The organism is Micromonospora sp. HK10, assembly GCF_000982955.1.
Lineage (GTDB): Bacteria > Actinomycetota > Actinomycetes > Mycobacteriales > Micromonosporaceae > Micromonospora.
Genome location: NZ_KQ058827.1, coordinates 1 through 46,078, shown reverse-complemented (window position 1 = coordinate 46,078; position 46,078 = coordinate 1). Strand labels below are relative to the sequence as shown.

Genomic DNA, 46,078 nt, shown 5'->3' with positions numbered 1-46,078 from the left:
GCCCCGGCCTGACCCGTCCGCGTCGGCGGCCTGATCCGCCCGCGTCGGCGGCCTGACCCGCCCGCCCGGGCCTGACCCGTCCGCGTCGGCCTGATCCGCCCGGGTCGGCGGCCGGTCCGTCAGCGGGCGGCCGTCAGCCAGCAGCGGGCGGCCCTGGCCAGCGCGAACCAGGCGGCACTGACCAGCACCGCCCCGATGATCATCGGGGGCCAGGTCAGCGCCGCGTCCCAGAGACTGACCGACCAGCCGAACAGGGCGCCGCCCGCCACGGCGCCGCCGGCCAGGCCGGCCGTCAGCCCGTAGCCGGCCCCGCGGGCGAGCCGGGGAAGTCGTGGCGACGGGTGCCGGGCGGCGAGGAACCCGAGCAGCAGCCCGGCGACCGCCAGCGCGGCGACCAGGCTCCAGATGCCGTTGATTGAGGCGGAGAGGAGCTGGTAGCCGGTCGGTGGGCCCGGGCCGTCGCTCCAGCTCGACCCCTGCCAGGTCAGGTCGCCGGCGGCCAGCAGCACCCCGGCCACGGCGAGCGCGCGCGCCGCCAACCCGCGCAGCGCCCCGGCGGCCAGCTCGGCCTGGTAGTCGGGGGCGAGCTGGGCGGCGCTGCCGAACTCGGCCACCGCCCGCCGCTCGGCCTCCACCGCCGGCAGCCCGTCCTCCCGGTACGCCTCGACCGCGTCCCGCAACGCGTGCCGCGCCTCGGTCAGCAGATCGGACTTGAGGCGGGCCGGACCCCGCAGCCGGCCGGCCAACTCGTCCAGCCGCTCCTCGACCAGCACTTCCGCGTACCCCCGCATGCGACCACCCTGCCACCCGGCGCCGCCCGCCGCGTCCGGGGTTTTCCCGGAATGGGATCGGGGTCCACCCGGGGCGGCGATCCGGGCCGGGTGCGCCGTCAGGCGGCCGGCCCCAGGGCGAGGTAGCCGCGCTCGGCCGCCTCCTGGAGCAGCCACTGGTCCCGGTACCAGCCGGGCCGGTCGATCAGGTCGGCGTGCCGGCCGCGCTGGGTCACCCGGCCGGCGTCGAGGACCAGGATCTCGTCCAGCCCGGCCAGGCCGCTGAGCCGGTGGCTGATCAGCAGCACCGAGTGCCCGGCCGGGGTGGCCGCCAGCGCCGAGGCGAGCACCGCGTCCGCGGCGGCCGGGTCGAGCCCTTCGGTCGGCTCGTCCAGCACCAGCACGGCCGGGGCGGCCAGCAGCGCCCGGGCCAGCGCGAGCCGCTGCCGCTGCCCGCCGGAGAGCTGCCCGCCCTGCTCGCCGACCACGGTGTCCCAGCCGTCCGGCTGGGCGCGTACCCAGTCCAGCAGGCCGGCCGCCCGGGCCGCGACGGTCAGCTCCGCCTCGTCGGCGCGGGGCCGGCCGAGCAGCAGGTTCTCCCGGACGGTGGCGTGGAAGACGTACGCCTCGGCGAGCAGACCGCCGATCGCCCGGGGCAGTTCCTCGGGCGGGTAGGCGGCGACGTCCACCCCGTCCAGCCTCACCCGGCCGGCATCGGGGTGCACCGCGCCGGTGAGTACGGCCGCGAGGGTGCTCTTGCCGGCGCCGCTCGGCCCCACCACGGCGACCCGGCGGCCGGCGGGCAGGTCGAGATCGACCCCGGCCAGCGCCGGCGGGGCACCGGGACGGTACCGGACGGTCACGCCCGCGAACCGCACGTCCTGGCCGGCTGGTGCCGGGCCCGGCCCGGCGGTGGGCTCGGGGGCGGTGAGCAGGGCGGCGACCCGGTCCAGGCCGGCCCGGAGCTGGGTGCGCTGCCGGGCGGCTCCGACCAGCGCGAGGGCGGTCTCCACGGCGGTCAGGGTGCCCACCGCCAGGACGCCGACGAGCACCCCGCCGACCCCGGCGCGGAGCGCCACGTACACCACGGCGGCCGCGGTCACTCCGGCGACCAGCACCCCGACCGCGTCGACCGCGAAGCCGGCCGCGGCGAGCCGGCGTTCGAGCCGGGCGAGGCGGCCGGCGCGCGCCTCGGCGGCGGCCAGCGCCGTGCCGGTCGCCCCGAACGCGGCCAGGTCGGCGGCCCCGTGGGTCAGGTCCACCGCGTCCACGGCGAGCGCGCCGCGCAGCGGGGCCACCTCGTCGGCGGCCCGCCGGGTGAGCACGGTGGCCAGGGCGGGCAGCACCGCGCCGGCCACCAGGAGACCGGCGGCGAGCACGCCGGCGGCCGGCGGCGAGATCAGCGCCGCGCTGCCGACGGCGAGGAAGCTCACCAGCACGGCCGCCGCGCCCGGCACCAGCACCCGCAGCAGCAGGTCCTGCACCGCCTCCACGTCAGAGACCAGCCGGCTCAGCGCGTCGCCGGTCCGCTGGGTGGCCGCGTCCCGCCGGGCGGCCAGGGTGGCGAAGACCCGGGCCCGGACATCGGTGATCATGCGGAGCACGGCATCGTGCCCGGCGAGCCGTTCGGTGTAGCGGAACACGCCCCGACTGACGGCGAGGGCGCGGACCGCGACGATCGCCACCGTGAGCCGGTCCAGCGGCGGCCGGCCGGCGGCGCTCATCAGCAGCCAGGTGGCGGTCGCCATCAGGGCCAGCCCGGCGAACTCGGTGGCCGCGGCGAGCAGCCCGGCACCGACCAGCCGGCCCAGGTAGGGCCGGGCCAGCCGCAGCACCGCCCGCTCGGCGCGCGGCCCACCCGGCCGGCCGTCGGGGGTGGCGGGGGCGGGCCCGCCGGGCAGCAGCTCCGGCGGGTTCGGCTCGCCGGCGGTCGGTACGCCGGGGTCGCGCCCGGCCGGGGTCACCCCGTCCCCGGAGACCCCGCCCGGCACGGCCCGCACCGGCTGGTCGGGACCGGACCGCACACCGGCCGGCCCGGTGGCACCGTGCGGCCCGGTGGCGCCGTTCGGCCCGGACGCGCCGTGGGGTCCGGTGGCGCCGTTCGGCCCGGCGGTACCGTCCGGCCCGGTGGCGCTGTCGGGGCCGGTGGCGCAGTCGGGGCCGGTGGCCGGGTCATCGGGTCGGTTGGTCGCGTCGGTCATCGGGTCGCCGCCTTCGTGGCCGGGGTCAGCTCGGTGACCCGGCCGTCCTCCACCCGCAGGATCCGGTCGGCGTCCGCCAGCAGCGCGGGCCGGTGCGCGACCAGCAGCGCGGTACGTCCGGCGACCAGCCGCCGGGTGGCGGCCAGCACCACCGCCTCGCTGGCGGTGTCCAGCCGGGCGGTCGGCTCGTCGAGGAGCACCAGCGGGGCGTCCCGGAGGAACGCCCGAGCCAGCGCCACCCGCTGCCGCTGCCCGCTGGAGAGCCCGTGACCGCGCTCGCCGAGCAGCGTGGCCAGCCCGTCGGGCAGGGCGGTGATCACCTCGTCGAGCGCGGCGTCGGTGACCGCCCGGGCGAGCACCGGCTCGGGGGCGTCCGGCGCGCCGAGGCGGATGTTGTCGGCGAGCGAGCCGGCGAAGAGGTGGGCCCGTTGCGGCACCCAGGCCAGCTGCCGCCGCCAGTCGTCAAGGTCCACCCCGGCGAGGTCCACGCCGTCGACGGTGACCCGGCCGGCGGTCGGGGTGACGAAGCCGAGCAACAGGTTGAGCAGGGTGGTCTTGCCGGCCCCGCTGGGCCCGATGACGGCGATCCGCTCGCCGGGCCGGATGGTGAGGGTGACGTCCCGCAGCGCGGTGGTCCGTTCGTACGCGACGGTGACCCCCTCGAAGCGGATCTCACCGCGCCCGCCGGGAGCCGGAGGACGGGTGCCGGCGGGTGCGGTGTCCGCCGGGGGCGCCGAGAGGGTGAGCGCCTCGTCGAGCGCGGTGAGCCCCTCCATGCTGGCGTGGAACCGGCTGCCGGCCGCCCGCAGCGGCAGGTACGCCTCCGGGGTGAGCAGCAGCACCAGCAGCGCGGTGGAGAGGGTGAGCCCGCCGCCGAGCAGGCGGATGCCGACCGGCACCGCGACCAGCGCCACGGAGAGGGTGGCGACCAGTTCGAGGACCAGCGCGGAGAGGAAGGCGATCCGGAGCGTCCGCATGGTCGCCTGCCGGTGGCCGTCGGCCATCCGGCGGACCACGTCGACCTGGGCCCGGGCCCGGCCGAACGCGCGCAGCGTGGGCAGCCCGGCCACCATGTCGAGGAAGTGCCCACCGAGCAGCGACAGCCGGCGCCACTGCCGTTCGGTGGCGGCCTGCGCCTGCCAGCCGAGCAGCGCCCCGAAGATCGGGATCAGCGGGATGGTCAGCGCGATGATCAGCGCCGAGCTCCAGTCGGCGAGGACGATCCGGGCCAGCACCGCGAGCGGCACGGTGACGCTCAGCACGAGCTGGGGCAGGTAGCCGGTGAAGTACGGGTCGAGCGCGTCCAGGCCGCGCCCGGTCAGCGTGGCGAACTGGCCGGCCCGCTGGCCGGCGACCCAGGTGGGGCCGTGCCGGCCGACCGCGCGGAGCAGGTCGGCGCGGAGCGCCGCCTTGACGGTGGCCGCGGCCCGGGCGGCCACCGTGCCCTGCCCCCAGCTGACCAGCGCCCGCGCGGCGACCGCCGCCACGAAACCGGCCAGCGCCGGCCGGTGCAGCCGCCCGTCGATCGCCGTGGCCAGCAGCGTCGCCAGCGCGGTGGCCTGCGCCACCACGAGCAGCGCGGTCAGCCCGCCCAGCACCGTGAGCACGGCGAGATCGCGCCGGGCCGCGGGGACCCGGCGCAGCACACGCGGGTCGAACGGGCGGCGGTTCACCAGTACACCGGTGCCCTGCCGTCGGTCCGTCCCCGGAACACCCACCAGCACATCGCCTGAAAGCCTAGTAGGGCCGGCACGAGCGGCAGCGCCAGCCAGCCCAGCAGTGACAGGGTCGGCCCGCTCGCCGCCGCGTCGGCGACCGTGAGGGAGGCGGCCGGGTCGACCGTGGAGACCAGCACCCGGGGCCAGAGCGCCGCGCCGACCAGCGCCACCGGCAGGGCCAGTGCGGCGCTGGTCGCCGCGAAGGCCACCCCGGCCCGGCCCCGGCCCAGCGCCGCGCGGGCCACCAGCAGCGCGGCGACCAGCGCCACCAGCAGGAGTACGGCGACCGCCGGCCGCGCCACGGCGGCGCGTACCCGGTCGGAGAGCAGGCCCAGGACGGCGGCCGTGCCGACCGCGGCGAGTGCCGCCGGGACCAGCCGGTGGGCGAGCCGGGCGACCGGCGCCGCGTCGGCGGCCGGCAGGCGGAGGGTGAGGAAGGTCGCACCCTGCACGGCGACCAGCGCCAGCACGGCCAGCCCGACGGCGGCCACGAACGGGGTGAGCACGTGACCCACCCCGGTGACGTGACCGGATGCCGTGCGCGGCACGCCCTGCAGCAGGCCGCCGAGCAGGGCGCCCCAGCCGAGCGCGGCGAGGGCGCTGCCGGCCACCACCACCCGGTCCCAGCCAGCGCGGGCCGCCTGCGCGCGGGGCCGGCTGCGCAGTTGCACACCGGCGGTCACCAGCACCACCCCGGCCAGCGCGCCGAGCACGACCGGGTAGAAGCCGGAGAGGAGTTCGCCCTCCAGGGTCGGGAAGGCGCCGAAGAGGATGCCGACGGCGGTCACCAGCCACACCTCGTTGCCGAGGAAGAACGGCCCGACGGCGTTCAGCGCGGCCCGGCTCGACGCGTCCGCCGCCCGGTCGTGCTCCGGTGTCGCGGGCGCGGTGGGCCGCCGGGCGAGCAGCAGGCCGACGCCGTAGTCGTAGCCGCCGAGGACGAGGTAGGTGGCGAAGAAGAGGCCGAGCAGGGCGTACCAGGCGAGTTCCACGGCGGGCTCCCTCAGGCGAACACGGGGTGCGGGCGGGTGTCGGTGTCGGGCGCGGGCGGACGGCCGAGCGCCGGGTCGGCGGCGCCCCGCGCGGCGTGCCGGGCCAGCAGGGTCCAGTTGGTGACCGCGAGGGCGCCGAGCAGCAGGGTGAAGCCGACCAGCGAGGTGAGCATCAGTCCGCTGCCCACCGGCGAGACGGCCTGATCGGTCGGCAGCAGCCCGTACGCCACCCAGGGCTGGCGGCCGACCTCGCGGGCGAGCCAGCCCAGCAGCACCGCCGCGAAGGGCAGCGGCAGGGCGAGCAGCAGCAGCCAGAGCGGGAACTTCAGCCGGATGATCCAGTCCCGCCAGAGCAGCGGCAGCAGCAGCCAGACGCAGCCCAGGGTGAAACCGATCAGGATCATGAAGCCGAGCCCGACGTTGGAGAGCACCGGCGGGGTGTAGTCGCCGGGCCCGAACCGGGTGGTCCATTCGGCCACCATGGCGTCGCGGTCCGGTCCGCCGCCGAACTTGGTGGGCTGGAGGTCCCCCACCGGGGCGAACTGGGCGAAGCCGAAGCCCTGCAGGCCGGTCACGGCGAGCGCCATGGTGATCAGGCCGAGCCGCAGCGACGTGCGGAAGAGCAGGAAGTCCGGGGTGCGCCGGAGCAGGTGCCAGGCGCTGACCGCGGCCATCAGCGTGCCCCCGGTGACCAGGGCCGCCATCACCACATGTCCGAACGCGAAGGTGAGCGTCGGGTTGGTGAGCAGCGCGCCGAAGTCGGTGAGGTGGGCAACGCCGTCGCGGACCTCGTAGCCGACGGGGTGCTGGAGCCAGGCGTTGGCCACCATGATCCAGTACGCCGAGGCGTACGCCGTGATCGCGACGCCCCAGAGCAGGGCGAGGTGGACGCCGCGGCGCAGCCGGTGCCAGCCGAAGATCCACATGCCGAGGAACGTGGACTCCAGGAAGAACGCGACCAGCGTCTCGATGGCCAGCGGCGCGCCGAAGACGTTGCCCACGTACCGCGACAGGCCGCTCCAGTTCAGCCCGAACTGGAACTCCATCACGATGCCGGTGGCGATCCCGAGCACGTAGTTGATCACGTAGAGCTGGCCCCAGAACCGGGTCAGCCGCTCGTACACCGGCTTGCCGGTGATGAACCCGGCGGTCTGCAGCCCGACCAGGAGAGTGACCAGGCCGAGGGTGACCACCACGAAGAGGAAGTGGATCGAGGTGGTGGTGGCGAACTGCAGGCGGGCGAGGAGCAGGGGATCCATGGCCGTCCTCCCACGAGTTGACTCGCTTGTCATAGCGAGACTACACGTAGGCTAGCTACCTATAGCGGCGGGAGGCGGCCCTGGCCCGGCTTCCCGCCGGTCAGCTCAGGAACAGGGAGATCGGCAACGCGACCAGCAGGGTCGCGACGGAGAGGGCCGTGGTGCCGAGCACCCGCGGCGGCCGGTCGGCGACCATCAGCCGCTGCACCCGGACGTCCAGGTCGCGGTCCCCGACGCCGAGCGCGCCGGCCGGGGTGACCCGGTGCCCGGCGGCGGCGAACCGCCGCAGCGCCCCGGCCAGGGGTTCCTCGGCGTGCAGCTCGCGGGCCTTGTCGTCGGCGCGCATCTCGACCAGCAGGGCCACCCGCTCGTGCGCGTCGCGGACCCAGCGGAACCAGGGCAGCGCGCGGCAGAGCGCGGTGAACGGCAGCAGCACCAGGTCGTGCCGCTCCTGCGCGTGGGCCCGCTCGTGGGTGAGCACCGCCGCCAGCTCGGCCCGGTCGAGCAGGCTGAGCGCGCCGGCGCTGACCACCACCCGGGGCCGCACCCCGGGCAGGCAGTACGCGGCCGCGCTCGGGTGGTCGAGCACCAGCGCACCGGGGACCGTCGGGTCCCGGCGGGCCACCAGGCTGAGCAGGTCGCGGTGCCGGCGCTGGGCCCGCACGGCGCCGTGGATGCTGCGGACGGTCGTGGTGAGCAGCACCGCGCCGATGCCGAAGCCGACCCCGACCAGGCCCAGGTGCGGCACGCCCAGCCCGGCCGGGAGGGTGCCGTGGGCCAGGTCGTCGGCGAGGGCCAGCAGCGCGCTGCCGGTCGGCAGGTCGTACGCGGCCAGGCCGAGCGCCATGGGCAGCCCCATGGCGGAGAGCCCGAGCGCCAACCCGACCGCCTGCCAGCAGACGATCGCCACCCGGGGGGCCCGCCAGGTCCACCGCGCGGTGGCCAGGACCTGCGCGGTCAGCCAGCAGGCCAGAATGGTCGCGGCGAAGTGCAGGGCGTACGCCACGGCAGCCGCCCTACCGGTCCGTCGCCTCGTCGAGCGCCGGGCCGCCGGCCCGGGGGTCCTCGACCCGGTCGGTCAACTCGGCGCCGGTCCCGCCCGCCTCGGCGCCGAGCGCGGCGCGCAGCACCTCCGCCTCGGTGCCGGTCACCGAGCGGGCGAAGCGCACCAGCGCGGCGTCCCGGCTGCCGCCGAGGTCGAGAGCGTCGAGCATGAGCTGGGCGATGTGCGCCTCGCGGGTGGCCGCCGGCCGGTAGCGCCAGGCCCGCCCCTCGCGTTGCCGCTGCACCATGCCCTTCCCGGCGAGCCGGTCGAGCACGGTCATCACCGTGGTGTACGCCAGTTCCCGCCCGTCCAGGGCGTCGGCGACCTCGCGGACGGTCACGCCGTCCGACGCGGCGGGCACGGTGTCCCACAGCACGTCCATCACCGCACGTTCGAGATCACCAAGCCGAGTCACCCGGCAATCCTACCCCGCGTAGTAGACCAACCCGCCACGCCGACCCCCGCTGACCGGCCAACCCACACCGGAAGGGATCAGACCCCCTTCGGATGCCACACCGTCTTCGTCTCCAGCAGCACGGTCATCCGCGCCACCCCCGGATCCGCGAACCAGTCGTGCCCGGCCGGCGCCGGCCGGAGCACCCGCTTCAGGTTCTCCGCGGCCCTGACCTCCAGGTCGGCCGCCAGCTCGGCGTCGGCGACCCCGGTCAGGTCGATGGCGTTGACGTCCATGTGCGCGGCCAGCGTGGGCGCGGTCTCGCTGATCCGCCCGGTGAGGATGTTGACCACCCCGCCCGGCAGGTCGGAGGTGGCCAGCACCTCGGCCAGGGTCACCGCCACCAGCGGCGCGTCCGGCGAGGCCGCCACCACCACGGTGTTACCGGTGACGATCGCCGGGGCGATCACGCTGACCAGCCCGAGCAGCGCGGGCGCACCGGGGGCCACCACGGCCACCACGCCGGTCGGCTCCGGCGCCGAGAGGTTGAAGTACGGGCCGGCCACCGGGTTCGCCCCGCCGTACACCTGGGGGAGCTTGTCCGCCCAGCCCGCGTACCAGACCCAGCGGTCGATCGCCGCGTCCACCTCGTCGGCCGGGGCGCCGAGCGCGACGAACTGGTCCCGCCGGCCCTCCAGCATCTCGGCGACCCGGTAGAGGATCTGACCCCGGTTGTACGCGGTCGCCCCGGCCCAGCCCTTCACCGCGGCCCGGGCGGCGACCACCGCGTCCCGCGCGTCCTTGCGCGAGGCGAGTGCCACGTTGGCGTCCTGCACGATGTACGACCGTCCCGACTCGCTGCGCGGGAACTTCCCGCCGATGAAGAGCTTGTACGTCTTGCGTACCGCGACCCGCTCAGACATTGAGGTACGCCTCCAGCCCGTGCCGGCCGCCCTCGCGACCGTAGCCCGACTCCTTGTAGCCGCCGAACGGCGAGGTGGGGTCGAACTTGTTGAACGTGTTGGCCCAGACCACGCCGGCCCGGAGCCGGTCGGCCGTCCAGAGGATCCGGGAACCCTTGTCGGTCCAGATCCCGGCCGACAGCCCGTACGGCGTGTTGTTCGCCTTCTCCACGGCCTCGGCGGGGGTGCGGAAGGTCAGCACGGAGAGCACCGGGCCGAAGATCTCCTCGCGGGCGATCCGGTGCGCCTGGGTGACCCCGGTGAAGATGGTCGGCGCGAACCAGAAGCCGCGCTCGGGCAGCTCGCACGGCGGCGACCAGCGCTCGGCGCCCTCGGCCGAGCCGGCCTCGGAGAGTTCCCGGATCCGGGCCAGCTGGGCGGCCGAGTTGATCGCGCCGATGTCGGTGTTCTTGTCCAGCGGGTCGCCGACCCGCAGCTGGGCCATCCGCCGCTTCAGCGACTCCAGCACCCGGTCGGCGACCGACTCCTGGACCAGCAGCCGGGACCCGGCGCAGCAGACGTGCCCCTGATTGAAGAAGATGCCGTTGACGATGCCCTCGACGGCCTGGTCGATCGGGGCGTCGTCGAAGACGATGTTGGCGGCCTTGCCGCCCAGCTCCAGGGTGAGCTTCTTGCGGGTGCCGGCGACCGCGCGGGCGATGGCCTTGCCCACCTCGGTCGAGCCGGTGAAGGCGACCTTGTCGACGCCCGGGTGCTCGACCAGGGCCCGGCCGGTCTCGCCGGCACCGGTGACGATGTTGACCACGCCGGCCGGCAGGTCGGCCTGCTGGCAGATCTCGGCGAAGAGCAGCGCGGTCAGCGGGGTGGTCTCGGCCGGCTTGAGCACCACCGTGTTGCCGGCGGCGAGCGCCGGGGCGATCTTCCAGGCCAGCATGAGCAGCGGAAAGTTCCACGGGATGACCTGCGCGGCCACGCCGAGAGGCTGCGGAACGCCACCGCCGTGCCGGCTCGTCGGCCCCCCGCCGAACCCGGCGTACTCCAGCTTGTCGGCCCAGCCGGCGTAGTAGAAGAAGTGCGCGGCGACCAGCGGCACGTCGACGTCGCGGGACTCCCTGATCGGCTTGCCGTTGTCCAGCGACTCCAGCACGGCCAGCTCGCGGGAGCGCTCCTGGATGATCCGGGCGATCCGGAACAGGTACTTGGCCCGGTCCCGGCCCGGCATCGGGCCCCACACCTTCTCGTACGCCTGGCGGGCGGCGCGGACCGCGCGGTCCACGTCCTCGTTGCCGGCCTCGGCGATCTCGGCGAGGACCTCCTCGGAGGCCGGGTTGATCGACTTGAAGCTGCCGCCGTCGACCGGGTCGACGAACGTGCCGTCGACGAAGAGCCCGTAGGAGGGCTTGATGTCCACCACCGAGCGCGACTCGGGGGCGGGTGCGTATTCGAACATCGCGCTCAGTCCAGGGTGAAGTAGTCGGGACCGGCGTAGACGCCGGTCGTCAGCTTGGTGCGCTGCATGAGCAGGTCGTTCAGCAGGCTGGAGGCGCCGAACCGGAACCAGTCCGGGTCCAGCCAGTCCGGGCCCACGGTCTCGTTGACCATGACCAGGTACTTGATCGCGTCCTTGGTGGTCCGGATGCCGCCGGCCGGCTTCACGCCGACCTGCCGCCCGGTCGCGGCCCGGAAGTCGCGGACCGCCTCCAGCATCACCAGCGTCACCGGCATGGTGGCCGCGATCGGCACCTTGCCGGTGGAGGTCTTGATGAAGTCGCCGCCGGCCAGCATGGCCAGCCAGGAGGCGCGCCGCACGTTGTCGTAGGTGGCCAGCTCGCCGGTCTCCAGGATCACCTTGAGGTGCGCGTCCCCGCAGGCCTCCTTGGTGACGACGATCTCGTCGTACACCTCCTGGTAGCGGCCGGCCAGGAACGCGCCCCGGTTGATCACCATGTCGATCTCGTCGGCGCCGGCCGCGACCGCGGCCCGGGTGTCCGCCAGCTTGACGTCGAGGGGGGCCTGGCCGGACGGGAAGGCGGTCGCCACGCTGGCCAGGTGGACGGCGCTGCCGCGCAGCACCTCGGCGACGTACGGGACCATGGCGGGATAGACGCAGACCGCGCCGACGTGCGGGCAGGACGGGTCCGCCGGGTCGGGCCGCAGCGCCTTGGCGGCCAGCGCGCGCACCTTGCCGGGGGTGTCGGCGCCTTCCAGGGTGGTCAGGTCGACCATCCGGATCGCCAGGTCGATGGCCTGGGCCTTCGCGGTGGTCTTGATGGAGCGGGTGCCGAGTTGCGCCGCCCGCTGCTCCGCGCCGACCTGGTCCACGCCGGGCAGGCCGTGCAGGAAGGTCCGCAGAGCGGTCTCGGATCGTCCCAGCTCGGAAAGGTCCGACCGGGCCGACGTCGCTGTCGCCGTCATGCCCCGAATACTACGCACCGGCGCGCCCTGTGATCTTGGTCACGAGCGGGCTCCGGTGGTGAGCGGCGTCGCTGCTCGACCGGCACCCGCACGCCGGCCCGCCGCCGGGCGGTAGGTTGAGCGATCGTGGACGTACACGTCATTGACCACCCGCTCGCCCAGTCGCGGCTGACCGCCATGCGGGACGCCCGGACCGACTCGGCGTCGTTCCGGGCCGCGCTGCACGAACTCACCACCATGCTGGTGTACGAGGCGGCGCGCTCGTTCCCGGTCGAGAGGTACCCGATCCAGACTCCGGTCACCGCCACCGAGGGCACCCGGCTGGCGAACCCGCCGCTGCTGGTGCCGGTGCTGCGGGCCGGCCTCGGCATGGCCGACGCCGCGCTCGGCCTGCTGCCCGAGTCGTCGATGGGCTTCGTCGGCCTGGCCCGCGACGAGGAGACGTTCCAGCCGCGCGCGTACATGGAATCCCTGCCCCGCGACCTCAGCGGCCTGCCGGTACTGGTGCTCGAGCCGATGGTGGCCACCGGCGGTTCGCTGGAGCACTCCTGCCGGCTGCTCGCCGACCGGGGCTGCACCGACATCACCGTGCTCTGCGTGCTGGTGGCGCCCGTCGCCATCGAACGGCTGGAGCGGTCCGGCCTGCCGCTGCGTCTGGTCACCGCCTCCATCGACGAGGGCCTCAACGACCGGATGTTCATCGTCCCCGGTCTCGGCGACGCCGGCGACCGCCAGTTCGGCGGCATGCCCCGCTTCTGAGCCCGCCGACCGGCCCGCGGCAGCCCCGGCGGGCCGGTCGGTTCCCGCATCCGGCGAGTCCGTGCGCGGGGTGCGTGCAGCCGCTACCGTCTCGGGCCATGACTGGTGTTGCGCTCGCCGAAGAGCTGCTGCTCCTCGCCTACGACGACGAAACCGGCAAGGCGACCATGCCCCGGATCAGCCTGGACCTCGGGATGGCCGCCGCGGTGCTGGTCGAGCTGGCCCTGGTCGGCCGGATCGGGTACGCCGACGGGAACCTGGCGGTGATCGATCCCACCCCGACCGGTGAGCCGGTCGCCGACGACGTCCTGGCCAGGATGGCCGCGGACACCCCGCACAGCCCGTCCTCCTGGGTGCAGCGGCTGCGGCACGGCCTGCGCGACCGGATCCTGGGCGACCTGTGCGGCCGGGGCGTGGTCCGGGACGTCGACGAGACCGAACTGGGCTTCATCCACGTGCACCGCTATCCGGTCGCCGACGCCTCGGTGGAGGCCGACATCCGGCAGCGGCTGGCCGCGGCGCTGACCAGCGGGCAGCTCCCCGACGAGCGGACCGCCGCGCTCGCCACGCTGGTGGCGGTGCTGCGGATGGAACCGGCCCTCAACCTCAGCGGCAGCGCGGCCACCGAGGCCGGCAGGCGGCTGGCGGAGATCGCCGCCGGCGCCGGCTTCTCCGGCACCGTGAGCCTGGACGACTCGGTGGTCCGTCCCTCGGTCAGCCTGGTCATCGCCGCCCTCGGCCAGGCCGTCGACGCCGCCCTCGGCAAGCGCCCGGCGTAAGGAAGGGGCCGTTCTCAACGCCTGCAGGTAGAGCAGGGGCCCCGCCTGACAAGCGGGGGCCCCTGCCTACCTCTACTGGCCGAGGGCGGCGGCGATCTCGGTGCGGAGGGCGGCGATCGACTGCTGGGCGCGGGAGCGGGCCGTGGCGACGTCGCCGTCGGGGACCGGCTCCACCACCTCCAGGTACGCCTTGAGCTTCGGCTCGGTGCCCGACGGGCGGATCACCACCCGGGTGGTGTCGGTGCGCAGGATCACCACGTCCGCGCCGGGCAGCAGGTCGACGACCTCGGTCACCGGGTGCCCCAGCAGCGTCTGCGGGGTAGCGGCCCGGACCCGGGTCATCATCTCGGCGATCATCCGCAGGTCCGCCACCCGCACCGAGAGCTGGTCGGTGTGGTGCACCCCGAACTCGGCGGCCAGCTCGTCCAGCCGGTCGGTGAGCGACCGGCCCTGCGCCTTGAGGCCGGCGGCCAGCTCGGCGACGGTCAACGCGGCGGTGATGCCGTCCTTGTCCCGGACGTGATCCGGCGCGACGCAGTAACCGAGCGCCTCCTCGTAGCCGAAGACCAGCGGCGCGGTCCCATCCCCGGCCCGGACGATCCACTTGAACCCGGTCAACGTCTCGTCGTACGGCACCCCCCGGGCCGCGGACATCGCCCGCAGCAGCGACGACGACACGATGGTGGTCGCGTACAGGCCGGTGACGCCGCGGCGCATCAGGTGGTCGGCGAGGAGCGCGCCCACCTCGTCGCCGCGCAGCATCCGCCAACCGGCGCCGTCCGGCACGGCCACCGCGCAGCGGTCCGCGTCCGGGTCGTTCGCGATGGCGAGGTCAGCGCCGATCGTGCCGGCCAGCTCGACCAGCTTGTCCACCGCGCCCGGCTCCTCCGGGTTGGGGAAGTTGACCGTCGGGAAGGCCGGGTCCGGCTCGGCCTGGTCGGGCACCACGCCCGGCACCCCGAAACCGGCCCGGGCAAAGGCGGCGGTGAGCACCGAGGCGCCCACCCCGTGCAGCGGGGTGTACGCCACCTTCAGGTCGCGCGGACCGGTCGGGTCGACCACCGCGGCGGCCCGCTCCACGTACGCGGCGACCAGGTCGTCACCGAGCACCTCCCCGGCCGGGCCGAGCGGCACCCGCGCCAGCGGGCCGACCGCCCGGATGGCCGCCTCGATGCCGGCGTCGGCCGGCGGCACGATCTGCGCGCCCGCGCCCAGGTCCCCGCCGAGCCGCGCGCCCAGGTACACCTTGTAGCCGTTGTCCTGCGGCGGATTGTGGCTGGCGGTGACCATCACCCCGGCCACCGCGCCGAGCTGCCGCACCGCGAACGCCAGCACCGGGGTGGGCAGCGGGCGGGGCAGCAGCAGCGCCGGCCGGCCCGCGCCGGTGGCCACCTGGGCGGTGCGCTCGGCGAAGGCCCGCGAGCCGTGCCGGGCGTCGTACCCGATGACCAGCGGACCCTCGCCGCTCTGGGCGGCGAGCCAGCCGACCAGGCCGGCGGCGGCCTGGGTGACCACGGCGAGGTTCATCCCGTTCGGGCCGGCGCGCAGCGGGCCGCGCAGCCCGGCGGTGCCGAAGGTCAGCGGCCCGGCGAACCGGTCGGCCAGCTCGGGTGCGCTGCCCGGTAGCCCGTCGAGGACGGCCCGCAGTTCGTCGCGGCTGGCCGGGTCGGGGTCGTCGTCGAGCCACCGCCGGGCCTGTTCGCGAAGTTCGTCAAGATCCTTGGTATCCGCCGCCATTGCCCCTTGATAGCACGCCGGCGGATCACCCCGGTCCCGCGCCCTGACTCAGGCACCCCCGCCGAACTTGAACGAGGTCGCCATCGCGTCGAAGATCGGCCGGCTGGCGGCGAAGTCGGCGTCGTTCGCGGTCAGGTAGAACGAGTAGACCTTGCCGCCCTGGACCACCCCGCGCCACACCCCGTGCCGCTTGGTGTCGCCGTCGCCGCAGGTGTATTCGAACTCGGCCGCCGGCTGGCCGGCCAGCGTGGTCTCCGTCATCGCGAGCTGGTCGTACGGCTTGGCGCAGGACTTGCTCTTCTCGCGCAGATTGCGCGAGGCGAACTCGGCCCAACTGGCCGAGCTGCCGGTCCACTTCTCGGCGAGGATGCGGACCTTGCGACCGTCCTGCTCGGGGTCCACGAAGTCGACGAAGACCCCGCCGGTGTTCCGCTCCCAGCTCTTCGGCACCTGGAGGGTGACGCCCTTGACCGTCTGCTCCTGCATGTCCACCGGCGGTGCGGCCTGCGCCGTCCCGCTGGGCAGCGAGGTGACGATCGGGGGCGGGGCCTTGTCGTCACCGCCGGAGAGGGCGATCACGGCGACCAGCAGCAGCACGGCCACGCCGCCGGCCACCCCGAACTGAACCTTGCGGGGCCAGCCCTTGACGGTGCCGACCAGCCGGCTGCCGAGGCCCTTCGCCGGGCCGAGCGGGCCACCGGCCGGCGCCTCCGCCGGCGTGGCCCACGGCTGACCGCTGCCCGGCACCGACCACTGGGCGCCGGGTCGTGGCGCGTCCGGCCCGCCGGGCTGGACCGGCCGGCCGTACACCGGCTGGGTGGCGTCGACGCCGCGGCCGTACAGCGGCTGGGTGGCCGCCGGCGGGGCGCCGTGCGGCAACTGCTGGGTGGCGTCCGTCGCGGCGATCCGCTGGGTGGCCTCCGGGAGCCCGCCGGCGGGCAGGGCGCCGGTCGGCGTGTGCAGCGGGCCGGCCAGCGCGTCCGCGCTGGTGTCGTCGAACGCCGAGCCGCCGGACGCGGCGGCCGCAGCGGGTTGCTCGCCCCGGCGCAGCGCGGCGAGCCGGTCGGTGAGCGACTCACCGGGCGCGATCATGGCCCGGCCGCCGATCTGCCCGCTCGGCTTCGGCTGCGGGGTGGCGGCGGGCGGCGGCGCGGCGGGCCGCTGCACCGGCACCACGGCGTACGGGTCGGTGACCGAGTTGACCGCGGTGGCGTTGCTGGTCAGCGGGCCGGCGAGCAGCTCGCGGAGCATGCCGCGGGCGGTGTGCACGTCGAGTCGGCGGGCCGGGTCCTTCTCCAGCAGACCCATCAGCACCCGGGTCAGCGGGCCGCTGCGCTGGGGGGTGGCCGGCGGGTCCTCGACCACGGCGTGCATGGTCTCGATCGGGTCGCCCTTGTCGAACGGCGGACGCCCCTCGACGGCCGTGTAGAGGGTGACGCCGAGCGAGAAGAGGTCGCTGGGCGGGCCGAAGTCCTGGCCCATCGCCCGCTCGGGCGAGATGAAGTGCGGCGAGCCGAGCACCATGCCCGGGGTGGTGAGCTGGACGTCGGTGGGCATCCGGGCCACCCCGAAGTCGGTCAGCACGCACCGGCCGTCGGCGCAGATCAGCACGTTGGCCGGCTTGACGTCGCGGTGCAGCACGCCGATCGCGTGCGCCACCTCCAGGGCGCCGAGCAGCGCGATGCCGATCTTGGCGACCGCCCGGGGCGCGACCGGCCCGTCCTCGATCACCATGTCGGCCAGGCTGCGCGCGTCCAGCAGCTCCATCACGATCCAGGGGCGGCCACCCTCGGTGACCACGTCGTACACCTGGACCACGGCGGGGTGCTGGATCGCCGCGGCGGCCCGGGCCTCCCGCAGGGTCCGCTCGTACATCGCGTCGCGGTCGCTGGGGGCCAGCCCCGGCGGGAGGACGACCTCCTTGACCGCGACGTCGCGGCGCAGCAGCGTGTCGGTGGCACGCCAGACCGTGCCCATGCCGCCGTTGCCCACGGGTGAGCGCAACGAATAACGCCCACCGATGGTGGTGCCGGTCGCGGCGCGGCCAGTGGGGGGACTGACTGGTCCGCCGCTCCACGTCGGGATCTGAGTCACAGAAGAGCCACCGGGGGATATCGAGGGGGCTGGGACACAACCCCCCTATATTGCTGGTTCCGGCGGCCGATGCGAAACCCGACGCGGCGGACGTTTACCTACTCGACCGTATGTGGCCAGGTACTCACGTCGGGTCCACGGCCGGCGCGGGCCCGATGTGCGCAATCCCTCATTCATCGATGCGCCGTCGCGTCCTACCATCCGGTGATGAGCGAACGGCGGCACAGCGAGTCCGGCTTCCCGATCAAGGGCGTGTACACCGCGGCGGACCTGCCCGGGGAGCTGACGGAGCGGCTCGGTGCCCCCGGCGAGTTCCCGTACACCCGCGGGGTCTACCCGACGATGTACACCTCCCGCCCGTGGACCATGCGGCAGTACGCCGGCTTCGGCACGGCCACCGAGTCCAACGCGCGCTACCACCAACTGCTGCGCGCCGGCACCATGGGCCTCTCGGTCGCCTTCGACCTGCCCACCCAGATGGGGTACGACTCCGACGACCCGATCGCGCACGGCGAGGTGGGCAAGGTCGGCGTCGCCATCGACTCCATCGACGACATGCGCACGCTGTTCGGCGGCATCCCGCTGGACAAGGTCTCCACCTCGATGACCATCAACGCGCCGGGTTCGGTGCTGCTCCTGCTCTACCAGCTGGTCGCCGAGGAGTCCGGGGTGCCGGGCTCGGCGCTCAACGGCACCATCCAGAACGACATCCTCAAGGAGTACATCGCCCGGGGGACGTACATCTTCCCGCCGAAGCCCTCGCTGCGGCTGGTCGCGGACACCTTCGCGTACTGCCGCAAGGAGGTGCCGAAGTGGAACACCATCTCCATCTCCGGCTACCACATGGCCGAGGCCGGCGCCTCGCCCGCGCAGGAGATCGCGTTCACCCTGGCCAACGGCGTGGAGTACGTCCGGGCGGCGCTCGCCGCCGGGCTGGCCGTGGACGACTTCGCCCCCCGGCTGTCGTTCTTCTTCGTGGCCCGCACCACGCTGCTGGAGGAGGTCGCCAAGTTCCGCGCGGCCCGGCGGATCTGGGCCCGGCTGATGCGCGACGAGTTCGGGGCGAAGAACCCGAAGTCGATGATGCTGCGGTTCCACACCCAGACCGCGGGGGTGCAGCTCACCGCGCAGCAGCCGGAGGTGAACCTGGTCCGGGTGGCGGTCCAGGGCCTCGGCGCGGTGCTCGGCGGCACCCAGTCGCTGCACACCAACAGCTTCGACGAGGCGATCGCGCTGCCCACCGAGAAGGCGGCCCGGCTGGCTCTGCGCACCCAGCAGGTGCTGGCGTACGAGACGGACCTGACCGCCACGGTCGACCCGTTCGCCGGCTCGTACGTGGTGGAGGCGATGACCGCCGAGATCGAGGCGGCCGCCGACGAGCTGATGCAGCGGGTCTTCGACCACGGGTCGGCCGTGGACGCCATCGAGGCCGGCTTCCAGAAGCGGGAGATCGAGCAGTCCGCGTACCGCATCGCGCAGGAGATCGACTCCGGCGAGCGGGTGGTGGTCGGGCTCAACCGGTTCCAGGTCGACGAGGAGGAGCCGTACGAGCCGCTGCGGGTGGACCCGACGATCGAGGCGGCCCAGGCGGAACGGCTGGCGAAGCTGCGTGCCGAGCGGGACTCCGGCGCGGTCGAGCGGGCGCTCGCCGAGCTGCGGGCGGCCGCCGAGGGGGACGCCAACGTGCTCTACCCGATGAAGGAGGCGCTGCGCGCCCGGGCGACCGTCGGCGAGGTCTGCGGCACGCTGCGCGAGGTGTGGGGGACGTACCGGCCCAGCGACCGGTTCTGACCCGTCAGCCGGCGGCCCGGCCGGCACCTGACGGCTGCCGGTGCGGGCCGCCATCGCGTATCCGACCTGGTCGGGCCGGGTTTTTCCGGCGTACAGTCGGTGCTCTCCCGGCGCGCGGGCGAGGGAGCGGTGCGGCACCGGGTGCGGGCCTGCCGGGCGACGCGGCCCGGCCCGTTCGACCCGGCCCTGGGGCAGTGCGGCCCACGGCGGGGCCGGGGTGCCCGGCCGGCGGCGCCGGGGCGGTGGTGCGGCGCGGACCCCCGGCCCCGAGTGGTCGGCCGGAATGCGGGTAAGTCGTTCGGGTGACCGGGACGGACAGCGTGTCCGGTCGCGCTCCGGACCGGCATGTCACCGTCGGGAGCCGTCCGACCGCCGAGCGTTGTCGGGCAATTGCCTGAGCGCCAGTTAATTGTCGCGACTAATGCGACAATTCGGAACGACGGCCCGGGTTTTGGTGACCGCCGGAACGGTTACGCGTTGTAGGAGGTGGGGGGCAGATGACGGCGTTCGACCGCGATCTACCTGCTGTCCCGCAGATTTTCGAGCCCTCCCACCAGGGCATTCGTGACGCTGCGCGGTCCGATCGCTACCCGAAAGATGTTGCGCAGCGTCACCGCCGGAGGTCTAGGCTGTCTGCTGTTCTCCCTGATGATCCATCCATCTCTAGTGATCGAGAATTCGACGTGACGAGTGCGTTGACGCTGCCGTCGAGCAGCCCACTGGCATCGTCCTGGCCGGAGTCGCCGTCCGGGTCCCAACCCCTGCCCTTCGAGCTGGACCACCTGCTCGCCCTCCGGGTACCCGGGCTGATCGCCACCCGCCGTCACATCCACTCCCACCCGGAACTCTCCGGCGAGGAGTTCGAGACGGCCGCCCTGGTCCACCGGGAGCTCTCCCTCGCCGGGCTCAAGCCGCGCCTGCTGCCCAAGGGCAACGGCGTCATCTGCGACATCGACGGCCGCCCGGACGGCCCGGTGATCGCGCTCCGCGCCGACATCGACGCGCTGCCGCTGAGCGACCCGAAGGACGTGCCGTACCGCTCCACCGTGGAGGGCGTCTGCCACGCCTGCGGCCACGACGTGCACACCTCGGTGATGCTCGGCGTCGGCATGCTGCTCGCCCAGCTCGCCGACCTCGGCCAGCTCGACGGCCGGGTGCGGCTCATCTTCCAACCGGCCGAGGAGATCCTGCCCTGCGGCTCCCTCGAGGTGATCGAGGCCGGCGGCCTCGACGACGTGGTGCAGATCTTCGCCGTGCACTGCGACCCGAACCTGCCGGTCGGCAAGGTCGGCCTGCGGGTCGGCCCGATCACCGCGGCCGCCGACAATGTCACCGTCCGGCTCACCGGCCCGGGCGGCCACACCGCTCGCCCGCACCTCACCGTCGACCTGGTCGACGCGCTGGGCCGGCTGGTCACCGAGGTGCCGACCCTGGTCAGCCGCCGGGTGCCGGCCAACAGCGGGCTGCTGCTGGTGTTCGGCCACGCCTCGGCCGGCACCCGGTACAACGTCATCCCCTCCGAGGCGTGCGCGGCCGGCACCCTGCGGGTGATGGACCGGGACACCTGGGACAAGGCGCCGAAGATCGTGGCTCAGGTGGTCCGCGACGTGCTCGCCCCCACCGGGGCCACGGTCGACCTGGAATACCTGCGCGGCCGACCGCCGGTCACCAACGACGCCCGCGCCATCGGCGTGCTGACCGCCGCCACCGCGGCCGCGCTCGGTCCCGAGGGGATCGCGGAAACCCCACAGAGCATGGGCGGCGAGGACTTCTCCTGGTACCTGGAGCACGTGCCCGGCGCGCTCGCCCGCCTCGGCGTCGGCCGGAACGGTCCCAATGTGGACCTGCACCGGGCCTCGTTCGACGTGGACGAGCGGGCCATCCCGGTCGGCGTACGCCTCATGGTGCAGACCGCGTTGCGGGCACTGGCGGCGGCCCGCTAGGCGACGGACCCTCCACCGGACCGGCCGGCGTCGGCAGCACCGGCGCCGGACCGGCCGGCGGCGTCCGGCGTGCCCGCCGGCGCGACCAGACCAGCAGCAGCACCACCGGCACCCCGATCACCACCAGGAACGGCAGCAGGGCGCCCAGCACGGTGAGCGCAACGCGCACCGCGCCGACGAACGCATCCCACCCGCCGCGCAGCCCGACCAGGAAGCCCAGCTCGCTTTCCTCCTCCGGCTCGGCGGCCGCCGCGTCGGGGCCGACGAAGGTCACCGTGATGGTGGAGAGCGCCGTGAGGTCGGCCAGCCGGCGCTTCTTCGCCTCCAGCGACGCCAGGTCGGCCTCCCGCCGGCCCACCTCGTTCTCCAGGTTCACCAGGTCGCCGATGGTGCTCGCCTTGGCCAGCAGGTTCCGGGCGCTGGCCACCCGGGCGCGCTGGGTGGCGATCCGGGCGTCCAGGTCGACCGTCTCCTCGGTGACGTCCTGGGTGCGGATCTCGCGCTGCTCCTGCCGGCCCAGACCGGCCAGCTGGTCGATGACGGCGGTAAATCGGTCCGCCGGCACCCGCAGGGTCAACTCCGCCCGGGCGTCGGCAGAGTCGCTGTCGCGCTGGTCGCCGCCGACGAAGCCGCCCGCCGTCCGGACCCGGTCGGTCGCCTCCCGGGCCGCCCGCTCCACATCGGTCACCCGCACCCGCATCGTCCCGGTGTAGATGATGGAGCGTTGGTCGACCCGCAGGTCCGCGCCGCCGGCACCGCTCTCGGCCGGTGCCGCCTTGCCCTCCGCTGCGCCGGCGTCCGCGTCCCGGGCGCCGCCCACGGCCGGCGCGGCCCCCGAATCCGTGGCCGTGCCCCCGCCGTCCGCGCCGCAACCGGCCGCCGCCAGCACCGCGGCCAACCCCACCGCCGCCAGCTGCGCCCCCCGGCGGCGTGTTCCTCGTACGCTCATCTCCCCGCTCCCATCCTCGATGGCCCCCACCCGGAGCCGATACGTCGGACGTGGCGCGCTACCGCGCCGGTTCCGGCAGACTGCGACGAGGACATCACGATTCGATAATCGAGGAGTCACGATGCAGGTCACCAAGTACGCCCACTCCTGCCTCCGGATCGAGCACGACGGGGGAGTGCTCGTCCTGGACCCCGGTGTGTTCAGCGAGACCGCGGCGCTGGACGGGGCGGACGCGGTGCTGGTCACGCACGAGCACCCGGACCACGTGAACGTCGAGGCGCTCACCCAGGCGCTGGAGCGCCGCCCGATCCCGGTCCACGGGCCCGCCTCGCTGGCCGGCGTGCTCGGCGACGCCGCCGAGGCCCTGACCGTGGTCACGCCCGGCGAGTCGTTCACCGCCGCCGGCGTGCCGGTACGGACCTACGGCGGGCAGCACGCCGTCATCCACCCGGACCTCCCGGTCGTCCCCAACGTGGGCTACCTGGTCAACGACGTGGTCTACCACCCGGGCGACTCCCTGGTCGTGCCCGAGGACGTCCAGGTGGACACGCTCTTCGCCCCGATCCACGCGCCCTGGAACAAGTTCTCCGAGGTGCTCGACTTCATCCGGGCGGTCGCCCCGCGCCGCGCCTACGCGCTGCACGACGCGCTGCTCAACGGCAACGGCCTCGGGGTGCTCGACCGGCAGTACGCCGCGATGTCGAAGACCGACTACCGCCGCCTGGAGCCGGGCACCCGGATCGACGCCTGAGCGATGCCCGACCCGTCCCGTGAGCTGATCCAGCGGCTCTACGCCACGCCGCCGGACCGGTTCGTCGCGGCCCGGGACGCCGCGGTCGCCGAGGCCCGCCGGGCCGGTGACCCGAAGACCGCCCGGGAGATCGGCAAGCTGCGCCGGCCCACCGTGGCCGCCTGGCTGGTCAACCTGCTCGCCATCCGCCGCCCGGAACTCGTCGCCGACCTGGGTCAGCTCGCCGAGTCGCTCCGCTCCGCCCAGCGCGAGCTGCGCGGCAACCGGCTCCGCGAGCTCTCCGCGCAGCGCCGGGCCGTGGTGGGCGCCCTCGTCGCCGAGGTACGCAAGCTGGCCGCCGCCGAACCCGACGCCCCGCCGGCCGGCAAGCTGCCGCTGGGCGAGGTCGAGGCGACGCTCAACGCGGCGCTCTCTGACACCGAGGTCGCCGGGCAGATCCGCGCCGGCCGGCTGCTCCGCGCCACCCACTACGCCGGCTTCGGCGAGGTGCCCCGGCCACAGCTGCGGCTGGTCACCGGGGGCGTCGAGGAGCCACCCGTACCGGAGCGGGCGGCCGAGCGGGCCGACGCCCGGCGGGCGCGCGACGAACGGGCCGCCGAGCGGGCCGCCCGCGCCGAGCGGGCCAAGCGCCGCCGCGCGCTGGACCGTGAGCTGGCCAGGGCCCGTGCGGACCAGGACCGGGCCGAGCGGGACCTGGCCGGGACGGTCCGGGCCGAGCAGGACGGCGCCGCGACGCTGGACCGGATCGAGACCGAACTGGCCGAGCTGGAACGCCGGCGGGCCGTCGCCGAGCAGGAGTTGAGCCGGGCGAAGCTGGCCCGGCGGGGGGCCGAACGGTCGGTCAGCGCGGCGCGCCGGCGGACCGGCGAGGTCGAGGCCGCAGTGGAGGCGTTGGCGGCCGAAGAGGGGGATGTCGCGGCGGGTGGTCCGCAGGCAGACTGAGGGTGATGGATGACCACGGTGGACACCCGACGGTGCGGCGTCGATGACTCCGGAGCAGGTCGCCGCCGCCAGCAAGCCGCTGGTGCTGGAGTTGGGGGAGGCGTTCGCGCGCTGCCCGGCGACGCTGCGCCGGGCCCGGCTGCTCGGCATCTCCGGCTGGGCGTTCTACATCACCGGCCGGGCCGGCGCGCTCGGCGACGTCCGCGCCGGGACCGTCGCGGCGGCGCTCGGCTTCATCGCCCCCGACGCGGTCGCCGACGGCTGGGACGCGGCGGCGCGTACCGTCCGGCCGCTCGCGGTGGCCGAGGCCAACCTGGCCGAGTGCTGCCGGTGGGGCGCCGACCGGCTGGGCGACGCCCCCGGGGTGCCCCACCTGGCCGGCCTGCTGGAGCGCGCCGTCGGCGCGGCCGAGGCCAGCGGCATGCCGCTCTTCGCCGCCTGGCGGGCCATGCCGGTGCCGGACCGCTCCCCGGGGGCCCGGGCCGCGGTCGGGCTGCTGTTGCTGCGGGAACACTTCGCCGGCGCGCACCTGCTCGCGGTCCGGGCCGCCGGCATGACCCCGTTGGAGGCGGTGCTCGCCGGCCCGGAGGGGGAGACGGGAGCCGCGGCCTGCGGCTGGCCGCCCCCGTACCCGCCGGTCGGGCCGCTGGTGCGCCGCCGGCTCTGGGCGGAGGCGGTGACCGACCGGCTCGCCTCGGCCGCGTTCCGGGCGCTCGCCCCGGGGGAGGGGGCGGAGCTGCTCAACCTGCTCTCCGCCGCCCGGCTGCACCTGCGCGGCCGGCAAAAATGAGCGGCGCGACCGGCCGGCGGCTGCCACTATCGCCGGCGTGACGCTTCCCGCCGGCTGGACCGCCCGCCGACCCACCCTCGACGACGTGCCCGCGATCCTGACGGTGGTGCACGCCGCCGACACCTTCGCCGTCGGCTACCCGGACTTCGACGCGGAGGACGTCCGCGACGCCCTGACCGCGCCCTTCGTGGACATGACCCGCGACTCCTGGCTGGTCACCGACCCGGACGGAGCGGCGGTCGGCTGGGCGATCCTGAGCAACCCCACCGGGGTGGGCCGGGAGTTCGTCGAGGTCTACGTCGACCCGGAGCGCGCCGAGGAGCTGCGTGCCGCGCTGCTGGCCCGGCTGCTCGACCGGGTGGCCGAGCGGGCCGCCGAGCGCGGCCTGCCCGACCTCACCGCCCGCACCGCCGTCTTCGCCCCGGAGACCCGCTGGGCGGCCGAGCTGGCCGAGGCCGGCTTCACCCGGCTCAAGCGCTACGTCCGGATGACCCGCTCGCTGGCCGACCTGCCCGCCGAGCCGGCGCCCCCGCCCGGGGTGACCATCCGGCCGCTGCGCGCCGACGACGAGGCCGACCTGCGGCTGTTCCACCGGATCTTCGACACCGCGTTCCGGGACACCCCGGACTACGAACCGGTCGAATTCGACCCGTGGCGGTCGCAGCTGCCGTCGTACGCCAAGATCTGGGACGAGTGGTTCCTGGCCGAGGTCGACGGGGCGCCGGCCGGCGCCCTCCAATCCTCCGACCAGGCCCTCGACCAGGATCTGGGCTGGGTCCGGACGCTGTCGGTGCTGCCCGCGTACCGCCGGCGCGGGGTCGGGGCGGCGCTGCTGCGCCGGGCCTTCGCGGTCTACGCGGCCAAGGGCCGGACCGGGGCCGGGCTCGGCGTCGACCTGGCCAATCCGACCACCCCGGTCACCCTCTACCGGTCGGTGGGGCTGGTCGAGACTCGCTGGACCGACATGTACGAGCGGAGTGTCCCCGCCCGGATTGTGGGATAGGCGACCCCCGCCGGGGTCGCCGGCCGGCCGGGATCCCGGCCGGAGCACACTGGGTGACGTGAGGAACCGGCTAGGCCGACGCGGTGCCCGTGGGGCGGGACCGCAGCTCGGTGACGTAGTCGTCCGGCGCGCCCGCCTTCTCGGCCGCGTTTGCGATCTCCGACAGGTACCACGAGGTCGGCAGGCCGCCCTCGTACCCGTCGAAGACGTAGACCCACGCGGTCACGTCCCCGTCCAGCGTCGAGACCCGGACGGTCAGCCGGCGGTACGTCTCGGCGGTCACGCCCTCGATCTCGTCGAGCTGGGCGGCGTCGTACGGGTGGATGTCGTAGAGCGCCACGAAGACCCGGTCGCCCGGGGACTCGACCACGGTGCTGACCGAGCCCTCCCAGCCGATCACGTCCTCGCCCGCGAAGGTGAGCCGCCACCCCTCCAGCCAGCCGGTACCCACCATCGGCGAATGCGGACAGTAGGCACGCATGCGGGCGGGATCCAGGTTTGAGCCATAGGCGGCGTACAGACGCACGGCGATGACGATAGCCCGGCCGGCCGGTGGGGGAGAATACGACGGTGCGTGTCGAGCACGATGGGGAGAAGAAAGTCACTGTGAGCACCGACGAAAGGATGGCTCAGTGAGCCAGATCGTGATCATCGGCGGGGGGCCGGCCGGGTACGAGGCGGCGTTGGTCGCCGCCCAGCTGGATGCTGATGTCACCGTGGTCGAGGCCGAGGGCGCCGGCGGCGCCTGCGTGCTCTCCGACTGCGTCCCGTCGAAGACCTTCATCGCCAGTTCCCAGGTGGTCACCGGCTACCGGGACACCGAGGAGTTCGGGGTGGACTCCGACGGTCTGGAGGCGGTGACCGTCGACGCCCGCGCGGTGCACGAGCGGGTGAAGCGGCTCGCCCTGGCCCAGTCCACCGACATCCACGACAAGCTGGTCAAGGCCGGCGTCGAGTTCGTGACCGGGACGGCCCGGCTCGGCGAGGACACGCTCGGTCACACCCACCGGGTGAACGTGACCCCGGCCGGCGGCGGCGCGGAGTACGCGATCGCCGCGTCCACCGTGCTGGTCGCCACCGGCGCCACCCCGCGCCAGCTCCCCACCGCCGTGCCGGACGGCGAGCGCATCCTCACCTGGCGCCAGGTGTACGACCTGCCGGAGCTGCCCGAGCACCTGATCGTGGTCGGCTCCGGCGTGACCGGAGCCGAGTTCGCCAGCGCGTACCTGGCGATGGGGGTGCCGGTCACCCTGGTCTCCAGCCGGGACCGGGTCATGCCGCACGAGGACGCCGACGCGGCCTCGGCGATCGAGCGGGTGTTCCGCAACCGGGGCATGACCATCCTGAACAACTCCCGCGCCGAGGCGGTGCGCCGGGTCGGCGACGGCGTCGAGGTGGTGCTCGGCGACGGCCGGGTGGTGCCCGGTTCGCACGCGCTGATCGCGGTCGGCTCGATTCCCAACACCGCCAACCTGGGTCTCGCCGAGTACGGCGTCGAGCTGGCCCGGGGCGGTTACGTCACGGTCGACCGGGTCTCCCGCACCAACGTTCCCGGCATCTACGCGGCCGGCGACTGCACCGGGGTGCTGCCGCTGGCCAGCGTCGCCGCCATGCAGGGGCGGATCGCCATGTGGCACGCGCTCGGCGAGGCGGTCCGCCCGCTGCGGCTGCGTACCGTCGCGGCGAACGTCTTCACCGACCCGGAGCTGGCCACCGTCGGCGTCTCGCAGGACGAGGTGGACGCCGGCAAGGTCCCGGCCCGCCAGGTGATGCTGCCGCTGTCCGGCAACGCCCGGGCGAAGATGGACGACCTGGCCGACGGCTTCGTGAAGCTCTTCTGCCGGCCGGCCAGCGGCCAGGTGATCGGCGGTGTGGTGGTGGCGCCGAAGGCCAGCGAGCTGATCCTGCCGATCACCATGGCGGTGGAGAACAACCTCACCGTCAACGAGCTGGCCCAGACCATCACCATCTACCCGTCGCTGTCGGGTTCGATCACCGAGGCCGCCCGCCAGCTCATGCTGCACGAACTGGAGTGAGGTCGCGCCCGCGCGGCGCGGCGCCGGCCGGGTGGGGGCGTGCCTCGACCGGGGGCGCCGCCGACGCGCCGCCTCCGCGCCGCACCAGCGTGGCCGCGACGACCGCGAGCAGGGTCACCTCGGCCAGCACGAGCAGGCGTTCGGCGAGACCGATCAGGACCCGGTCGCCGGGGTAGGCGGACCAGATCATGGCGGCGGCGAGCAGCAGGCTGGTGACGGTGAGCCCGCGCAGCCAGCCGGCGGCCCGGCCGCCGAGCCGTCGGGCGAGCAGCCAGCCGGCCAGCGGCAGGGCGAGGAAGGCCACCACCGAGGCGTACCGGTGCAGGTAGGCGGCGGTGTCCATGGGCAGGCCGGGCTCGTTGGTGGGCACCACGGCGGCGGCCAGCAGACCGGCCGACCAGGCCGCGAGCAGGGCCCGCGCCGGCCGCGCCGCGCCGGCCCGACGCAGGCTCGGCAGGAGTACCACGGTGGCCCCGGCGAGCAGCGCCATGGCCACGTCGATGACCCCGCCCCGGTCCGAGACGGCGTAGTCGCTGACGGTCAGCGACCAGGGGTTCAGGTCGTCGTTCACCTCGAGGTGACCGATCACCGCGAGCACCGCCGCCAGGGCGATCCCGCCGAGGGCCAACAGCCCGATCGTCCGGTTTCCACGCATGCCTCAGCCTGTCGCGCCCGGCACCCGAAACGGATCCGGGCCGGCCACCCACTTCGACCCCCGGGTCGCCCCCTAGAGGCCCCGGCCCCCGAATTCGGCAGTCTGCCTGCTCAGGCGACGTTCAGGTGAATATTTCCGATCCGGGCGACGATGTCGAGGTGGCCGCCGAGACCCGTCACGTAGGCGCGGAGTGTCTCGAGGCTGGTGTTCTCCCCATTTTCGATCTGACTGATCCTGGCCTGGGTCAGGCCCGCCGCCTCAGCGAGCTGGGTTTGCGTCATACCCAACTGCTTCCGGATCTCCGCGAGCTGAGCGCCGCTGACCGAGGCGAGCATCCGCTCGCGCATCTGCCCCCGCCTAGCGACCCGATCAGGGGCATCCCAGGCCGGGTCCAGCTGCCTGGCCTTGGCCTTGACGTCCTGCCAGTTCTCTCCGCCGGTCATCGCTGCGCTTCCTTCAGGCTGATCAGATGCTCCTGAAACCGTTCGTCCGCCAAGGGTATGGCGGTCAGGTACCAACTCTGCCACTGGCCAGACTTGTCCCCGGCAACCAGGAAGACGGCTTCCCGAAGCGGATCGAATGCGAAGATCATCCGCACCTCCGTGCCGCCGGTTGAACCAGGCCGCAGCTCCTTCATGTTATGGAAAGCACTGCCCTTCAAGCGGTCGACCAGTGGTCGACCGAGCGAGGGGCCATGTTCCGCGAGCAGATCTATCGCCTCGCCGACCAGATCCGCTGTGGTGGGGTCGGTGCTGCACAGATGCAAGAACCACGACTCGACCTCGGGGTGCAGCCTTACCTCCCACATGCCGTGAATATAAGGCCATCTTATATCGCTCGGGCTCGACGACACGCGGGCGAACCCTCAGCCGGTCAGTCGACCGGGACCTTGACCGGAGCCTCCGGGCGGGCGTGCCGGGCGCTGATCGCGGTCATCGCCCAGCCGGCTCCCGCGAACCCGGCCGCCGCCACCCCACCGATCAGCAGCAGCCGCCACGCCGACTGGGTCAACGCCGTGCCGCCGAGGTGACCGACCAGGGTGCCGTAGCCGGCCCAGGCCAGGGCGGCGGCCGCCTCATAGGGCAGGAAGAGCCGGGCCGGATAGCGGCTGCGCCCGGCCGAGAAGCAGGCCGCCATCCGCCCACCCGGGACGAAGCGGCAGAGGAGGATGACCAGCGGTCCCGGTTCGCGCAGGCCCCGGGTCATCCGGGCGGCGGCGCGGCGGGCCCGGCCGACCCGCGCCCCCGGCCGGGGCGGCCGGCGGTCGGGCGCGCCGCGGCCCAGCAGGTAGCAGGCGACGTCCCCGGCGAAGACCCCGAGCGCGCCGACCAGGATGGTGAGCGGCAGGCTCAGCCCGCCGTACACGGTCAGCGCGCCGCTGGTGATCATCAGGAGCTGGGTGGGCACGACCGGTACGAACGCGTCGGCGACCAGCAGCGCCAGCAGCACGGCGTACGCCCAGGTGGGCGACGCCATCTCAGAGATGAGTTGGGCCATGACCGCCACCTCGCCGGATCCCCCCGTTCGACCGCACCGAGCCTGCCGGCGTGTCCGCCGTCACCGCGGACGGGCCCGCCTCGTGGTGACCGCGAACACCCTGCGGCCACCTGGTCAGGACGGCCCGGGGCGGCCGGCCGTGACCGCCCGGCGGGACAACGGGGGCCGGAGCGGGCGGCGGGACGGCCGTTCCCGGCGTACCGTTGTCGGCGCGCGACCGCGCGGGCGTCGGGCCCCCCGTTCCTGACGGCCGGGTCGCTGCGGGTCGCCGGCAGGTCCCGTGCCGGCGACCCGCCCCCATCTCCCGAATTTCAGCTGCGCGAGCCGAGCTGGCGCGCGTACCGTCGCCGCATGCGCAGCGCGGTGGTGACCACGACGCCGGGAATCCCCGGCGCGCCGCACTGACGTAACCGTCGACGAGGCCCCGGGGCGAACCGCCCCGGGGCCTCGCGGCGTTCCGGACCAGGTCGCCTCCGGGTCGTACCCGATCAAGGAGAGCGACATGATCGACCACCGCAGGCTCGGCCGGGAGTTGGAGCTGTTCGTCTCGGACCCGCTGGCGGGCGCCGGGCTGCCGATCTGGCTGCCGGCGGGCGCCGCCGCCCGGCACGCCGTCGAGGAGTACGTGCGGGACCTGGAGCACCGGGCCGGCTACCGGCACGTCTACTCGCCGCCGCTGGGCAAACGGGAGCTGTTCGAGCTCTCCGGGCACCTCGGCTACTTCGCCGACGACATGTTCCCGCCGATGCGGTTGAGCGCGGACGACGAGTTCGTGCTCCGCCCGGCGCTCTGCCCGCACCACGCGCTGGTGTTCCGGGCCCGGGGCCGCTCCTACCGGGAGCTGCCGCTGCGGATCGCCGAGATCGGCGGGATGTACCGGGCGGAACGTTCCGGGGTGCTGGGCGGGCTGTCCCGGGTCCGGGCCATCTCGCTCAACGACGCGCACAACTTCTGCGCGCTGGACCAGGTGGGCGACGAGGTGCGCGAGATCCTCCGGCTGATCCGGGAGGCGCACGCCGCGCTCGGCGTCCGGCCGGCCGGGTACCGGCTGTCGCTGCGCGGGCCGGGGGAGAAGTACGTCGGTGACGACGCCCAGTGGGCGCGGGCCGAGGAGCTGCTCCGCGCCGCCCTCGACGGGGCGGCGGTCACCGAGGCGCCAGGTGAGGCGGCCTTCTACGGCCCGAAGATCGACATTCAGATCGTCGACGCGGCCGGCCGCGAGTCCACCATCTCCACCGTCCAGCTCGACTTCGACAAGCCGGAGCGGTTCGACCTGTCGTACACCGGGCCGGACGGCAGCCGGCTGCGGCCGGTAATGGTGCACCGCAGCCTGGTGGGGAGCATGGAACGGCTCTTCGCGTACCTGATCGAGGCGCACGCCGGCGCCTTCCCCGCCTGGTACGCCCCGGTGCAGCTGCTGCTGCTTCCGGTCGACGACGGGCAGCTGGACGCCGCCGTCGCGGTGGCCCGCCGGGGCGAGGCGGCCGGTTTGCGGGTCGAGGTCGACCGGGGCGGTTCGCTGGGCGCCCGGATCCGCGACGCGGCCCGCCGCCGGGTGCCGTACGTCGGGGTGGTCGGGGACCGGGAGGCGGCCGACGGGTCGGTCGCTTTGCGCCTGCGGGACGGGCGCCGGCTCGACCCGATGCCGGTCGCGGCCGGGCTGGAGCTGATCGGCGCGGTGGTGGCGGCCCGCTCGGCGGACCTGCTCCCGCCCGGCTGACCGGCGGCCCGGGCCGACGGGGCCGCCCCCGACCCGCCGGGGCCCGTCGACCGCCGCGCGCCCCGGGGCGCCCGGCGGTCGGTACCCCGGCACCGGCTCCCCGCCGTCCGGGCGGGGAGCCGGTATCGGGCCGGCGTTCACCTCAGCTCCCGGCCGGCGCCGCCGCCGGACGGGTCCCGCCCGGCCGGGCCGCCGGCACCGGCACCGTGGCGTCCTCCTCGTCGACCGCCGCGCCGGTGAACTGCGACCGGTACAGCCGGGCGTACGCGCCGTCGGCGGCGAGGAGCTGGTCGTGGGTGCCCTGCTCGACGATCCGGCCCTGCTCCATCATGAGGATCAGGTCGGCGTCCCGGATGGTGGAGAGCCGGTGGGCGATGACGAAGCTGGTCCGGTCCGAGCGCAGCGCCGCCATGGCTCGCTGGAGCAGCACCTCGGTGCGGGTGTCCACCGAGCTGGTCGCCTCGTCCAGGATGAGCAGCGACGGCTCGGCCAGGAACGCCCGGGCGATGGTGATGAGCTGCTTCTCGCCGGCGCTGACGTTGCTGCCCTCCTCGTCGATCACGGTGTCGTACCCGTCGGGGAGGCTGCGCACGAAGCGGTCCACGAAGGTGGCCCGGGCCGCGGCGAGGATCTCCTCCTCGGTGGCGTCCGGCCGGCCGTACGCGATGTTGTCCCGGATGGTGCCGCCGAACAGCCAGGTGTCCTGGAGCACCATGCCGATCCGGCCGCGCAGTTCGTCGCGGCGCAGCGTGGTGATGTCCACCCCGTCGAGCGTGATCCGGCCGGCGTCCAGCTCGTAGAAGCGCATGACCAGGTTGACCAGGGTGGTCTTGCCGGCACCGGTCGGGCCGACGATGGCCACCGTGTGGCCCGGCTCGGCGACCAGGGACAGGTCGTCGATGAGCGGCTTGTCGGGCGTGTACCGGAAGGAGACGTGCTCGAACTCGACGCGGCCGTGCGGTTCGGCGATCCGGTCCGGCTCGGCCGGCTCCGGGCTCTGCTCGTCGGCGTCGAGCACCGCGAAGACCCGCTCGGCCGAGGCCACCCCGGACTGGAGCAGGTTGGCCATCGAGGCCACCTGGGTCAGCGGCTGGGTGAACTGGCGGGAGTACTGGATGAACGCCTGCACGTCACCGAGGCTCATCGAACCCGAGGCGACCCGGAGACCGCCGACCACGGCGATCGCCACGTAGCTGAGGTTCCCGATGAAGAACATCGCCGGCATGATGATCCCGGAGACGAACTGCGCGCCGAAGCTGGCCTGGAACAGCTCGTCGTTCTTGGCCCGGAAGGCGGCCTCCACCTCCTTCTGCCGGCCGAAGACCTTTACCAGCTCGTGCCCGGTGTACGCCTCCTCGATCTGGCCGTTCAGCTCGCCGGTGTGCTTCCACTGGGCGATGAACTTGCGCTGCGAGCGCTTCGCGATCTGGCTGGTGACCACCACCGACAGCGGCACCGCCACCAGGGCCACCAGGGCCAGCAGCGGCGAGATCCAGACCATCATGATGAGTACGCCGACGACCGTGAGCAGCGCGTTGAGCAGCTGGCTGAGCGTCTGCTGGAGGGTCTGGGAGATGTTGTCGATGTCGTTGGTGACCCGGCTGAGCAGCTCACCGCGGGGCTGCCGGTCGAAGTAGGGCAGCGGCAGCCGGTTGAGCTTGTCCTCCACGTCGGCCCGCAGCCGCAGCACGGCCCCCTGCACCACGTCGTTGAGCAGCCAGCCCTGCCCCCACATGAGCACGCTCGCGCCCAGGTAGAGGAGCACCGCGAGGGCCAGCACCGAGCCCAGCCGGTCGAAGTCGATGCCGACGCCGGGCACCACGTCCATCCGGGCCAGCATGTCGGCGAAGTTGTCGTTGCCGCCCGCCCGGGCGGCGGCCGCGGCCTGCTCGACGGTGGTGCCGGCGGGCAGCCGCCGGCCGATCAGCCCGCTGAAGATGATGTCGGTGGCGTGCCCGAGCACCTTGGGCCCGATCACGCTGAGCGTGACGCTGGCCACGGCCAGCGCGACCACCGCGCTGATCCGCGCCCGGTGCGGCCGCAGCCGGGCCAGCAGCCGGCGGGCGGACGGCCCGAAGTTCATCGCCTTCTCGGCGGGCATGCCCATGCTCATGTGCGGCGGGCCGCCGCGCCGGCCGCCGGGTGGCAGCCGCTTCGGCGCCTCCTTGTCCTGCACCGCCGTCATGCGGGCACCTCCGCGGTCTGCTGGGACGCCACGATCTCGGCGTACGTGGGACAGGTCTGCACCAGCTCGTCGTGTCGGCCCATCCCGACGACGGCGCCGTCCTCGAGCACGATGATCTGGTCGGCGTCGACGATCGTGGAGACCCGCTGGGCCACGATCACCACCGCCGCGTCCGCGGTGACCGGCTTGAGCGCGGCCCGCAGCCGGGCGTCGGTGCCGAGGTCGAGCGCGGAGAACGAGTCGTCGAAGAGGTAGATCTCCGGCTTGCGGACCAGCGCGCGGGCGATGGCCAGCCGCTGCCGCTGCCCGCCGGAGACGTTCGTGCCGCCCTGCGCGATCGGCGCCTCCAGCCCGCCGGGCATCTCCGCCACGAAGTCGCGGGCCTGGGCGATCTCCAGTGCCGCCCAGAGGTCGGCGTCGGTGGCGTCCGGGTTCCCGTAGCGGAGGTTGCTGGCCACCGTGCCGGTGAACAGGTATGGCCGTTGGGGCACCAGCCCGATCCGCCGCCACAGCTCCTCGGCGGCCAGCTCCCGGACGTCCACGCCGTCGACCAGGACCGCGCCGGCGGTCGGGTCGACCAGCCGGGGGATCAGGGTGAGCAGGGTGGTCTTGCCCGCGCCGGTGGACCCGATGATGGCGGTGGTGCGGCCGGGCCCGGCCCGGAACGAGATGTCGTGCAGCACCGGGGCGCTGGCGCCGGGGTACTGGAAGCCGACCCCGCGCAGCTCCAGCTCGCCCTGGCCGGTCACCTCGGTCACCGGCCGCTCGGGCGGCACCACCGAGGAGTCGGTGTCCAGCACCTCGACGATGCGTTCGGCGCAGACCGCGGCCCGGGGCACCATCATCAGCATGAAGGTGGCCATCATGACCGCCATCAGGATCTGCATCAGGTACTGGAGGAAGGCGGTGAGGGCGCCGATCTCGATCTGACCGGAGTCGACCCGGCCGGCGCCGAACCAGAGCACCGCCACGCTGGAGACGTTGAGTACCAGCATCACGGTGGGGAAGATCAGCACCTGGAGCCGGCCGATCCGCAGGGCGGTCGCGGTCAGGTCGGCGTTCGCGACCCCGAAGCGCTTCGTCTCGTACGGCTCGCGGACGAAGGCGCGGACCACCCGGATGCCGGTGATCTGCTCGCGCAGCACCCGGTTGACCGTGTCGATCCGGGTCTGCATGAGCCGGAAGGCCGGCACCATCCGGCGGGTGAGCAGGCCCAGCGCCACCGCCAGGACCGGCACGCTGACCAGCATCAGCCAGGAGAGCCCGACGTCCTCGCGCAGCGCCATCACCACCCCGCCGACGCTCATGATCGGCGCGGCGACCAGCATCGTGCAGCTGAGCAGCACGAGCATCTGCACCTGCTGGACGTCGTTGGTGTTGCGGGTGATCAGCGAGGGGGCGCCGAAGTGGGCCACCTCGCGGGCGGAGAACCGGTTGACGTGGTGGAAGATCGCGCCACGCACGTCCCGGCCGAAGCCCATCGCGGTCCGGGCGCCCAGGTAGACGGCGGCGATCGAGCAGGCGATCTGGAGCAGGCTGACCAGCAGCATCCAGCCGCCCGTACGCAGGATCTGGTCGGTGTCGCCGAGGGCGACGCCGCGGTCGATGATGTCGGCGTTGAGGCTCGGCAGGTAGAGCGAGGCCAGCGTGCCGACGAACTGGAAGGCCACCACTGCGGCCAGCGGCCCCCGGTACGGCCGGAGGTGGGTGCGGAGTAGACGGATCAGCACGGGCTGCTCCCCGATGGCGTCTCGGTGGTGGACTCGCTGTCCCGGTTCAACCGGCGAACCTCCCCGTCGGACATGGACGTGATGACTTCGATCAGGAACTCGCGGATGACCGTCTTCTTTGCCGGGTCGGCGTCGACCGAGGTGAGCGGGCGGTCGCTGTGGATCAGATCGATGATCGCGAGGGCACGCTCGCGCCCCTTGCCGGTCAGCGTGAGCTGGATGCTGCGCCGGTCGTTCGGGTCCCGCTGGCGGGTGACGAAGCCGTCGCGTTCGAGCGTGTCGACGATGCCGGTGAGGGTAGCCGGCCGGACGAAGCAATGCTCCGCCATTTCCCGGTGGCTGCTGTCGCCGGCGCGGAGCAGGACGAGCAGTACCCGCATGCCGGCCGAGGTGAGCCCGTGGTGCTCGGCGAGGTAGCGCCCCCAGTGCTGTTCGACCACGTGGCCGGCGATGGAGACGAGCCGGCCGAGCGGCGCGTGGTGCAGCGCGTCGGGGAAGCGGACGAGGGGTCCCATGTTCACGGGCGCTAGATTAGCTCCCGGACCATCAGGGCCCAAACTAATTTCGAAAACCCGTCAGCCGCGGTCGGCGCGGCTCCCCGGCGGCTCGTCCGGCGTGTCGGCGACGTAGTCCCGCATCACCTGGGCGACCTCCCGCAGGAACGCGGCGGTGGCCTCGGCCTGCTCGGGGGTGAGCCGGGCGACCGCACGGTCGACGCCGACCAGCATGGGCCGCAGCGCGTCCAGCGCCTCGCCGACCGCGCCCTCGGTCACCTGGAGGCTGAGCCGCCGGCGGTCGTGCGGGTGCGGTTTCCGGGCGACGTGTCCCGCCTGCGCCAGCCGGTCGACCAGGGCGGTGGCCGAGGCGGACCGGATGCCGAGCCGGTTGCCCAACTCGACCGGTCCCAGCGGCTCGGGGCTGGAGACCAGGTGGTCGATGGCCGCCGCGTCGGTGGCGCCGATGCCCAGCCGGCGGGCCAGCGCGGCCCGGGTGTCCCCGGCGATCCGCAGCACCTCACGCAGCGCCCGGGCGGCCTCGCTGCTCGGCGGCGGGGCCGGCGCGGCCCCTCCGGTTGACGGCACCCCCTCCATGGAGATAAAGCTAGCATCTCGGTAGCTAGAAAATCTAGCTAACAGGAGGGGGAGCAATGCGCGGCGACGGGCGCGGACGCTGGTTCGGGTTGCTGGCCATCAGCCTCGGCGTAGCGATGATCATCGTGGACGCCACCATCGTGAACGTCGCGGTGCCGCAGATCATCCGGGACCTCGACATCACCTCCACCGACGCGCAGTGGGTGCAGGAGGCGTACACCCTGGTCTTCGCCGCGTTGCTGCTGGTCGCCGGCCGGTTCGCGGACCGGTCCGGGCGGCGGCGGCTGTTCCTCGTCGGGGTCACCGTGTTCGTGGTGGCCAGCGTGCTCGCGGCGCTCGCCGGCTCCGGCGAGACGCTGATCGCCGCCCGGGTGCTGCAGGGCATCGGCGGCGCGATGATGCTGCCCACCTCGCTCTCCCTGCTCAACGCCAACTTCACCGGCCGGGAGAAGGGCATCGCGTTCGCCGTCTGGGGTTCCACGATCGGTGGTGCGGCCGCGTTCGGGCCGCTGCTCGGTGGCTGGCTCACCACCACCTACTCCTGGCGCTGGGCGTTCGGCATCAACGTCCCGGTCAGCCTGGCCGTGATCGTGGCGACGCTGGTGCTGGTCGCCGAATCCCGCGACGAGCGGGCCGAGCGCGGCCTGGACCTGCTCGGCGCGCTGCTCTCCGTCATCGGCATGACGGGCGTGGTCTTCGCGCTGATCGAGGGCCGCACCTACGGCTGGTGGCAGCGGGAACGGCCGTTCAATCTGTTCGGCCTGGACTGGACCGCCGGCATCTCGCCGGTGCCGGTGGCCGCGCTGGTGGGGCTCGTCGCGCTCGGGGTCTTCCTGGCCCACCAGGTACGCCGCAACCGCGCCGGCCGCCCCGCGCTGCTCGACCTGTCGCTGTTCGGCATCCGCTCGTTCCGCAATGGCATCCTGGCCGCCGCGATCGTGAGCCTGGGCGAGTTCGGCCTGCTCTTCGCGTTGCCGCTGTGGTTCCAGAACGTGCTCGGCTACAGCGCCTTCCGGACCGGCCTGGCGCTGCTGCCGCTCGCCCTCGGCAGCTTCCTGGCCAGCGGCATGGTCACCCCGCTGGCCCGGCGCTGGGGCGCGCCCCGGGCGGTCCAGCTCGGCGTCGCCGCCGAGCTGGTCGGCGTCGCCGGGCTGGGGTTCGTGGTCGCCCCGGACACCCGCTGGTGGACGCCGCTGGCGTTCCTCTTCATCTACGGCGTCGGCGTCGGCCTGGCCACCGCGCAGCTCACCGGTGTGTCCCTGTCCGAGGTGCCGGTCCGGCGCAGCGGGCAGGGATCCGGGTTGCAGAGCACCGCCCGGCAGGTCGGCTCGGCGCTCGGCATCGCGGTGCTCGGCACCGTGCTCTTCGCCGGTCTCGGCGGGCTGCTGGGCGACCGCCTGGCCGACCGGCCGGACCTCAGCCCCGCGCAGCGGGACCAGGTGGTGAGCGCGGTCAAGGAGAGCGCCGGCGCGGCGATCAACGGGCTGGCGGCGGACCCGCGTACCGCGCCGATCGCCGAGGAGGCGAAGCAGGCCTTCTCCGACGCCACCCGCTACGCCGCCTTCGCGGCGGCCGGGTTCCTGCTGGTCGGTCTGGTCGCCTGCCTGCGGCTGCCGAGGGTAGGCGCCGAGGCGACCGGGGATGCCCCGCCCGTCGAGGCGGAACCGGCCCGGGCCTGAACTCCGCCTGGCCGAACCGGGCCGGGCGGCCCCTGCCCGAGCGTGGCCCGTGCGGCCTGGCTGACCCGGGGGCGCCGCGGCGGCCGGCGGTTCAGTTGCCGAGCGCGACCGCCAGCGCGGCGGCCACGAAGACGATCTGGAGCGCGGTGCGCGCGGCCAGCGGGGTCACCGGCCGGCCGGCGAGGGTGAGCCGGCGGCGGGCGGCCGACACGTTCGCCGGAAACATGGCCAGCATCAGCAGCGCCAGCCCGGCCGCCGCCCAGCGCGCGGTGGCCGGCGGCAGCAGGGCGAGCGCGCCGGCCAACTCCAGCACGCCGGTGAGCGTGACCAGCAGGTCGGGCCGGGGCAGCGCGGGCGGGACCATGGCGATCAGGTCGGCCCGGCGGGACGCGAAGTGCGCCACGCCGGTCAGCAGGAACATCAGCGCCAGCCCGACCCGCAGGGCGGGGTGCCACCCGTCCAGCGCGGCCACGCCGAGCAGGCCGGCGACCCGGGCCAGAGCGGTGCCGGTGAGAAGTGCGATGAGGGGTGCCACCACGTGTCCCTTCGACGACGAATCTTGTCGCCGACAAGATTGTCGCCCGCGATGCCATCTTGTCAATGACAAGTTAGGGTGGGGCATGGCCTCCTACCACCATGGCGATCTGCGCCGGGTCCTGCTGACCACCGCCGCGGCGGCGATCGCCGAGTCCGGGCCGGCCGCGCTGAGCATGCGGGACCTGGCCCGCCGGGCCGGCGTCTCGCACGCCGCGCCCGCGCACCACTTCGGGGACAAGGCCGGCCTGCTCACCGCGCTCGCCACGCAGGGCTTCGACCTGCTGGCCGACGCGCTCCGCGCCGCCGACGGGGACCTGCTCGACGCCGGCGTGGCCTACGTCGGATTCGCCGTGCGGCACCGGGCGCACTTCGACGTCATGTTCCGGCCCGAGCTGTACCGGGCCGACGACCCCGAGCTGGTGGCCGCCCGCGCCCGTGCCGGCGAACTGCTGCGCGGCGGGGTGGCCCGGCGCACCGGAGGGCAGCGGGACGCGGACGCGCTGGCCGCCTGGTCGATCGTGCACGGCTTCGCCACCCTCTGGCTCGCCGGCGCGCTGCCGCCCCGGGTCGGCGGGGACCCGCAGGCCGCCGCCCGGAGCGTGATCGGGCGGCTCTTCGCCTGAGCCGGCGCCCCGGAATCACCAACTGGTCGGCAGCGGCATGCCCTCGGTGTAGCCGGCGGCACTCTGCACCCCGACCAGGGCGCGCTCGTGGAACTCCTCCAGACTGCGCGCGCCGGCGTACGTGAACGCGCTGCGCACCCCGGAGATGATCTCGTCGATCAGGTCCTCCACCCCCGGGCGGGACGGGTCGAGGTACATCCGCGCAGTGGAGATGCCCTCCTCGAAGATCGCCTTCCGGGCCCGGTCGAACGCGCTGTCCTCGGCCGTCCGGGCGCTGACCGCGCGGGCCGACGCCATGCCGAAGCTCTCCTTGTAGCGCCGGCCGTCCGCGTCGGTGTACAGGTCACCGGGGGACTCGTAGGTGCCGGCGAACCAGGAACCGATCATCACGTTCGAGGCGCCCGCGGCGAGCGCCAGCGCCACGTCCCGGGGATGCCGTACCCCGCCGTCGGCCCAGACGTGGCGGCCGAGCGCGCGCGCCGCCGCGGCGCAGTCGAGGACCGCGGAGAACTGGGGCCGGCCCACGCCGGTCATCATCCGGGTGGTGCACATCGCGCCCGGCCCGACCCCGACCTTGATGATGTCGGCGCCCGCCGCCACCAGGTCGCGTACGCCGTCGGCGGTGACCACGTTGCCGGCCGCCACCGGGACCGCCGGATCGAGCTTGCGCACCGCCCGCAGCGCGGAGATCATCCGCTCCTGGTGGCCGTGGGCGGTGTCCACCACGAGGGTGTCCACCCCGGCCTCCAGCAGGGCGGCGGCCTTGCCGGTCACGTCGCCGTTGATGCCCACCGCCGCGGCGATCCGCAGCCGCCCCCGGTCGTCCACCGCCGGGGTGTAGAGCGTGGCGCGCAGCGCGCCCTGCCGGGTCAGCACGCCCACCAGCCGTCCCTGCCCGTCCACCACCGGAGCGAGCCGGCGGCGGCCCGCGGAGAGCCGGTCGAAGCCGGTACGCGGGTCCGCGTCCGCCGGCACGGTGTGCAGCTCGGTCGACATGACGTGCCGGAGCTGGGCGAAGCGGTCCACGCCCACGGTGTCCGCCTCGGTGACCACACCCACCGGCCGGCGTTCGGCGTCCACCACGATCACCGCGCCGTGCGAGCGCTTCGGCAACAGGTGGATCGCGTCGCCGACGGTGTCCGTGGGGCCGAGGGTGATCGCCGTGTCGTGCACCAGGTGGCGCTGCTTCACCCAGGCGACGACGTTCGCCACCACCTCGATCGGGATGTCCTGGGGGATCACCGCGATGGCGCCGCGCCGGGCCACCGTCTCGGCCATCCGCCGTCCGGCCACCGCGGTCATGTTCGCCACCACCAGCGGGATCGTGGTGCCGGTGCCGTCGGCCGTGGCCAGGTCGACGTCGAGCCGGGAGCCCACCTCGGAGCGGTTGGGCGCCATGAAGACGTCGTTGTAGGTCAGGTCGTGCGCGGGGACCGCGCCGTGAAGGAACCGCACCCGGCCATCATTCCCGCTGGTGTCCGCTCCCGCCCGCGCTGGTGGCCCAAACCACCCTCGCCGCTCGGCAACCGGCACCGCCCCCGGCTCGCAGCGCGTCCCGGCGGCCGCGCCGCTCCGGTCTCCTGCCCCGGCGGGTCATCCGCCGGACGCGAGTGCCCGGGAGAGCGATATGCCGCCGAGGCAGCTTTATGCCTCAGCGGCATGTCGGTCCAGGGCGTCATCTCGTCGCCGGGTCAACCCGAACGGCCCGGTCGGAGCCGGGCCGTTCGTGGGGCGTGCTCAGGCGATGGTGCAGATGGGGGCGCCGGCGGTGATCACGGCACCGACCTCGGCGGCGAGGCCGCTGACCGTGCCCGCCTTGTGCGCGTGCAGCGGCTGCTCCATCTTCATCGCCTCCAGCACGACGACCAGGTCGCCCTCGGCGACGGTGTCCCCGTCCGCCACGGCGATCTTGACGATGGTGCCCTGCATGGGGGAGGTGAGCGCGTCGCCGCTGACCGCGGCGCCGGCCTTGGCGCCCCCGCCCCGGCGGCCCGGCTTCTTCGCGGCGGGCGCGGCGGTGGTCGTACCCGCGCCGAGGCCGGCGGGGAGGACCACCTCCAGGCGCTTGCCACCGACCTCGACCACGACGGTCTCCCGCTCGGCCGGGCCCTCGACGGCGCCGGCGGGGGCGGCAAAGGCCGGCACGGTGTTGTCGAACTCGGTCTCGATCCAGCGGGTGTGCACCCGGAACGGCTCGGCGGTGAACGCGTCGTCCCGGACCACCAGGCGGTGGAACGGCAGCGCCGTGGCCATGCCCTCCACCACCATCTCGTCCAGCGCCCGGCGGGCCCGCTCCAGGGCCTCGGTCCGGGTCTCGCCGACGATGATCACCTTGGCCAGCAGCGAGTCGAAGTTGCCGCCGACCACGTCCCCGGCCGAGACGCCGGTGTCCACCCGGACGCCCGGACCGCTGGGCAGCCGCAGCGCCGTGATGCTGCCGGGCGCGGGCAGGAAGTTGCGGCCCGGGTCCTCGCCGTTGATCCGGAATTCGATGGCGTGCCCGCGCGGGGTGGGGTCCTCGGTGAAGCGCAGCTTCTCGCCGTCGGCGATCCGGAACTGCTCGCGCACCAGGTCGATGCCGGCGGTCTCCTCGGTGACCGGGTGCTCCACCTGGAGCCGGGTGTTGACCTCGAGGAACGAGATGGTGCCGTCGGCGCCGACCAGATATTCGACCGTGCCGGCACCGTGGTAGCCGGCCTCCCGGCAGATCGCCTTGGCGCTGTCGTGGATCTGCCGGCGCTGGGCCTCGGTGAGGAACGGTGCCGGAGCCTCCTCGACCAGCTTCTGGTGCCGGCGCTGCAGCGAGCAGTCCCGGGTGCCGACGACGATCACGTTGCCGTGCTGGTCGGCGAGGACCTGCGCCTCCACGTGGCGGGGCTGGTCCAGGTAGCGCTCCACGAAGCACTCGCCCCGGCCGAACGCGGCGACCGCCTCGCGGGTCGCCGACTCGAACAGGTGCGGGATCTCCTCCATGGTGCGGGCCACCTTGAGGCCGCGCCCGCCGCCGCCGAAGGCGGCCTTGATGGCCACCGGCAGGCCGTGGTCGACCGCGAAGGCCATCACCTCGTCGGCGTTCGCGACCGGGTCCGGGGTGCCGGGGACCAGCGGCGCGCCGGCGCGCTGGGCGATGTGCCGGGCGGTCACCTTGTCGCCCAGGTCGCGGATCGCCTGCGGGGTGGGCCCGATCCAGGTCAGCCCGGCGTCGATGACGGCCTGGGCGAAGTCGGCGTTCTCGGAGAGGAATCCGTAGCCGGGGTGCACGGCGTCCGCGCCGGCCTTGCCGGCGACGTCGATCAGCTTGTCGATCCGCAGGTAGCTGTCGGCCGCCGTGTCGCCGCCCAGGGCGTACGCCTCGTCCGCCAGGGTGGCGTGCAGCGCGTCCCGGTCGGAGTCCGCGTACACCGCGACGCTCTCCAACCCGGCGTCGCGGCAGGCGCGGATGACGCGGACGGCGATCTCGCCGCGGTTGGCGATGAGTACCTTGCGCACCTTGGTGGCTCCTCCCGGGGGTCGATAGCCGGGAGTGTATCGGCCCTCCTTGAAGGCCCTAACGGTCGCTCAGTGTGGGATGTGGCACTGTCCCGACCTCGCTTAGTCAAGTTTGGTTATTACGCTTGTCGGGTGTCGGCAACCCGAATGATGATCCTGGGGCTGGTCCGCTGGATGCAGCCGGTGCACGGCTACGACGTACGCCGTGAGCTGCTGAGTTGGAGCGCGGACAAGTGGGCCAACGTGCAACCGGGATCGATCTACCACGCCCTGCGCAAGCTCACCGACGAGGGGCTGCTCCGCCCGGTCTCGGTCGAGCAGGTCGGCGCCCGCCCCGCCCGCACCACGTACGAGGTGACCCCGAAGGGCGACGAGGAGTTCGAGACGCTGCTGCGGGCCCAGTGGTGGCAGTTGAACGAGCCGACCGACCCCTTCGTGGCGGCGTTCTCCTTCCTGCCCGCGATGCCGCGCGACGAGGCGGCGGCGGCGTTGCGCAACCGGGGCAATCTGATCCGGGCCGGTGTCGAGTCGATGCGCGCCTCGTTGGACTCCGACTGGGTGCGGAACCGCAAGCCGGTGCACGTCGGGTGGATGTTCGAGCTCTGGCTGGCCCGCGCCGAGGCGGAGATGGCCTGGTGCGAGCGGATCGCCGAGCGGATCGAGTCCGGAGTGTCGTACCTGCCCGCTGGAATGGACCGGGCCGAGGGGTGGTCCGACCGGACGGACGGCGCGGGCCAGCCGGAATAATCAACGTTGACTAAAAAAGTTATATCGCGTTAGTGTCACCGGGAACCGCCGGGGAGTGGGCTGTCCTCCTGGCGGACGACCAGCGGCCGGTCCCGTCCGGCCCGGACGACCAGGAGCAGACATGATCGAGACCAGGGGGTTGCGGAAGTCGTTCCGCTCCCGGGCGGGTCGCGAGACGAAGACCGTGGACGCGGTCCGGGGGGTCAACCTGGAGGTCGCCGAGGGCGAGATCTTCGGTTTCCTTGGCCCCAACGGCGCCGGCAAGACCACCACCCTGCGGATGCTCGCCACCCTCATCGAGCCGGACGGTGGGGAGGCCACCATCGCCGGGGCCGACCTGCGCAAGGACCCGGCCGAGGTGCGCCGCCGGATCGGCTACGTGGCCCAGGGCGGCAGCACCTGGGACGAGTCCACCGCGCGGGAGGAGCTGGTGCTGCACGCCCGGCTCTACGGCATCAGCAAGGCGGAGGCGCACCGCCGCGCCACCCGCGCCCTGGACGCCTTCCAGCTCAGCGAGTACGCCGACCGCAAGTGCAAGACCTACTCCGGCGGCCAGCGCCGCCGGGTGGACATCGCCCTCGGCATCATCCACGAGCCGAAGATCGTCTTCCTGGACGAGCCGACCACCGGCCTCGACCCGCAGAGCCGCGCGCACATGTGGGACGAGATCCGCCGGCTGCGCACCGAGGGGATGACCGTCTTCATCACCACGCACTACCTCGACGAGGCGGACGCGCTCTGCGACCGGATCGCGATCATGGATCACGGCGAGGTGGTCGCGGAGGGCACCCCGGCCGAGCTGAAGCGGGAGATCTCCGGCGAGGTGCTGCTCGTCGGGCTCGACGCCGCGAGCACGCCGCGCGCCGCCGAGTTGCTCGACACCGAGGGGTACGTCACCAAGCTGGAGACCGTCGACGAGGGCGGCCTGCGCCTCTACGTGGACGAGGGCGCCACCGCCATCCCGCAGGTGCTGCGCCGCCTCGACGGCGCCGGGCTGGACCTGCGCTCCGTCGAGCTGCACCGCCCCAGCCTCGACGACGTCTTCCTCACCAAGACCGGCCGCTCGCTGCGCGAGTCCTGACCGACGGGAGCACCCATGAAACTCGCCCGCGACACCTGGCTCATCTTCCAGCGCCAGATCCTGCTGCTGCTGCGCAACCCCGTCTGGCTCTTCGTCGGCGTCTTCCAGCCGGTGATGTACCTGCTGCTCTTCGCCCCGCTGCTCAAGCCGGCGCTGAACGCGCCCACCCAGGCCGCCGCGTACAAGATCTTCGTGCCCGGCCTGCTGGTGCTGCTGGCCATCTTCGGCGGCCTGTTCCAGGGCTTCGGTCTGATCGCCGAGCTGCGCGCCGGGGTGATCGAGCGGTCCCGGGTCACCCCGGTCAGCCGGCTCGCCCTGCTGCTCGGCCGCTCGCTGCGCGACGTGGTCTCGCTGATCGTGCAGGCGATCATCATCACCCTGCTGGCGCTCCTGTTCGACCTGCGCGTCAACCTCGGCTACCTGCTGCTCGCGTACCTGATGCTGGCGCTGATCGCGCTGATGACCTCGGCCGTCTCCTACGGCGTCGCGCTCAAGGTCAAGAGCGAGGACGCGCTCGCGCCACTGATGAACACCGTCGCCCAGCCGGTGCTGCTGCTCTCCGGCATCCTGCTGCCGCTGCTGTACGCCCCCGGTTGGCTCCAGGGCATCGCCAAGTGGAACCCGTTCTCCTGGGCGGTCGACGGCACCCGGGCGCTCTTCGCCGGTGACCTGGGCAACGACAAGGTCTGGCAGGGCCTCGCGATCGTCGCGGTGCTCGCCGTCGCCGGGGTGGTCTGGGCCGCCCGCCAGTTCGCCCGCAGCGTCCGCTGAGCCGCCGCTCACCTGAGAGAGTGTTGGGTAACCCGGTGACTACTTCTGGTTGAGTTCGTCATCGAGACGTCGGGCTGCCTCGGTCTCGATCGGGCCCTGCGGTTCGATGTCCTCGCCGGCGAGGCGGGCGGCCATCAGCCGGATCATGGCCACTTTGATCATCGCTTCGGCGTGCGCGGGCTTGCGTTCGTAGTCGCGGGCCAACCGTCTGCACCGTCCCAACCAGGCAAAGGTTCGTTCCACCACCCACCTGCGGGGTAGCACCTGGAAGCCTTTCACGTCGGCGTTGCGGGCCACGATCTGCAGGTCGACACCGGCGTGCGTGCGCGCCCAGGCCAGCAGCCCCGCATCGACACGGTTGACGTAGCCGGCGTCGGCCCAGACCAGACCCAGTAGCGGGAACGTCTCGGTGATCCCCGCCAGGACCAGCTTGGCTCCGGCACGCTCCTGGATCGACGCGGAATGCACGACCGCCCGCAGGAGCAGCCCGCAGGTGTCGACCAGGACATGCCGCTTACGACCCCGCGTGCGTTTACCGGCGTCGTAGCCGATCGCCTCACCACCCTGATGGCTGTGCGCGGTCTGCGAGTCCAACACCGCCGCCGACGGCTGCGGATCACGCCCCTCAGCCACCCGCACCGCGTCCCGCAGCCGGTCATGCACCCGGTCCCAGGTTCCGTCGGCACTCCAGCACCGAAACCACCGATACGCCACGTCCCACGGCGCCAGATCGTGCGGCACGTGTCGCCACGCAGTACCGGTCCGCAGCACGTACAGGATCGTGTCGATGACCAACCGGCGCGGATACCGCAACGGCCGACCACCCCGACGCGGATCCCGCACCGGCAACAACGGCTCGATCACCGCCCACTGCCCATCCGTCAACGACGAGTCGTAGGCCGGTTTACAGACACAGCGACACAGACGTGATCTTCGCCGACACAGTCAGCAAAGATCACGTCCAGGTATCACAACACTCTCT

Annotated in this window: 41 protein-coding genes; 15 read left to right on the top strand and 26 right to left on the bottom strand. The window is 73.8% G+C overall.

Features of this window, described 5'->3' with window-relative positions:
• Positions 1-119: 119 nt before the first annotated feature.
• From LQ51_RS15740 to deoC, 10 genes are all read right to left on the bottom strand, one after another.
• Positions 120-791, bottom strand: coding sequence for a permease prefix domain 1-containing protein (locus LQ51_RS15740; RefSeq protein WP_046566484.1), 672 nt, complete (start codon positions 789-791; stop codon positions 120-122).
• 98 nt (positions 792-889) lie between these two features.
• On the bottom strand, positions 890-2,971 hold the full coding sequence (gene cydC / locus LQ51_RS15735; RefSeq protein WP_231605755.1) for a thiol reductant ABC exporter subunit CydC: 2,082 nt from the start codon (positions 2,969-2,971) through the stop codon (positions 890-892).
• Positions 2,968-4,644: a thiol reductant ABC exporter subunit CydD gene (gene cydD, locus LQ51_RS15730; RefSeq protein ID WP_046566483.1), complete on the bottom strand. Its 1,677-nt coding sequence runs from the start codon at positions 4,642-4,644 to the stop codon at positions 2,968-2,970. The genes cydC and cydD overlap by 4 nt, the downstream gene beginning before the upstream one ends.
• On the bottom strand, positions 4,641-5,681 hold the full coding sequence (locus LQ51_RS15725) for a cytochrome d ubiquinol oxidase subunit II (RefSeq protein WP_046566482.1): 1,041 nt from the start codon (positions 5,679-5,681) through the stop codon (positions 4,641-4,643). Before LQ51_RS15725 ends, cydD begins: the two co-directional genes overlap by 4 nt.
• 11 nt (positions 5,682-5,692) lie before the next feature.
• Positions 5,693-6,940 carry a cytochrome ubiquinol oxidase subunit I gene (locus tag LQ51_RS15720; protein WP_046566480.1) on the bottom strand — a complete coding sequence of 416 codons (1,248 nt, stop codon included), beginning with the start codon at positions 6,938-6,940 and terminating at the stop codon, positions 5,693-5,695.
• A gap of 100 nt (positions 6,941-7,040) precedes the next feature.
• On the bottom strand, positions 7,041-7,946 hold the full coding sequence (locus LQ51_RS15715) for a M56 family metallopeptidase (protein ID WP_046566478.1): 906 nt from the start codon (positions 7,944-7,946) through the stop codon (positions 7,041-7,043).
• 10 nt (positions 7,947-7,956) lie between these two features.
• Positions 7,957-8,400, bottom strand: a complete 444-nt coding sequence (locus tag LQ51_RS15710; RefSeq protein ID WP_046566475.1) for a BlaI/MecI/CopY family transcriptional regulator — start codon at positions 8,398-8,400, stop codon at positions 7,957-7,959.
• 77 nt (positions 8,401-8,477) lie between these two features.
• On the bottom strand, positions 8,478-9,302 hold the full coding sequence (locus LQ51_RS15705; RefSeq protein WP_046566473.1) for an aldehyde dehydrogenase family protein: 825 nt from the start codon (positions 9,300-9,302) through the stop codon (positions 8,478-8,480).
• Positions 9,295-10,752 (bottom strand): aldehyde dehydrogenase family protein, encoded by a 1,458-nt coding sequence (locus tag LQ51_RS15700; protein ID WP_046566471.1) that lies wholly within the window; start codon positions 10,750-10,752, stop codon positions 9,295-9,297. The genes LQ51_RS15705 and LQ51_RS15700 overlap by 8 nt, the downstream gene beginning before the upstream one ends.
• A 5-nt stretch (positions 10,753-10,757) precedes the next feature.
• Positions 10,758-11,717 carry a deoxyribose-phosphate aldolase gene (gene deoC / locus LQ51_RS15695; protein ID WP_046566469.1) on the bottom strand — a complete coding sequence of 320 codons (960 nt, stop codon included), beginning with the start codon at positions 11,715-11,717 and terminating at the stop codon, positions 10,758-10,760.
• A 126-nt stretch (positions 11,718-11,843) separates the two neighbouring features.
• Between deoC and upp the strand changes: the two genes are divergently transcribed.
• Positions 11,844-12,476, top strand: coding sequence for a uracil phosphoribosyltransferase (gene upp / locus LQ51_RS15690; protein ID WP_046566468.1), 633 nt, complete (start codon positions 11,844-11,846; stop codon positions 12,474-12,476).
• Positions 12,477-12,574: 98 nt separating this feature from the next.
• On the top strand, positions 12,575-13,255 hold the full coding sequence (locus tag LQ51_RS15685) for a GOLPH3/VPS74 family protein (protein ID WP_046566466.1): 681 nt from the start codon (positions 12,575-12,577) through the stop codon (positions 13,253-13,255).
• Positions 13,256-13,327: 72 nt separating this feature from the next.
• Here LQ51_RS15685 and LQ51_RS15680 read toward each other — a convergent pair whose 3' ends face one another.
• Positions 13,328-14,992: a phospho-sugar mutase gene (locus LQ51_RS15680; protein ID WP_046566464.1), complete on the bottom strand. Its 1,665-nt coding sequence runs from the start codon at positions 14,990-14,992 to the stop codon at positions 13,328-13,330.
• A gap of 48 nt (positions 14,993-15,040) precedes the next feature.
• The gene (locus tag LQ51_RS15675) at positions 15,041-17,086 is read right to left on the bottom strand and encodes a protein kinase domain-containing protein (protein WP_046566462.1); all 2,046 of its coding nucleotides are present in this window, start codon (positions 17,084-17,086) and stop codon (positions 15,041-15,043) included.
• A gap of 207 nt (positions 17,087-17,293) precedes the next feature.
• Between LQ51_RS15675 and LQ51_RS15670 the strand changes: the two genes are divergently transcribed.
• Both LQ51_RS15670 and LQ51_RS15665 read left to right on the top strand, forming a co-directional pair.
• Positions 17,294-18,877 (top strand): acyl-CoA mutase large subunit family protein, encoded by a 1,584-nt coding sequence (locus LQ51_RS15670; protein ID WP_046566461.1) that lies wholly within the window; start codon positions 17,294-17,296, stop codon positions 18,875-18,877.
• Positions 18,878-19,560: 683 nt separating this feature from the next.
• Positions 19,561-20,820: an amidohydrolase gene (locus LQ51_RS15665; protein ID WP_046566460.1), complete on the top strand. Its 1,260-nt coding sequence runs from the start codon at positions 19,561-19,563 to the stop codon at positions 20,818-20,820.
• On the opposite strand, the gene LQ51_RS15660 is transcribed toward LQ51_RS15665, so the two are convergent.
• Positions 20,777-21,769, bottom strand: a complete 993-nt coding sequence (locus LQ51_RS15660) for a DUF4349 domain-containing protein (protein ID WP_046566489.1) — start codon at positions 21,767-21,769, stop codon at positions 20,777-20,779. The genes LQ51_RS15665 and LQ51_RS15660 overlap by 44 nt on opposite strands.
• Positions 21,770-21,890: 121 nt before the next feature.
• Between LQ51_RS15660 and LQ51_RS15655 the strand changes: the two genes are divergently transcribed.
• Genes LQ51_RS15655 through LQ51_RS15640 form a run of 4 tightly spaced genes read left to right on the top strand, consistent with a single transcriptional unit; the run spans position 21,891 to position 25,255 of the window.
• The gene (locus LQ51_RS15655; RefSeq protein WP_046566459.1) at positions 21,891-22,520 is read left to right on the top strand and encodes an MBL fold metallo-hydrolase; all 630 of its coding nucleotides are present in this window, start codon (positions 21,891-21,893) and stop codon (positions 22,518-22,520) included.
• 3 nt (positions 22,521-22,523) lie between these two features.
• Positions 22,524-23,462 (top strand): hypothetical protein, encoded by a 939-nt coding sequence (locus LQ51_RS15650; RefSeq protein WP_046566458.1) that lies wholly within the window; start codon positions 22,524-22,526, stop codon positions 23,460-23,462.
• Positions 23,463-23,505: 43 nt separating this feature from the next.
• Entirely contained in the window at positions 23,506-24,252 is a 747-nt protein-coding gene (locus LQ51_RS15645) for an SCO6745 family protein (RefSeq protein ID WP_046566457.1), read from the top strand.
• Between the two features lie 37 nt (positions 24,253-24,289).
• Positions 24,290-25,255, top strand: a complete 966-nt coding sequence (locus LQ51_RS15640) for a GNAT family N-acetyltransferase (RefSeq protein WP_046566455.1) — start codon at positions 24,290-24,292, stop codon at positions 25,253-25,255.
• Between the two features lie 70 nt (positions 25,256-25,325).
• Here the strand turns inward: LQ51_RS15640 and LQ51_RS15635 are convergent, their stop codons facing one another.
• Positions 25,326-25,781 (bottom strand): gamma-glutamylcyclotransferase, encoded by a 456-nt coding sequence (locus LQ51_RS15635; RefSeq protein WP_046566454.1) that lies wholly within the window; start codon positions 25,779-25,781, stop codon positions 25,326-25,328.
• 106 nt (positions 25,782-25,887) lie between these two features.
• Between LQ51_RS15635 and LQ51_RS15630 the strand changes: the two genes are divergently transcribed.
• Positions 25,888-27,291 (top strand): NAD(P)H-quinone dehydrogenase, encoded by a 1,404-nt coding sequence (locus LQ51_RS15630; RefSeq protein ID WP_046566453.1) that lies wholly within the window; start codon positions 25,888-25,890, stop codon positions 27,289-27,291.
• On the opposite strand, the gene LQ51_RS15625 is transcribed toward LQ51_RS15630, so the two are convergent.
• From LQ51_RS15625 to LQ51_RS15610, 4 genes are all read right to left on the bottom strand, one after another.
• Complete coding sequence (locus LQ51_RS15625) at positions 27,269-27,946, bottom strand: DUF998 domain-containing protein (RefSeq protein ID WP_082159444.1); 678 nt, start codon at positions 27,944-27,946, stop codon at positions 27,269-27,271. The two genes, LQ51_RS15630 and LQ51_RS15625, sit on opposite strands and share 23 nt — an antisense overlap.
• A 110-nt stretch (positions 27,947-28,056) precedes the next feature.
• Positions 28,057-28,389 (bottom strand): helix-turn-helix domain-containing protein, encoded by a 333-nt coding sequence (locus LQ51_RS15620; RefSeq protein ID WP_046566451.1) that lies wholly within the window; start codon positions 28,387-28,389, stop codon positions 28,057-28,059.
• The gene (locus tag LQ51_RS15615) at positions 28,386-28,754 is read right to left on the bottom strand and encodes a type II toxin-antitoxin system RelE/ParE family toxin (RefSeq protein WP_046566450.1); all 369 of its coding nucleotides are present in this window, start codon (positions 28,752-28,754) and stop codon (positions 28,386-28,388) included. Before LQ51_RS15615 ends, LQ51_RS15620 begins: the two co-directional genes overlap by 4 nt.
• A 65-nt stretch (positions 28,755-28,819) precedes the next feature.
• The gene (locus LQ51_RS15610; RefSeq protein ID WP_046566487.1) at positions 28,820-29,443 is read right to left on the bottom strand and encodes a DedA family protein; all 624 of its coding nucleotides are present in this window, start codon (positions 29,441-29,443) and stop codon (positions 28,820-28,822) included.
• A 502-nt stretch (positions 29,444-29,945) separates the two neighbouring features.
• Here LQ51_RS15610 and thrS point away from each other — a divergent pair.
• Positions 29,946-31,163: a threonine--tRNA ligase gene (thrS, locus tag LQ51_RS15605; RefSeq protein WP_046566447.1), complete on the top strand. Its 1,218-nt coding sequence runs from the start codon at positions 29,946-29,948 to the stop codon at positions 31,161-31,163.
• Between the two features lie 142 nt (positions 31,164-31,305).
• On the opposite strand, the gene LQ51_RS15600 is transcribed toward thrS, so the two are convergent.
• Genes LQ51_RS15600 through LQ51_RS15585 form a run of 4 tightly spaced genes read right to left on the bottom strand, consistent with a single transcriptional unit; the run spans position 31,306 to position 36,169 of the window.
• Entirely contained in the window at positions 31,306-33,348 is a 2,043-nt protein-coding gene (locus tag LQ51_RS15600; protein ID WP_046566446.1) for an ABC transporter ATP-binding protein, read from the bottom strand.
• Positions 33,345-35,078 carry an ABC transporter ATP-binding protein gene (locus LQ51_RS15595; RefSeq protein ID WP_046566444.1) on the bottom strand — a complete coding sequence of 578 codons (1,734 nt, stop codon included), beginning with the start codon at positions 35,076-35,078 and terminating at the stop codon, positions 33,345-33,347. The genes LQ51_RS15600 and LQ51_RS15595 overlap by 4 nt, the downstream gene beginning before the upstream one ends.
• Entirely contained in the window at positions 35,072-35,593 is a 522-nt protein-coding gene (locus tag LQ51_RS15590) for a MarR family winged helix-turn-helix transcriptional regulator (protein ID WP_046566486.1), read from the bottom strand. Before LQ51_RS15590 ends, LQ51_RS15595 begins: the two co-directional genes overlap by 7 nt.
• Positions 35,594-35,653: 60 nt before the next feature.
• The gene (locus tag LQ51_RS15585; RefSeq protein ID WP_046566442.1) at positions 35,654-36,169 is read right to left on the bottom strand and encodes a MarR family winged helix-turn-helix transcriptional regulator; all 516 of its coding nucleotides are present in this window, start codon (positions 36,167-36,169) and stop codon (positions 35,654-35,656) included.
• Positions 36,170-36,225: 56 nt separating this feature from the next.
• Between LQ51_RS15585 and LQ51_RS15580 the strand changes: the two genes are divergently transcribed.
• Positions 36,226-37,848 carry a DHA2 family efflux MFS transporter permease subunit gene (locus LQ51_RS15580; RefSeq protein ID WP_046566440.1) on the top strand — a complete coding sequence of 541 codons (1,623 nt, stop codon included), beginning with the start codon at positions 36,226-36,228 and terminating at the stop codon, positions 37,846-37,848.
• A 91-nt stretch (positions 37,849-37,939) separates the two neighbouring features.
• Here the strand turns inward: LQ51_RS15580 and LQ51_RS15575 are convergent, their stop codons facing one another.
• Positions 37,940-38,383 carry a DoxX family protein gene (locus LQ51_RS15575; RefSeq protein WP_046566485.1) on the bottom strand — a complete coding sequence of 148 codons (444 nt, stop codon included), beginning with the start codon at positions 38,381-38,383 and terminating at the stop codon, positions 37,940-37,942.
• Between the two features lie 85 nt (positions 38,384-38,468).
• On the opposite strand from LQ51_RS15575, the gene LQ51_RS15570 reads away from it, so the two are divergent.
• Positions 38,469-39,008, top strand: coding sequence for a TetR/AcrR family transcriptional regulator (locus tag LQ51_RS15570; RefSeq protein ID WP_046566438.1), 540 nt, complete (start codon positions 38,469-38,471; stop codon positions 39,006-39,008).
• Between the two features lie 15 nt (positions 39,009-39,023).
• On the opposite strand, the gene LQ51_RS15565 is transcribed toward LQ51_RS15570, so the two are convergent.
• Both LQ51_RS15565 and LQ51_RS15560 read right to left on the bottom strand, forming a co-directional pair.
• Entirely contained in the window at positions 39,024-40,463 is a 1,440-nt protein-coding gene (locus LQ51_RS15565) for a GuaB1 family IMP dehydrogenase-related protein (RefSeq protein WP_046566436.1), read from the bottom strand.
• Between the two features lie 282 nt (positions 40,464-40,745).
• The gene (locus LQ51_RS15560; RefSeq protein ID WP_046566434.1) at positions 40,746-42,497 is read right to left on the bottom strand and encodes an acetyl/propionyl/methylcrotonyl-CoA carboxylase subunit alpha; all 1,752 of its coding nucleotides are present in this window, start codon (positions 42,495-42,497) and stop codon (positions 40,746-40,748) included.
• Between the two features lie 147 nt (positions 42,498-42,644).
• Between LQ51_RS15560 and LQ51_RS15555 the strand changes: the two genes are divergently transcribed.
• The 3 genes from LQ51_RS15555 to LQ51_RS15545 all read left to right on the top strand — a co-directional run bounded on the left by LQ51_RS15555 (position 42,645) and on the right by LQ51_RS15545 (position 45,096).
• A complete protein-coding gene (locus LQ51_RS15555) occupies positions 42,645-43,244 on the top strand; it encodes a PadR family transcriptional regulator (protein ID WP_046566433.1) in 600 nt (199 codons plus the stop codon).
• A gap of 121 nt (positions 43,245-43,365) precedes the next feature.
• Positions 43,366-44,325: an ATP-binding cassette domain-containing protein gene (locus tag LQ51_RS15550; RefSeq protein WP_046566431.1), complete on the top strand. Its 960-nt coding sequence runs from the start codon at positions 43,366-43,368 to the stop codon at positions 44,323-44,325.
• A gap of 15 nt (positions 44,326-44,340) precedes the next feature.
• The gene (locus tag LQ51_RS15545) at positions 44,341-45,096 is read left to right on the top strand and encodes an ABC transporter permease (protein WP_046566429.1); all 756 of its coding nucleotides are present in this window, start codon (positions 44,341-44,343) and stop codon (positions 45,094-45,096) included.
• A 39-nt stretch (positions 45,097-45,135) separates the two neighbouring features.
• On the opposite strand, the gene LQ51_RS15540 is transcribed toward LQ51_RS15545, so the two are convergent.
• Positions 45,136-46,020, bottom strand: coding sequence for an IS5 family transposase (locus tag LQ51_RS15540; protein WP_116507727.1), 885 nt, complete (start codon positions 46,018-46,020; stop codon positions 45,136-45,138).
• Positions 46,021-46,078 lie beyond the last annotated feature (58 nt).

Bases quoted from the DNA above. Each gene is read 5' to 3' on its own strand.
- LQ51_RS15555 (WP_046566433.1), top strand. From the start codon at position 42,645: ATGATGATCCTGGGGCTGGTCCGCTGGATGCAGCCGGTGCACGGCTAC.
- LQ51_RS15590 (WP_046566486.1), bottom strand. From the start codon at position 35,593: ATGGGACCCCTCGTCCGCTTCCCCGACGCGCTGCACCACGCGCCGCTC.
- LQ51_RS15580 (WP_046566440.1), top strand. From the start codon at position 36,226: ATGCGCGGCGACGGGCGCGGACGCTGGTTCGGGTTGCTGGCCATCAGC.
- LQ51_RS15600 (WP_046566446.1), bottom strand. From the start codon at position 33,348: ATGACGGCGGTGCAGGACAAGGAGGCGCCGAAGCGGCTGCCACCCGGC.
- LQ51_RS15700 (WP_046566471.1), bottom strand. From the start codon at position 10,752: ATGTTCGAATACGCACCCGCCCCCGAGTCGCGCTCGGTGGTGGACATC.
- LQ51_RS15610 (WP_046566487.1), bottom strand. From the start codon at position 29,443: ATGGCCCAACTCATCTCTGAGATGGCGTCGCCCACCTGGGCGTACGCC.
- LQ51_RS15645 (WP_046566457.1), top strand. From the start codon at position 23,506: ATGACTCCGGAGCAGGTCGCCGCCGCCAGCAAGCCGCTGGTGCTGGAG.
- LQ51_RS15545 (WP_046566429.1), top strand. From the start codon at position 44,341: ATGAAACTCGCCCGCGACACCTGGCTCATCTTCCAGCGCCAGATCCTG.
- LQ51_RS15655 (WP_046566459.1), top strand. From the start codon at position 21,891: ATGCAGGTCACCAAGTACGCCCACTCCTGCCTCCGGATCGAGCACGAC.
- cydC (WP_231605755.1), bottom strand. From the start codon at position 2,971: ATGACCGACGCGACCAACCGACCCGATGACCCGGCCACCGGCCCCGAC.
- LQ51_RS15620 (WP_046566451.1), bottom strand. From the start codon at position 28,389: ATGACCGGCGGAGAGAACTGGCAGGACGTCAAGGCCAAGGCCAGGCAG.
- LQ51_RS15705 (WP_046566473.1), bottom strand. From the start codon at position 9,302: ATGTCTGAGCGGGTCGCGGTACGCAAGACGTACAAGCTCTTCATCGGC.
- LQ51_RS15585 (WP_046566442.1), bottom strand. From the start codon at position 36,169: ATGGAGGGGGTGCCGTCAACCGGAGGGGCCGCGCCGGCCCCGCCGCCG.
- LQ51_RS15680 (WP_046566464.1), bottom strand. From the start codon at position 14,992: ATGGCGGCGGATACCAAGGATCTTGACGAACTTCGCGAACAGGCCCGG.
- LQ51_RS15615 (WP_046566450.1), bottom strand. From the start codon at position 28,754: ATGTGGGAGGTAAGGCTGCACCCCGAGGTCGAGTCGTGGTTCTTGCAT.
- LQ51_RS15670 (WP_046566461.1), top strand. From the start codon at position 17,294: ATGAGCGAACGGCGGCACAGCGAGTCCGGCTTCCCGATCAAGGGCGTG.
- LQ51_RS15625 (WP_082159444.1), bottom strand. From the start codon at position 27,946: ATGCGTGGAAACCGGACGATCGGGCTGTTGGCCCTCGGCGGGATCGCC.
- LQ51_RS15660 (WP_046566489.1), bottom strand. From the start codon at position 21,769: ATGAGCGTACGAGGAACACGCCGCCGGGGGGCGCAGCTGGCGGCGGTG.
- LQ51_RS15550 (WP_046566431.1), top strand. From the start codon at position 43,366: ATGATCGAGACCAGGGGGTTGCGGAAGTCGTTCCGCTCCCGGGCGGGT.
- LQ51_RS15720 (WP_046566480.1), bottom strand. From the start codon at position 6,940: ATGGATCCCCTGCTCCTCGCCCGCCTGCAGTTCGCCACCACCACCTCG.
- LQ51_RS15685 (WP_046566466.1), top strand. From the start codon at position 12,575: ATGACTGGTGTTGCGCTCGCCGAAGAGCTGCTGCTCCTCGCCTACGAC.
- LQ51_RS15740 (WP_046566484.1), bottom strand. From the start codon at position 791: ATGCGGGGGTACGCGGAAGTGCTGGTCGAGGAGCGGCTGGACGAGTTG.
- LQ51_RS15650 (WP_046566458.1), top strand. From the start codon at position 22,524: ATGCCCGACCCGTCCCGTGAGCTGATCCAGCGGCTCTACGCCACGCCG.
- thrS (WP_046566447.1), top strand. From the start codon at position 29,946: ATGATCGACCACCGCAGGCTCGGCCGGGAGTTGGAGCTGTTCGTCTCG.
- deoC (WP_046566469.1), bottom strand. From the start codon at position 11,717: ATGACGGCGACAGCGACGTCGGCCCGGTCGGACCTTTCCGAGCTGGGA.
- LQ51_RS15570 (WP_046566438.1), top strand. From the start codon at position 38,469: ATGGCCTCCTACCACCATGGCGATCTGCGCCGGGTCCTGCTGACCACC.